At 38.6% G+C, this 56,376-nt stretch carries 54 protein-coding genes; 52 read left to right on the top strand and 2 right to left on the bottom strand.

Annotation, left to right across the window (positions count from 1 at the left end):
- The first annotated feature begins 51 nt into the window (after positions 1-51).
- From HMPREF2619_RS05830 to HMPREF2619_RS05755, 16 genes are all read left to right on the top strand, one after another.
- Complete coding sequence (locus tag HMPREF2619_RS05830; protein ID WP_070459938.1) at positions 52-1,788, top strand: ABC transporter ATP-binding protein; 1,737 nt, start codon at positions 52-54, stop codon at positions 1,786-1,788.
- A gap of 10 nt (positions 1,789-1,798) precedes the next feature.
- Entirely contained in the window at positions 1,799-3,580 is a 1,782-nt protein-coding gene (locus HMPREF2619_RS05825) for an ABC transporter ATP-binding protein (protein ID WP_070459935.1), read from the top strand.
- Positions 3,581-3,728: 148 nt separating this feature from the next.
- On the top strand, positions 3,729-4,247 hold the full coding sequence (locus HMPREF2619_RS05820) for a Dps family protein (protein WP_070459932.1): 519 nt from the start codon (positions 3,729-3,731) through the stop codon (positions 4,245-4,247).
- A gap of 127 nt (positions 4,248-4,374) precedes the next feature.
- Complete coding sequence (locus tag HMPREF2619_RS05815) at positions 4,375-4,881, top strand: dihydrofolate reductase (protein ID WP_070459929.1); 507 nt, start codon at positions 4,375-4,377, stop codon at positions 4,879-4,881.
- Positions 4,881-5,051, top strand: coding sequence for a hypothetical protein (locus HMPREF2619_RS05810; RefSeq protein WP_045612102.1), 171 nt, complete (start codon positions 4,881-4,883; stop codon positions 5,049-5,051). The genes HMPREF2619_RS05815 and HMPREF2619_RS05810 overlap by 1 nt, the downstream gene beginning before the upstream one ends.
- A 36-nt stretch (positions 5,052-5,087) precedes the next feature.
- A complete protein-coding gene (gene clpX, locus HMPREF2619_RS05805) occupies positions 5,088-6,320 on the top strand; it encodes an ATP-dependent Clp protease ATP-binding subunit ClpX (RefSeq protein ID WP_070459927.1) in 1,233 nt (410 codons plus the stop codon).
- A gap of 8 nt (positions 6,321-6,328) precedes the next feature.
- Complete coding sequence (yihA, locus tag HMPREF2619_RS05800) at positions 6,329-6,916, top strand: ribosome biogenesis GTP-binding protein YihA/YsxC (RefSeq protein WP_045763541.1); 588 nt, start codon at positions 6,329-6,331, stop codon at positions 6,914-6,916.
- 9 nt (positions 6,917-6,925) lie between these two features.
- Positions 6,926-7,306: a RidA family protein gene (locus HMPREF2619_RS05795; RefSeq protein WP_001140424.1), complete on the top strand. Its 381-nt coding sequence runs from the start codon at positions 6,926-6,928 to the stop codon at positions 7,304-7,306.
- Positions 7,307-7,357: 51 nt separating this feature from the next.
- Entirely contained in the window at positions 7,358-8,248 is an 891-nt protein-coding gene (gene rapZ / locus HMPREF2619_RS05790) for an RNase adapter RapZ (RefSeq protein ID WP_045763540.1), read from the top strand.
- Positions 8,245-9,222: a YvcK family protein gene (locus tag HMPREF2619_RS05785; RefSeq protein WP_045763539.1), complete on the top strand. Its 978-nt coding sequence runs from the start codon at positions 8,245-8,247 to the stop codon at positions 9,220-9,222. The genes rapZ and HMPREF2619_RS05785 overlap by 4 nt, the downstream gene beginning before the upstream one ends.
- Positions 9,219-10,130, top strand: coding sequence for a DNA-binding protein WhiA (gene whiA, locus HMPREF2619_RS05780; protein WP_045763538.1), 912 nt, complete (start codon positions 9,219-9,221; stop codon positions 10,128-10,130). Before HMPREF2619_RS05785 ends, whiA begins: the two co-directional genes overlap by 4 nt.
- Before the next feature lie 305 nt (positions 10,131-10,435).
- A complete protein-coding gene (locus tag HMPREF2619_RS05775; RefSeq protein ID WP_045763537.1) occupies positions 10,436-11,131 on the top strand; it encodes a lantibiotic protection ABC transporter ATP-binding protein in 696 nt (231 codons plus the stop codon).
- 3 nt (positions 11,132-11,134) lie between these two features.
- The gene (locus HMPREF2619_RS05770) at positions 11,135-11,872 is read left to right on the top strand and encodes a lantibiotic immunity ABC transporter MutE/EpiE family permease subunit (protein WP_045763536.1); all 738 of its coding nucleotides are present in this window, start codon (positions 11,135-11,137) and stop codon (positions 11,870-11,872) included.
- Positions 11,872-12,609: a lantibiotic immunity ABC transporter MutG family permease subunit gene (locus HMPREF2619_RS05765; protein WP_045763535.1), complete on the top strand. Its 738-nt coding sequence runs from the start codon at positions 11,872-11,874 to the stop codon at positions 12,607-12,609. The genes HMPREF2619_RS05770 and HMPREF2619_RS05765 overlap by 1 nt, the downstream gene beginning before the upstream one ends.
- Positions 12,610-12,628: 19 nt before the next feature.
- Complete coding sequence (locus HMPREF2619_RS05760) at positions 12,629-13,288, top strand: response regulator transcription factor (RefSeq protein ID WP_045763534.1); 660 nt, start codon at positions 12,629-12,631, stop codon at positions 13,286-13,288.
- Positions 13,279-14,658: a sensor histidine kinase gene (locus tag HMPREF2619_RS05755; RefSeq protein WP_045763533.1), complete on the top strand. Its 1,380-nt coding sequence runs from the start codon at positions 13,279-13,281 to the stop codon at positions 14,656-14,658. Before HMPREF2619_RS05760 ends, HMPREF2619_RS05755 begins: the two co-directional genes overlap by 10 nt.
- A gap of 381 nt (positions 14,659-15,039) precedes the next feature.
- On the opposite strand, the gene HMPREF2619_RS05750 is transcribed toward HMPREF2619_RS05755, so the two are convergent.
- Positions 15,040-16,008 (bottom strand): NAD(P)/FAD-dependent oxidoreductase, encoded by a 969-nt coding sequence (locus HMPREF2619_RS05750; RefSeq protein ID WP_070459924.1) that lies wholly within the window; start codon positions 16,006-16,008, stop codon positions 15,040-15,042.
- 134 nt (positions 16,009-16,142) lie between these two features.
- On the opposite strand from HMPREF2619_RS05750, the gene cdaA reads away from it, so the two are divergent.
- The 12 genes from cdaA to HMPREF2619_RS05690 all read left to right on the top strand — a co-directional run bounded on the left by cdaA (position 16,143) and on the right by HMPREF2619_RS05690 (position 27,839).
- Entirely contained in the window at positions 16,143-17,000 is an 858-nt protein-coding gene (gene cdaA / locus HMPREF2619_RS05745) for a diadenylate cyclase CdaA (protein WP_070459921.1), read from the top strand.
- Positions 16,987-17,778 (top strand): CdaR family protein, encoded by a 792-nt coding sequence (locus HMPREF2619_RS05740; protein ID WP_070459918.1) that lies wholly within the window; start codon positions 16,987-16,989, stop codon positions 17,776-17,778. Before cdaA ends, HMPREF2619_RS05740 begins: the two co-directional genes overlap by 14 nt.
- A 25-nt stretch (positions 17,779-17,803) precedes the next feature.
- Positions 17,804-19,153: a phosphoglucosamine mutase gene (glmM, locus tag HMPREF2619_RS05735; protein WP_070459915.1), complete on the top strand. Its 1,350-nt coding sequence runs from the start codon at positions 17,804-17,806 to the stop codon at positions 19,151-19,153.
- 65 nt (positions 19,154-19,218) lie between these two features.
- Positions 19,219-19,593: a DUF1149 family protein gene (locus tag HMPREF2619_RS05730; protein ID WP_001050093.1), complete on the top strand. Its 375-nt coding sequence runs from the start codon at positions 19,219-19,221 to the stop codon at positions 19,591-19,593.
- A 3-nt stretch (positions 19,594-19,596) separates the two neighbouring features.
- The gene (locus HMPREF2619_RS05725; protein WP_070459912.1) at positions 19,597-20,445 is read left to right on the top strand and encodes a DegV family protein; all 849 of its coding nucleotides are present in this window, start codon (positions 19,597-19,599) and stop codon (positions 20,443-20,445) included.
- A 505-nt stretch (positions 20,446-20,950) separates the two neighbouring features.
- Positions 20,951-21,718: a 4-hydroxy-tetrahydrodipicolinate reductase gene (gene dapB / locus HMPREF2619_RS05720; RefSeq protein ID WP_049530212.1), complete on the top strand. Its 768-nt coding sequence runs from the start codon at positions 20,951-20,953 to the stop codon at positions 21,716-21,718.
- Positions 21,715-22,914 carry a CCA tRNA nucleotidyltransferase gene (locus HMPREF2619_RS05715; RefSeq protein WP_083279604.1) on the top strand — a complete coding sequence of 400 codons (1,200 nt, stop codon included), beginning with the start codon at positions 21,715-21,717 and terminating at the stop codon, positions 22,912-22,914. The genes dapB and HMPREF2619_RS05715 overlap by 4 nt, the downstream gene beginning before the upstream one ends.
- Positions 22,911-24,779: an ABC-F family ATP-binding cassette domain-containing protein gene (locus HMPREF2619_RS05710; RefSeq protein ID WP_070459904.1), complete on the top strand. Its 1,869-nt coding sequence runs from the start codon at positions 22,911-22,913 to the stop codon at positions 24,777-24,779. Before HMPREF2619_RS05715 ends, HMPREF2619_RS05710 begins: the two co-directional genes overlap by 4 nt.
- Positions 24,779-25,384, top strand: a complete 606-nt coding sequence (locus tag HMPREF2619_RS05705; protein WP_070459901.1) for a hypothetical protein — start codon at positions 24,779-24,781, stop codon at positions 25,382-25,384. The genes HMPREF2619_RS05710 and HMPREF2619_RS05705 overlap by 1 nt, the downstream gene beginning before the upstream one ends.
- Positions 25,385-25,506: 122 nt before the next feature.
- The gene (locus tag HMPREF2619_RS05700) at positions 25,507-26,019 is read left to right on the top strand and encodes an adenine phosphoribosyltransferase (protein ID WP_001049312.1); all 513 of its coding nucleotides are present in this window, start codon (positions 25,507-25,509) and stop codon (positions 26,017-26,019) included.
- A 192-nt stretch (positions 26,020-26,211) separates the two neighbouring features.
- Positions 26,212-27,156 (top strand): homoserine O-acetyltransferase MetA, encoded by a 945-nt coding sequence (gene metA / locus HMPREF2619_RS05695; protein ID WP_001122704.1) that lies wholly within the window; start codon positions 26,212-26,214, stop codon positions 27,154-27,156.
- A gap of 8 nt (positions 27,157-27,164) precedes the next feature.
- On the top strand, positions 27,165-27,839 hold the full coding sequence (locus HMPREF2619_RS05690; protein ID WP_070459898.1) for a DnaD domain-containing protein: 675 nt from the start codon (positions 27,165-27,167) through the stop codon (positions 27,837-27,839).
- A 232-nt stretch (positions 27,840-28,071) separates the two neighbouring features.
- Here the strand turns inward: HMPREF2619_RS05690 and HMPREF2619_RS05685 are convergent, their stop codons facing one another.
- Positions 28,072-29,523, bottom strand: coding sequence for an alpha-amylase (locus HMPREF2619_RS05685; protein ID WP_070459895.1), 1,452 nt, complete (start codon positions 29,521-29,523; stop codon positions 28,072-28,074).
- A 245-nt stretch (positions 29,524-29,768) separates the two neighbouring features.
- Here HMPREF2619_RS05685 and HMPREF2619_RS05680 point away from each other — a divergent pair, with 245 nt between their 5' ends.
- From HMPREF2619_RS05680 to HMPREF2619_RS05565, 24 genes are all read left to right on the top strand, one after another.
- Positions 29,769-30,932, top strand: coding sequence for a class I SAM-dependent rRNA methyltransferase (locus tag HMPREF2619_RS05680; protein ID WP_070459892.1), 1,164 nt, complete (start codon positions 29,769-29,771; stop codon positions 30,930-30,932).
- Entirely contained in the window at positions 30,929-31,606 is a 678-nt protein-coding gene (gene aroD, locus HMPREF2619_RS05675; protein ID WP_070459889.1) for a type I 3-dehydroquinate dehydratase, read from the top strand. The genes HMPREF2619_RS05680 and aroD overlap by 4 nt, the downstream gene beginning before the upstream one ends.
- Positions 31,596-32,453 carry a shikimate dehydrogenase gene (locus tag HMPREF2619_RS05670; RefSeq protein WP_070459885.1) on the top strand — a complete coding sequence of 286 codons (858 nt, stop codon included), beginning with the start codon at positions 31,596-31,598 and terminating at the stop codon, positions 32,451-32,453. Before aroD ends, HMPREF2619_RS05670 begins: the two co-directional genes overlap by 11 nt.
- A gap of 16 nt (positions 32,454-32,469) precedes the next feature.
- On the top strand, positions 32,470-33,537 hold the full coding sequence (gene aroB, locus HMPREF2619_RS05665) for a 3-dehydroquinate synthase (protein WP_070459882.1): 1,068 nt from the start codon (positions 32,470-32,472) through the stop codon (positions 33,535-33,537).
- A 9-nt stretch (positions 33,538-33,546) separates the two neighbouring features.
- Complete coding sequence (gene aroC, locus HMPREF2619_RS05660; RefSeq protein ID WP_070459879.1) at positions 33,547-34,713, top strand: chorismate synthase; 1,167 nt, start codon at positions 33,547-33,549, stop codon at positions 34,711-34,713.
- A gap of 9 nt (positions 34,714-34,722) precedes the next feature.
- Complete coding sequence (locus tag HMPREF2619_RS05655) at positions 34,723-35,826, top strand: prephenate dehydrogenase (protein WP_070459876.1); 1,104 nt, start codon at positions 34,723-34,725, stop codon at positions 35,824-35,826.
- A gap of 11 nt (positions 35,827-35,837) precedes the next feature.
- A complete protein-coding gene (locus tag HMPREF2619_RS05650; protein ID WP_070459873.1) occupies positions 35,838-36,176 on the top strand; it encodes a YlbF/YmcA family competence regulator in 339 nt (112 codons plus the stop codon).
- 89 nt (positions 36,177-36,265) lie between these two features.
- Positions 36,266-37,549 (top strand): 3-phosphoshikimate 1-carboxyvinyltransferase, encoded by a 1,284-nt coding sequence (aroA, locus tag HMPREF2619_RS05645; RefSeq protein ID WP_070459870.1) that lies wholly within the window; start codon positions 36,266-36,268, stop codon positions 37,547-37,549.
- Positions 37,542-38,018: a shikimate kinase gene (locus HMPREF2619_RS05640; RefSeq protein ID WP_070459867.1), complete on the top strand. Its 477-nt coding sequence runs from the start codon at positions 37,542-37,544 to the stop codon at positions 38,016-38,018. The genes aroA and HMPREF2619_RS05640 overlap by 8 nt, the downstream gene beginning before the upstream one ends.
- Positions 38,015-38,863, top strand: coding sequence for a prephenate dehydratase (gene pheA / locus HMPREF2619_RS05635; RefSeq protein ID WP_070459865.1), 849 nt, complete (start codon positions 38,015-38,017; stop codon positions 38,861-38,863). Before HMPREF2619_RS05640 ends, pheA begins: the two co-directional genes overlap by 4 nt.
- Positions 38,860-40,179 (top strand): LCP family protein, encoded by a 1,320-nt coding sequence (locus HMPREF2619_RS05630; RefSeq protein ID WP_070459862.1) that lies wholly within the window; start codon positions 38,860-38,862, stop codon positions 40,177-40,179. The genes pheA and HMPREF2619_RS05630 overlap by 4 nt, the downstream gene beginning before the upstream one ends.
- Positions 40,180-40,319: 140 nt before the next feature.
- Positions 40,320-41,156 (top strand): LicD family protein, encoded by an 837-nt coding sequence (locus tag HMPREF2619_RS05625; protein WP_070459860.1) that lies wholly within the window; start codon positions 40,320-40,322, stop codon positions 41,154-41,156.
- Positions 41,146-42,249 (top strand): glycosyltransferase, encoded by a 1,104-nt coding sequence (locus HMPREF2619_RS05620; RefSeq protein WP_083279602.1) that lies wholly within the window; start codon positions 41,146-41,148, stop codon positions 42,247-42,249. Before HMPREF2619_RS05625 ends, HMPREF2619_RS05620 begins: the two co-directional genes overlap by 11 nt.
- A gap of 1 nt (position 42,250) precedes the next feature.
- Positions 42,251-43,237 carry a glycosyltransferase family 2 protein gene (locus HMPREF2619_RS05615; RefSeq protein WP_070459858.1) on the top strand — a complete coding sequence of 329 codons (987 nt, stop codon included), beginning with the start codon at positions 42,251-42,253 and terminating at the stop codon, positions 43,235-43,237.
- A 15-nt stretch (positions 43,238-43,252) separates the two neighbouring features.
- Entirely contained in the window at positions 43,253-44,719 is a 1,467-nt protein-coding gene (locus tag HMPREF2619_RS05610) for an O-antigen polysaccharide polymerase Wzy family protein (RefSeq protein ID WP_070459855.1), read from the top strand.
- Positions 44,712-45,749 (top strand): teichoic acid biosynthesis protein TarQ, encoded by a 1,038-nt coding sequence (locus tag HMPREF2619_RS05605; protein ID WP_070459853.1) that lies wholly within the window; start codon positions 44,712-44,714, stop codon positions 45,747-45,749. The genes HMPREF2619_RS05610 and HMPREF2619_RS05605 overlap by 8 nt, the downstream gene beginning before the upstream one ends.
- Positions 45,750-45,983: 234 nt before the next feature.
- Positions 45,984-47,471, top strand: coding sequence for an oligosaccharide flippase family protein (locus HMPREF2619_RS05600; protein ID WP_070459849.1), 1,488 nt, complete (start codon positions 45,984-45,986; stop codon positions 47,469-47,471).
- 9 nt (positions 47,472-47,480) lie between these two features.
- Positions 47,481-48,284 carry a LicD family protein gene (locus tag HMPREF2619_RS05595; RefSeq protein ID WP_070459846.1) on the top strand — a complete coding sequence of 268 codons (804 nt, stop codon included), beginning with the start codon at positions 47,481-47,483 and terminating at the stop codon, positions 48,282-48,284.
- Positions 48,285-49,091 carry a LicD family protein gene (locus HMPREF2619_RS05590; RefSeq protein WP_049504531.1) on the top strand — a complete coding sequence of 269 codons (807 nt, stop codon included), beginning with the start codon at positions 48,285-48,287 and terminating at the stop codon, positions 49,089-49,091.
- Between the two features lie 68 nt (positions 49,092-49,159).
- Positions 49,160-51,676: an MBL fold metallo-hydrolase gene (locus tag HMPREF2619_RS05585; protein WP_070459843.1), complete on the top strand. Its 2,517-nt coding sequence runs from the start codon at positions 49,160-49,162 to the stop codon at positions 51,674-51,676.
- A gap of 295 nt (positions 51,677-51,971) precedes the next feature.
- Positions 51,972-53,067 (top strand): peptide chain release factor 2 gene (prfB, locus tag HMPREF2619_RS05580; protein ID WP_148130369.1). Its coding sequence is split into 2 segments (ribosomal slippage): positions 51,972-52,043 and positions 52,045-53,067, totalling 1,095 coding nucleotides; the frame shifts between segments, so codons are not numbered across the junction.
- Between the two features lie 15 nt (positions 53,068-53,082).
- Complete coding sequence (gene ftsE, locus HMPREF2619_RS05575) at positions 53,083-53,775, top strand: cell division ATP-binding protein FtsE (RefSeq protein ID WP_049508675.1); 693 nt, start codon at positions 53,083-53,085, stop codon at positions 53,773-53,775.
- Positions 53,768-54,694 (top strand): permease-like cell division protein FtsX, encoded by a 927-nt coding sequence (gene ftsX / locus HMPREF2619_RS05570; RefSeq protein ID WP_070459836.1) that lies wholly within the window; start codon positions 53,768-53,770, stop codon positions 54,692-54,694. The genes ftsE and ftsX overlap by 8 nt, the downstream gene beginning before the upstream one ends.
- Before the next feature lie 398 nt (positions 54,695-55,092).
- Positions 55,093-56,247: an MFS transporter gene (locus tag HMPREF2619_RS05565; RefSeq protein WP_070459833.1), complete on the top strand. Its 1,155-nt coding sequence runs from the start codon at positions 55,093-55,095 to the stop codon at positions 56,245-56,247.
- Positions 56,248-56,376 lie beyond the last annotated feature (129 nt).

Here is a 56,376-nt window from a genome sequence, read left to right as displayed (position 1 = left end):
TGGTTTGAATTTGATTTTTGAAGAGTATTAGAAGAAAAAGAAAGGAGAATCATGCTTTATATTTGGTCTTATCTCAAACGCTATCCCAAGTGGTTAGTGTTAGACTTTCTCGGGGCGATTTTCTTTGTCATTGTCAATCTAGGTTTACCAACAGTTTTGGCCCGCATGATTGACCAGGGAATCAACCAAGGTGATCAGGATAAACTCTATTTTTGGGCCGTAATCATGTTGGTTATTATCGTCTTGGGAACATTTGGACGGGTTGTTCTGGCTTATGCTGCTAGTAAATTGACCACGAATATGGTTAAGGATATGCGGGATGATGTCTATGCTAAGCTGCAAGAGTATTCTCATCACGAATATGAACAAATCGGTGTATCTTCACTAGTTACTCGTATTACCAGTGATGCCTTTGTCCTCATGCAGTTTGCGGAACAAACTCTTAAGTTGGGTGTTATCACTCCCATGATGATGCTGTCGAGTATTCTCATGATTTTCTTGACCAGTCCTTCACTAGCTTGGATTGTTGCTTTTTCCGTTCCTTTTCTAGCTGTAGTAGTCATTTATGTGGCGGTGAAAACGCGTCCCTTATCTGAAAAACAACAGAAAACTTTGGATAAGATTAACCAGTATGTCCGTGAAAATTTGATGGGGCTACGAGTGATTCGTGCCTTTGCTCGTGAAGATTTTCAAGAAAACCGTTTCGAAGAGAAAAATGCGATCTATGCGGATAATTCAAATCGTTTGTTCAAATTGACTGGTTTGACAGAGCCGCTTTTTGTGCAAATCATTATTGCCATGATTGTAGCTATCGTTTGGTTTGCTCTAGATCCTCTCAAGCAAGGAAGTTTGCAGATTGGGGATTTGGTGGCCTTTATCGAGTATAGTTTCCACGCTCTCTTGTCCTTCCTTTTCTTGTCAAACCTTTTTACCATGTATCCTAGAACGGCCGTATCCAGTGAACGCTTGAAGGAAATCATGGATATACCGATTTCCATTGATCCAAATGAGGACGGAATTCAAGAAACAGAAACCCAAGGTTATCTAGAATTTGATAATGTAACCTTTGCCTATCCTGGGGAAACAGAAAGCCCTGTTTTGCATAATATTTCCTTTACTGCTAAACCGGGAGAAACCATTGCTTTTATCGGTTCGACTGGGTCAGGTAAGTCTACTCTGGTTCAGTTAATTCCTCGTTTTTATGATGTTACACTGGGGAAAATTAAGGTCGATGGTGTTGATGTCCGGGATTACCGTCTCAAATCACTCCGCCAGAAAATTGGATTTATTCCACAGAAGGCTTTGCTCTTTACTGGGACTATCGCAGACAATCTCCGTTACGGGAAAGAAGATGCCAGTCATGAGGACTTGCACCAAGCAGCTGATGTAGCCCAAGCCAAAGACTTTATCGAAAGTCGAGAAGAAGGTTTTGCAACGCATCTGGCTGAAGGGGGAAGCAACCTATCAGGTGGTCAGAAACAACGCTTGTCGATTGCCCGAGCAGTCATCAAGGGTCCAGATATCTACATTTTTGATGATTCTTTCTCAGCCTTGGACTACCGTACAGATGCTATCTTGCGCCGTCGTCTCAAGGAAGTGACGCAAGATGCTACGGTATTGATTGTTGCGCAACGTGTTGGAACTATCATGGATGCTGACCAGATTATCGTCCTTGATAAGGGCGAAATCGTTGGTCGTGGCCGTCATGAAGAATTGATGGAAACCAATGACATCTATCGAGAAATTGCTGAGTCGCAGTTGAAAAATGCGTCTCTGACAGAAGAATAGGAGGTAAAGGATGAAACAACAATCTAGTCTAGCTCGTCTATGGAGCTATTTAAAAGCCTACCGTTTCTCTGTTTTCTTTGCAGTCTTCTTGAAAATAGTCAGCGTCATTATGAGTGTTATCGAGCCTTTCGTATTGGGGCTTGCTATTACAGAGTTAACCAGCAATCTTCTTGCCATGGCAAATGGTGTTGCAGGAGCAGGGATTAATACCAGCTATATCGCAGTGATTCTGATGATCTATCTCTTGCGTGGTCTTTTTTATGAGTTGGGGTCTTATTACTCAAACTACTTCATGACCAATGCTGTCCAGTCCATGATACAGGATTTGCGAAATGAAATGAGCGAAAAAATCAACCGCATCCCTGTGTCCTACTTTGATAAGCACCAGTTTGGGGATTTGCTGGGACGTTTTACTAGTGATGTAGAGACCGTATCTAATGCACTCCAACAATCTTTCTTGCAGATTGTCAACGCAGTCTTTACCATTCTTTTTGTTATGGGAATGGTCCTCTATCTAAATCTTCAGTTGGCTATCATTGTTATCTTGTCGATTCCAGTGACTTATTTTGGTGCTAAAACGATTCTGAATCGTTCACAGCCGTACTTTAAACAGCAGGCAGCTATATTGGGACGAATGAATGGATTTGTGCAAGAAAACTTGACAGGTTTTAATGTTTTAAAACTTTTCGGACGTGAAGAAAACTCTCAAGAGAGATTTGAAAAGATTACGGATGAATTGCAACAAGTCGGATTTAAGGCGAGCTTTATTTCAGGATTGATGATGCCTGCCCTTCATATCGTGTCTGATTTAACCTACCTGATTGTTGCAGTATTAGGTGGATTGCAGGTTATTGCAGGGCGTTTGACGATTGGTAATATGCAGGCCTTCGTTCAGTATGTGTGGCAGGTCAGTCAACCAATCCAAAACATCACTCAATTAGCAGGACAAATGCAAAGTGCTAAGTCTTCGCTTGACCGTGTCTTTGAAGTTTTGGATGAAGAGGAAGAAGTCCAAGCTGCTGGAGTGAAAGAACTAGCACCATTGACAGGTCAAGTTAGCTTCAAGAATGTCGATTTCCAATACGTGGAAAACAAACCATTGATTCGCAATTTCAACCTAGATGTTAAACCTGGAGAGATGGTAGCTATCGTTGGACCTACTGGAGCAGGGAAAACAACCTTGATTAACCTTCTTATGCGTTTTTACGATGTGACAGCTGGTGCCATTTTAGTGGATGGCCAAGATATTCGTGACCTGTCTCGTCAGGACTATCGTCGCCAGTTTGGCATGGTCTTACAGGATGCCTGGCTCTATGAAGGAAGCATCAAGGAAAATCTTCGCTTTGGAAATCTTGAGGCAACAGATGAAGAAATCGTTGAGGCAGCTAAGGCGGCCAATGTTGACCACTTTATCCGCACTCTTCCTGGTGGCTATAACATGGAGATGAATCAGGAGTCTAGCAATATCTCTCTTGGGCAAAAACAGTTGTTAACTATCGCGCGTGCTCTCTTGGCAGATCCTAAAATCTTAATTTTGGACGAAGCGACCTCATCAGTCGATACTCGTCTAGAGCTCTTGATTCAAAAGGCCATGAAACGTTTGATGAAGGGTAGAACAAGCTTTGTCATTGCCCATCGACTTTCGACTATTCAGGAAGCTGACAAAATTTTGGTGCTGAAAGATGGACAGATAATCGAACAGGGAAATCATGAAAGTCTTTTAGCTGCAAAAGGTTTCTATTATGACCTTTATCAAAGTCAATTTTCGAATAAAAACAGAGAAAATAGCTAGAATAAATAGCTATTCGTTTTCTTAAATTATCAGTCAATTAGAACTTTTTTAATATGAGTTAATTCCCTTGCTTTTGTCTACTGGGAGTAGTATACTAAAATAGTAATCAATAAAGATGGTTACAAAAAATAATTATGAGGTGAGAAAAATGGTAGAATTGAAAAAAGAAGCAGTAAAAGACGTAGCAACATTAACTAAACCAGCGGCAGAAGCGCTAGTAAATACAAAGGAAGTTTTGAATCAAGCAGTAGCAGACTTGTATGTAGCCCATATCGCTCTTCATCAAGTCCACTGGTACATGCGTGGTCGTGGTTTCCAAGTATGGCATCCTAAGATGGATGAATACATGGATAGTCTTGATGGTTACCTTGACGAAATCAGCGAACGTTTGATCACTCTTGGTGGCAAACCATACTCTACTCTGACAGAGTTCCTTCAACACAGTGAAATCGAAGAAGAAGAAGGAGAATTCCGCAACGTAGAAGAAAGTTTGGAACGTGTTCTTGAAATTTATCGTTACCTCATCACTCTTTTCCAAAAAGCTTTGGATGTAACTGATGAAGAAGGCGATGATGTAACAAACGATATCTTCGTTGGTGCTAAGGCAGATCTTGAAAAAACAGTCTGGATGCTTGCGGCAGAATTAGGACAAGCACCTGGATTGTAAGATACTCTATTTTGTCAAAAATCCGTAGAGAATTTCTACGGATTTTTTCTATTTCGAAGGGCGTTCCAAAACAGTCTTTTTTCAAGATTTTTGATAAAATAGAACTATCAATGAAAAGGATGAAAGCATGACAAAGAAAATCGTAGCCATCTGGGCACAAGATGAAAAGGGTGTAATCGGAAAAGAGGATCGCTTACCATGGCATTTGCCAGCAGAGTTAAAACATTTTAAAGAAACAACCTTGAATCATGCTATCTTGATGGGGCGTGTCACCTTTGATGGGATGGGGCGTCGCTTGCTTCCAAAACGGGAGACCTTGATTTTGACACGTAACCCGGAAGAAAAGATAGATGGGGTTACTACTTTTCAGGATGTCCAGTCTGTTCTCGACTGGTATCAGGGGCAAGACAAGAATCTCTATATTCTCGGTGGGAAGCAGATTTTTCAGGCTTTTGAACCCTATTTGGATGAAGTAATTGTCACTCAAATCCATTCTCGGGTGGAGGGAGATACTTATTTTCCTGAAGAGTTTGACTTGTCCCTTTTTGAGACAGTTTCAAGCAAATCCTATACCAAAGATGACAAAAATCCTTATGATTTTACCATCCAATACCGCAAGAGAAAGGAAGTCTAATGGAACGTAGTATATTTGGTTTTTTCACAGCCATGCTGTGTTTGGTCTGCTTGCTTGCAGGGGTACAGGCTTTTCGTAAAAAGCGTTATGGACTTTCTGTCCTGCTCTGGTTAAATGCCTTTACCAATTTGGTCAATAGTATCCATGCTTTTTACATGACCTTATTTTAGATAGAATGACAGTATAGAATAGAACGGAAGGAAATCATGCCTACAACTAGGAATAATGATATGATGGTTTATTGCTCATTTTGTGGCAAAAGCCAAGAAGAAGTTAAAAAAATAATCGCTGGGAACAATGCCTTTATCTGTAATGAATGTGTGGAGTTGGCTCAGGAGATTATTCGTGAGGAGTTGGCTGAGGAAGTCTTGGCAGACTTATCTGAAGTACCAAAACCAATCGAACTCCTAAACATTTTGAACCACTATGTGATTGGTCAAGATCGTGCCAAACGTGCTCTGGCAGTGGCTGTATATAACCACTACAAACGCATCAATTTCCATGACACTCGTGAAGAGACTGAAGATGTTGATTTGCAAAAATCAAACATTCTAATGATTGGCCCAACTGGATCAGGGAAGACTTTCCTTGCTCAAACTCTTGCTAGAAGTTTGAATGTACCATTTGCCATTGCAGATGCAACAGCACTTACTGAGGCTGGTTATGTTGGTGAGGACGTGGAAAATATCCTCCTCAAACTCTTGCAAGCAGCTGACTTTAACATCGAACGTGCAGAACGTGGAATTATCTACGTAGACGAAATCGACAAGATTGCTAAGAAGAGCGAAAATGTTTCCATCACACGTGATGTTTCTGGTGAAGGTGTGCAACAAGCCCTCCTCAAGATTATCGAAGGAACTGTAGCTAGCGTACCACCTCAAGGAGGACGTAAACATCCACAACAAGAAATGATTCAAGTGGATACCAAGAATATCCTCTTCATCGTGGGTGGTGCCTTCGATGGAATCGAAGAAATTGTCAAACAGCGTTTGGGAGAAAAAGTCATTGGTTTTGGACAAAACAACAAGGCCATTGACGAAAACAGCTCATACATGCAAGAAATCATCGCAGAAGATATTCAAAAATTCGGAATTATTCCTGAGTTGATTGGGCGTTTGCCTGTCTTTGCAGCCTTGGAGCAGTTGACCGTAGATGATTTGGTTCGCATCTTGAAGGAGCCAAGAAATGCCTTGGTCAAACAATACCAGACCTTACTTTCTTATGATGATGTTGAGCTTGAATTTGACGACGAAGCCCTCCAGGAAATTGCCAACAAAGCTATCGAACGCAAAACTGGTGCGCGTGGTCTTCGCTCAATCATTGAAGAAACCATGCTAGACGTTATGTTTGAAGTTCCAAGCCAAGAAAATGTGAAAACAGTTCGTATCACAAAAGAAGCGGTTGACGGAACGGCTAAGCCAATTCTAGAGACAGCCTAGAGGTGACTATGGAAATCAATACACAAAATGCTGAGATTTTGCTGAGTGCAGCCAACAAGTCCCACTATCCGCAGGATGAACTTCCTGAAATTGCTCTTGCAGGTCGCTCAAATGTTGGGAAGTCAAGCTTCATCAACACCATGCTTAATCGTAAGAATCTAGCTCGTACTTCTGGAAAACCAGGAAAAACACAACTACTCAATTTCTTTAATATTGATGACAAGATGCGTTTTGTGGATGTGCCTGGTTATGGTTATGCCCGTGTTTCCAAAAAGGAACGTGAAAAATGGGGTCGTATGATTGAAGAGTACTTGACTACTCGAGAAAATCTTCGAGCGGTTGTTAGTCTTGTAGACCTTCGCCATGATCCGACGGCTGATGATGTACAGATGTACGAATTTCTTAAATATTACGAAATTCCTGTCATCATTGTGGCGACTAAAGCAGATAAGATTCCGCGTGGTAAATGGAATAAGCACGAATCAGCTATTAAAAAGAAATTAAACTTTGATCCAAGTGATGATTTCATCCTCTTTTCTTCAGTGACAAAAGCAGGAATGGACCAAGCTTGGGATGCTATTTTAGAAAAATTGTGAGGAATACAAATGGCAAAAACAATTCATACAGATAAAGCTCCAAAGGCAATTGGACCTTACGTTCAAGGAAAAATCGTTGGCAACCTTTTGTTTGCTAGCGGTCAAGTACCTCTATCTCCTGAAACTGGAGAAATCGTAGGAGAAACGATCCAAGAACAGACTGAACAAGTTTTGAAAAACATTGGAGCTATTTTGGCAGAAGCGGGAACGGATTTTGACCATGTTGTTAAAACAACTTGCTTCTTGAGTGATATGAACGACTTTGTACCTTTCAATGAGGTATACCAAACAGCCTTTAACAAGGAATTTCCAGCTCGTTCAGCTGTAGAAGTAGCTCGTCTTCCTCGCGATGTAAAAGTCGAAATTGAAGTCATCGCAGAGATTGGATAAGCGAGTTGAAGTTTGGTTCTTCCAAACTTCTTTTGATATAAGGAGACAAAGATGACAAAGAAACAACTTCACCTGGTGATTGTTACAGGGATGAGTGGTGCAGGGAAAACTGTAGCCATTCAATCTTTTGAAGATTTAGGATATTTTACGATTGATAATATGCCGCCTGCCCTCTTACCAAAGTTTTTGCAGTTGGTTGAGACCAAGGATGATGATCATAAGTTGGCCCTAGTAGTGGATATGCGTAGTCGTTCCTTCTTCTCAGAGATTCAGGCTGTCTTGGATGAATTGGAAAACCAAGATGATTTAGACTTTAAAATCCTCTTTTTGGATGCGGCAGATAAGGAATTGGTGGCACGCTATAAGGAAACTAGAAGAAGCCACCCTCTGGCAGCAGATGGTCGTATTTTGGACGGAATTAAGCTGGAACGTGAACTCTTGGCACCATTAAAAAATATGAGTCAAAACGTGGTAGACACGACAGAGTTAACTCCACGTGAACTTCGTAAGACCATTGCAGAGCAGTTTTCGGACCAAGAACAGGCTCAGTCCTTCCGTATTGAGGTTATGTCTTTCGGGTTTAAATATGGCATTCCTATTGATGCTGACTTGGTATTTGATGTCCGTTTCCTCCCAAATCCCTACTATCTACCAGAACTCCGTAATCAGACAGGTGAGGACCAGGCAGTTTATGATTATGTTATGAATCATGAGGAATCTGAAGATTTCTACCGTCATTTGTTAGCCTTAATTGAACCAATTCTACCAGGTTATAAAAAAGAAGGAAAATCTGTTTTAACCATTGCAGTGGGTTGTACAGGTGGGCAACACCGAAGCGTTGCCTTCGCTAAACGATTAGCCAATGATTTGGCGAAAAATTGGCCTGTAAACGAAAGCCATCGTGATAAAGACCGAAGAAAGGAAACGGTAAACCGTTCATGAGAAAACCAAAAATTACGGTGATTGGTGGAGGAACTGGAATCCCTGTTATTTTAAAAAGTTTACGGGAAAGAGATGTGGACATTGCAGCCATTGTAACTGTTGCTGATGACGGAGGTTCTTCAGGTGAGCTGCGTAAAAATATGCAGCAGTTGACACCACCTGGAGATTTACGCAATGTGCTTGTTGCCATGTCAGATATGCCAAAGTTCTATGAGAAGGTTTTTCAATACCGCTTTTCGGAGGATGCAGGTGCCTTTGCTGGACATCCGCTGGGGAATATTCTCATAGCAGGGCTTTCTGAAATGCAGGGTTCAACCTATAACGCCATGCAATTGCTGAGTAAATTTTTCCATACGACAGGTAAGATTTATCCATCTAGTGATCATCCCTTGACCTTGCATGCAGTCTTTAAAGATGGTTCAGAAGTAGCTGGGGAAAGTCATATTGCAGACCATCCAGGCATGATTGACCATGTTTATGTTACCAATACCCTGAATGATGAAAAACCGCAGGCTAGCCGTCGAGTTGTCAATACCATTCTTGAGAGTGATATGATTGTCTTAGGGCCTGGTTCACTCTTTACCTCCATTTTGCCGAATATTGTCATTGAAGAGATTGGACAAGCCCTTCTTGAAACCAAAGCAGAGGTGGCTTATGTTTGCAATATCATGACCCAACGTGGTGAGACTGAGCATTTTACAGATAGTGATCATGTGGAAGTCTTGCATCGTCATCTTGGTCGCCCCTTTATTGATACCGTACTTGTTAATATCGAAAAGGTTCCAAGAGACTATATGGACACCAACCGTTTCGATGAGTATCTAGTTCAGGTTGAGCATGATTTCGATGGTTTGCATCAACAAGTCCCCCGTGTCATTTCATCCAACTTCCTACGCTTGGAAAATGGTGGTGCCTTCCATGATGGGGATTTAATCGTGGATGAATTAATGCGCATCATACAGGTGAGAAAATGAGTTTCACAGTAGCAGTAAAAGAAGAAATCCTAGGTCAACACCACCTGAGTCGCTATGAGTTATCAGCCATTATCAAGATGTCTGGAAGCGTAGGTTTGTCTAGTTCTGGCTTGACCTTGTCCGTTGTTACAGAGAGTGCCAAGCTTGCCCGCCATCTCTATGAATCGTTCTTGCACTTTTATGGTATCAAGTCGGAGATTCGTCATCATCAGAGAAGTAATCTTCGAAAAAATCGGGTCTATACTGTGTTTACAGATGAGCAAGTTCAAGAACTTTTAGCGGATTTGCGTCTGGCTGATTCTTTCTTTGGTCTGGAGACGGGAATTGATCCAGATATTTTAGGAGATGAAGAAGCAGGTCGTGCCTATCTCTGTGGTGCATTTTTAGCAAATGGGAGTATTCGGGATCCCGAGTCAGGCAAGTATCAGCTGGAAATTAGTTCAGTTTATCTAGATCATGCCCAAGGGATCGTTTCGCTCTTACAGCAGTTCTTGTTAGATGCCAAGGTGATTGAACGAAAAAAAGGTGCAGTAACCTATCTCCAGCGAGCAGAAGATATTATGGATTTCCTGATTTTAGTAGGAGCTATGCAGGCACGTGATACTTTTGAAGGTGTTAAGATTCTCCGAGAAACTCGAAATGACCTCAATCGTGCCAATAATGCAGAGACAGCTAATATTGCTCGTACGGTTTCAGCGAGTATGAAAACCATCAACAATATCAGTAAAATCAAAGATAGAATTGGTTTGGATAATCTGCCAGCAGACTTGCAGGAAGTTGCCCGTCTGCGTATCCAGCATCCAGACTATTCTATTCAAAAGTTGGCAGATAGTCTGACCAATCCCTTAACCAAAAGTGGTGTCAATCATCGCCTGAGAAAGATCAACAAAATCGCAGAGGAACTGTAAAATATAATATATTGATGTTCAAAAAAGATATATCGAGATTGATGTTTAAAAATTTTTAAAATAACCTCAAATTTAAAAAATTCTACTGAAGTTTCATTCAGTAGAATTTTCATTTTCATAGGATTCGTTGTTTTAAGAGATTAAGGTTCTAGATAGAATACTAAAAATTTCAAATTTTTTTTTTAATCTTCATTAAATTGCGTAGTTATAGTTTTCTTAAAAATTAATAGATAATTATGTATTTTCTTTATAAAATCTTTAAATTTATATTTTATTATTGAAGTGTAAATTTAAGGAGGATCAAAATGGGAAAAAATATTTTAGAGACACGGAATTTGTCAAAGAAATTTGGGAATCAACTTGTAGTGAATAATATTTCATTACAAGTGAAAGAGAATTGTATCTACGGATTACTTGGTCCAAATGGTGCTGGGAAATCAACTACACTAAAGATGATAACAGGAATGCTCCACAAATCGTCCGGAGATATTATCTTTAATGATCATATATGGAGTAGAAAGGATCTCGAACAAATTGGTGCTTTGATAGAGTTACCTCCGTTGTATGAGAACTTAAGTGCAAAAGAAAATTTAAAAGTAAGAACAATGTTACTTGGATTACCTGAATCAAGAATTGATGAAGTTCTACAAATCGTTGGTCTATCAAATACAGGTAAAAAAAGAAGTGGAAAATTTTCTTTGGGAATGAAACAACGATTAGGAATTGCAATAGCACTGTTAAATAATCCTAAATTATTAATTTTAGATGAACCAACCAATGGCTTAGATCCATTGGGAATTCAAGAATTAAGGGAGATGATTCTTGGCTTCCCAAAACAAGGCATTACAGTAATTCTATCCAGCCATAATATTTCCGAAGTTGAGCAAGTTGCAGATTATATCGGGATAATATGTGAAGGTGAATTAAAATACCAAGATATAAAAGACTCTCAAGAAAGTTTAGAAAATTTATTTTTGGAAGTAGTAAAGAAGGAGAATTAAAAAATGATGAATTATATTCTTGGTGATTATTTAAAATATAAAAGAACTTTTTTAAAAAAAATAATCTATATAATACCTATATCTTTGATAATTTTATCTTATTTACTGGTACCACCATATTTTACAATAGATTCATATAATTGGTGGTATACTATAATTATGCCAATCACTTATGCACTGATTCCTGCTTTAATGAATCGATACGAAGATAAAAAAATAAAATATAGGGCAGTTTATCCTCTCAGTATTGATTTGCGAAAGATTTGGATATCAAAAATTATAGTGGCAAGCTGTTTGATTCTGATGGCCAGTTTGGTTCATTTGATAGCAGTTTTAATTGTACAATTTATTTTTGGAGATCAAATATTTTTAAGCTATAGCTTTAGTACTTTATTAGTCTCAAGTATATTATTAGTGGTATCAAGCATATGGCAAATTCCATTTTGTCTACTATTAGCTAAAAAGTTTGGTTTTTCTACTAGTCTTATGATAAATGGTTTATTAGGTGTTGCACTTGGAATTGTGTTTTCTGCTGGAAATTATTGGCTGTTATCTCCATATAGTTGGAGTATAAGAACGATGGTTCCAATGCTGAAAATTATGCCAAATGGACTACCAGCAGATGGAGGAAATATGATGTTAAACACATCAATTTTTCCTCCATGTATCTTCTCAATTCTGTTATTTCTTCTATTATCTTACTTATCATCTATTTGGTTTGCAAAACAGGAGGTAAGATAGTGATAAATATTTTAAAATCTGAGTTATATAAGATAAAACATACTTGGTTACCCTGGTTATATCTGTTACTCCCAATACTATTTGTGATTATGATATATGCTGGTTTTAAATTTACGGGCCTAAGTAGGTATTCAATAGAGGATGTCACATTAAATTATTTGATTACATTAGGTGCATTGTTCCCGATTGTTATTGGTTTCATTACTGCAAAGGTAATAGAAATGGAAGCAGAAGCTGGTTGCTTTCAAATAATGTTAACTGGTTCGCAATCAAGAACTAGTATGTATATTGGTAAGTTATTATCTTTATTGTTGTGTGCATCACTATCACTTATTTTACTCCAAAGTAGTTTTTTGATGCTTTTTAATTATAAAGAATTTTATGATTTGGTATTGGAATCAGTCTTAATGATTATAGGAGTTGTTCCGTTATATTTAATACATCTGGTTATTAGCCTCAGATTTGGGAGTGGAGCCTCTATTGGTCTTGGTTTCTTTGAAACTTTGATAGCTCTACTTGCTGTTACAAGTATGGGGGATAATATTTGGTATTACTTACCAAGTTCATGGCCTTCAAGGCTTTGTGGTCTTTATTTTGTAGATAAAATTTCAGGTGAAAACTCATTTTATTTTGAATTTTTTAAATGGTCTTTAGTTGCAACACCAATAATAGTTGTAATGTTATTTGGAAGTTTGATTTGGTTTAATAAATGGAACGGCAGAACTAATATGGAATAGAAATGAAGGTGGTAATAAGATGGTGAAAATATTAGCTATAGATGATGAAATGGATCTTTTGGTTTTAATCAAAAATATTTTAACACAAAAATTATATCATGTAGATATTTTTCAAAATCCAACAGAAGTACCTATTTCTAAATTATCAGAGTATGATTTAATCTTGTTAGATATAATGATGCCAAAAATCGATGGTATATCTTATTGTAAATCTATTAGAGATAGAGTAGACTGTCCCATCTTATTTTTAACTGCAAAATCTTTGGAAAGTGACATTGTTTCGGGTTTTTCAACAGGAGCTGATGATTACATTTTAAAACCTTTTGGAGTAAATGAATTAATTGCGAGAGTTGATGCCCATTTACGTCGAGAAAACCGAGAGAGACATTTAAGTTTAAATCTTGGAGAAATTAGATTTGATTTATCAGCGAATATAATTTATGTGAATGATAAGAAAATTCCTTTTACAAAATCTGAGTATCGAATTTGTGAACTTCTAGCACGTAGACGTGGACAAGTATTTTCAAAGGAACAGATTTATGAGATGATATTTGGATATGATGGAATAGGTAATTCTTCAGCTATTTCAGAACATATTAAAAATATTCGCGCAAAATTACAGAAGGAAGGTGTATCTCCAGTAGTAACTGTATGGGGGATTGGATATAAATGGGAATAAAATTAAAAGGGCAATCGCTAAAAATAATATTTTTAGAATATCTAATAAGTGTAGGAATTGTATTGTTTCTTTCATTTGGTTTAGTAATTCTGATGTTCACCACCATGTATTCATTAGGATTTATTTTACCTGCTGATTACACAGAAAATCAGATTTATGAGAGGAAGAATGCGATAGCCAATACAGAGACCTTTGATAAAAATCTTATACCAGATAATGCCTCATATCTATTAATTTCAAAGGATGGAAATATCATTACTAGTTCAATGAGTAAAGATGAAGAAGATCGAGCAATTCGATACTATAATAATGAGAGAGTATATAATACCCCATCTTATAGCTATATAGAAATTTTACGAAATGACGGTTATTGTATTATTCAATATTCAGTAAAACCCTATTTTACAAATAAATTCATGGCAAAATATTTTCCTAATGTCAATGTAGTGTATGTCAGTATTCTTATTTTAGTTAGTTTACTAAATACATTGGTTGTTACAATAGTATGGGCTAAATATCTTGTGAAACAACTCTCACCTATATTTGCTGCTTCCGAAAAAATATCAGAACAAACTTTAGATTTTGACCTGCATTATTCAAGAGTCAAAGAATTTAATGAAGTTCTATTTAGTTTAGAGAAAATGAGAAATGCTTTGCAAGAGTCATTAATCAAAGAGTGGATACAGGAAGAAAATAAGCAAAAACAGATTTCTGCTTTGATACATGACTTGAAAACCCCAGTATCTATTGTTCAAGGAAATGCTGAGTTGCTTAAAAAGACATCTGTGACAGAGGACCAGAGTATTTATATAGATTATATACTGAGGAATAGCAATAGAATATCTGAATATATAAAAACACTTCTAATCATGAATAAGAATTCTAATGCCACTGAATACCAGCCACAATCGTTGGCAGTAAAAACTGTATCAGAACAATTGGTAACAGTTTCTAAAGAACTAATGTCAATTAATTCTAACAATCTAAAAACTAATGTAGTAGTTGAAGATGGTATAATGAGTGTAGACTTGAAACTCTTAGAGAGAGCATTGCAAAATGTCTTAGCGAATTCAATTGAAAATAATAATGGAATAGTTACATTGGAATTGAATCTAAAAACTGTAGATGACTTTTTAGAAATATCAGTATTAGATAACGGGAAAGGTTTTTCTGATATCGATTTAATTCACGCAAAAGAACAGTTCTATCGTGGAGATTATAGCAGGCATTCTGCAACTAATTATGGTATTGGACTATTTATTACTGAACAAATAATCAAATTACATGGTGGATCAGTAATCTTGAAAAATAGAGAAGCTTGTCGTGGTGCTGAAGTTAAATTTATATTACCGATACAGAATGATAAATGAGCCATATTAACACTTAACTTATGTAATAATTAATCTAACAGCTCTAACATCAAACTTTATAACATGTTCATAACTGTATTTAACGTCAATTTGTAAATTTTAACTTCGAACTTTCACTACAAATTACACTAAGATAGAATATTATCTAGTATTACTCATACGGTGCACAGAGTTTGTTAGTCTGAATATGTCGGAATGAGGGGCAATATTAAAAAACTAATCAATAAGTATTAAACTTTCTATAAAAAGCAAATAAAGGTGGTTAGTGGAAAAGTTTTTAAAATCATAAAAACGCATAATAGCAAGTTCTTTAGATACTTGTTATTATGCGTTTTATCATGAAATTTCACTTGATTTTTTAATAAAGTTGTAATTTTGACATTATAGACTTGTAGAGTGTTTTGGTTGTACTTTTTGTTCGGGGTCGATATAGTTGATAGCATTATTAACAGCAGTTGGTGCTTCACCTAGACCGGTCGCAATCAAGTCAATCTTACCTTCGTAGTAGCAACAGTCACCGATAGCGTAAATTCCAGCTTGGCTAGACTCCTGCTTGCTATTGACGATAATCTTGTGACGGTTAAGGTCAAGTCCCCATTTTTTAAGATTACCGACAGAAGATTTAAAGCCATAGTTGACAAAGAGGTGGTCCAATTCAATGGTTTCGGTTTCATCGGATTTGACTTTTGTAATTTCAAGCTTGTCTAAAGTTTTTCCATCTCCAAGAAGTTGACTCGGAACAAATGGTGTTTTGATAGTTACAGAAGACTCTTGCAAGGCTTGTACGCTATGCTCAAGTGCACGGAAGTTATCGCGACGGTGCACAAGTGTAGTTGAAGCAATCTTTTCAAAAGCTAAAGCCCAGTCAACGGCAGAGTCACCACCGCCCAGAATGGTTACCTTCTGACCAGCGTATTGTTGAATATTAGAAACGTGGTAGCGGATATTGTCATAGCCTTCAACACCTTCTAATTCGAGTGGACGTGGTTTGAAAGCACCTCCTCCCATAGCAATAATAACGGTTTTAGAAGTATGGTTTCCCTTATTGGTTGTAATCTTAAAAACATCATCCTCTTTTTCAATCTCAAGAACAGTTTCATTGAGGTGAACAGGCGTCTCAAACCCTTCAAGTTGTTCCAAAAGGCGGTTAGTCAATTCTTCCCCTGTGAGGTTTGGAAAACCAGGAACATCGAGAATTTGTTTTTCAGGATATAGGATAGCAGGCTGACCACCTAGTTGAGGAAGAGAATCGATGATTTGTACTTTGGCTTGACGAAGGTGAGCATAAAAGGCTGCGAAAAGACCGACAGGTCCACCTCCTACAATGGTAATATCATATAGTTCAGACATGGTTTCTCCTTAATTCATTTCTATCATTTTATTCTATCATATTTTCTACCAATTTAAAATGAAGTAGGGGGAAGAAAATTTTCATATAAAATGATATAATGAAGAGTAGCTTTTTTATGGAGAGGAGGCCTAGAATGAATTTTCAACAATTATCTAATCTTCAATACTGGTCTAGTTTATTTTCCAGTCCTTGGAGTATTCTGATAAATGTGATTGATATTCTTATCGTTGCCTATATCTTATACCAATTTACAAAATCAATTGCAGGAACCAAGATTATGATCCTGGTTCGAGGTGTTTTAGTGTTTATCTTAGCTCAGATAGCGGCAAATACCCTAGGCCTGACAACTATTTCCTGGTTGATCAATCAATTGATTACTTACGGTGTTATCGCAGCGGTTGTTATTTTCTCTCCAGAAATTCGGACAGGTTTAGAGCGATTAGGACGTGCGACTGATTTCTTTTCAAGTACACCAATGAGTTCAGAAGAACAGATGATTCAGGCCTTTGTTAAAGCAGTTGAATATATGAGCCCGCGAAAAATTGGAGCACTGGTATCAGTTCAGCGTGTCAGAACCTTGCAGGAATATATATCTACTGGGATTCCTTTAGATGCTAAGATTTCTGCAGAACTCTTAATCAATATCTTCATTCCAAACACACCTTTACATGATGGTGCAGTCATTATAAAAGGTGATCGTATAGCTGTAACATCTGCTTATCTTCCACTTACTGAAGACACTGGTATTTCTAAGGAGTTTGGAACGCGACACCGTGCAGCCATTGGTTTATCTGAGGTTTCTGATGCTCTCACTTTTGTGGTATCAGAGGAAACTGGAGGTATTTCCATTACCCATAATGGTGTCTTTAAGCATGATTTAACAATGGAAGAATTTGAGGAAGAGCTACGTCGTATCCTGATTCCGGAAAATTCACAAGAGCCAAGCTTAACAGAGCGTATATTAGGAGGCTGGAAGAATGAAAAAAAATAGTTTATATATCATCTCCTCACTCCTCTTTGCTTGCGTTTTATTTATTTACGCTACCTCTATAAATTATCAAAATAATAATAATGCAAGACCGGCTCGAACAGAAACCTATACCAATACGGTCGTAAATGTACCGATTGACATTCAGTACGATAGTGAGCAGTACTTTATTAGCGGTTTTAGTTCAGAAGTAACGGTATTTTTAACTGGATCCAATCGAGTGACCTTGGCTAGTGAGATGCAAGAAAGCACTCGTAAATTTAAGGTTACTGCAGATTTAACACAGGCGTCAGAAGGAACCGTTGAAGTTCCCTTGACCATTGAGAATCTACCAAGTGGTTTAACAGCCCTAGCAACACCGCAGAAAATCACCGTTAAAATTGGGAAGAAAGCAACAAGGGATAATTTACCAGTCACTCCACAGATTGACTCTGGTAAGATTGATGAACGAATTCTCATCGATAGTGTGACTGTTTCAGATGAACGCGTTTCGGTTACTAGTGATGCTGATACCTTATCCAAGATTGATAAGATTGTGGCTGTTTTACCAACTAGTGAAAAAATTACAGGAAATTATACAGGTTCAGTTCCTCTACAAGCTATTGATAAGAATGGAACAGTTTTACCAACGGTGATTACACCGTATGAAACAACCATGAAGATAACAACGAAACAAGCTAGATCAGCAAGTAGTTCTAGCTCAGCAACGACAAGCTCATCTTTGGGCAGTTCGTCTTCAACTAGTTCTGAAACCAAGTCAGACTCTTCAAAAAAAGATTAATAAAACAATAGAAAAGGATAAAAAAATGGGTAAATATTTTGGAACGGACGGAGTCCGTGGAGAAGCAAACGTAGAACTTACGCCAGAATTAGCTTTTAAATTGGGACGTTTTGGAGGTTATGTTCTCAGTCAACATACGACTGAAGCACCAAAAGTTTTTGTAGGACGTGACACTCGTATCTCAGGTCAAATGCTAGAAGCGGCTTTGATTGCTGGTCTCCTTTCAGTCGGAATTCACGTTTATAAGCTTGGAGTTCTTGCAACACCAGCAGTAGCATATTTGGTGAAAACTGAAGGAGCGAGCGCAGGTGTCATGATTTCAGCTAGCCACAATCCAGCCCTTGATAACGGGATTAAATTCTTTGGTGGTGACGGCTTTAAACTTGACGATGATAAAGAAGCAGAAATCGAAGCCTTGCTAGATGCCAGTGAAGATACTCTCCCACGTCCAAGTGCAGAGGGCTTAGGTACGGTTGTTGACTACCCAGAAGGTTTACGTAAGTATGAATCCTATCTTGTTTCAACTGGAACTCCTCTTGAAGGGATGAAGGTTGCCTTGGACACTGCTAACGGAGCAGCTGCAACCAGTTCTCGTCAAATTTTTGCAGACCTAGGTGCTCAATTAACAGTTATCGGTGAAACACCAGATGGCCTTAACATCAACTTGAACGTTGGTTCAACTCATCCAGAAGCTTTGCAAGAACTTGTAAAAGAAAGCGGGTCAGCTATTGGTTTAGCCTTTGATGGTGATAGCGACCGTTTGATTGCTGTTGATGAAAATAGCGAAATTGTCGATGGTGACAAGATTATGTACATCATTGGGAAATACCTCTCTGAAAAAGGTCAATTGGCTCAAAACACGATTGTGACAACAGTTATGTCCAACCTCGGTTTCCATAAGGCCTTGGATCGTGAAGGAATCAATAAAGCAGTCACTGCTGTTGGAGACCGCTATGTAGTTGAAGAAATGAGAAAATCTGGCTACAATCTCGGAGGTGAGCAGTCAGGTCACGTTATCTTGATGGACTATAATACTACTGGTGATGGTCAGCTTTCAGCTGTTCAATTGACCAAGATCATGCAAGAAACAGGTAAGAGTTTGTCTCAATTGGCCTCAGAAGTGACAATTTACCCACAAAAATTGGTCAATATCCGTGTGGAAAATACCATGAAAGAAAAAGCTATGGAAGTTCCTGCTATCAAAGCTATTATCGAGAAGATGGAAGAAGAAATGGCAGGAAATGGTCGCATCCTCGTTCGCCCAAGTGGAACGGAGCCACTCTTGCGTGTCATGGCTGAAGCCCCAACCACTGAGGAAGTAGACTATTATGTAGACACTATTGCTCAAGTTGTTAAAACTGAGATTGGTATTTAGTAAATCTAGCAGAAAATAAAAAAATATGGTACAATGGCAACTATATTGTACCAATGGAGATGAAAATGAATTTAAAACGTGAACAAGAATTTGTTAGCCAGTATCACTTTGATGCGCGTAACTTTGAATGGGAAAATGAAAATGGAGCACCTGAAACTAAGGTAGATGTAAACTTCCAGTTGCTTCAGCATGATCAAGAAAATCAAGTTACCTCTTTAGTAGTTGTTTTGAGCTTTATGATTGTCTTTGATAGATTTGTCATTAGTGGAACGATTTCTCAAGTCAACCATGTTGAAGGTCGTATTATCGATCAACCAAGTGATTTCAGCCAAGAAGAGGTTGAGACACTAGCTCGTCCATGTTTGGACATGCTTAATCGTTTGACTTATGAAGTAACAGAAATTGCCCTTGATTTACCGGGAATTAATTTGGAGTTTTAAGAAATGAAATTAGCGGTCATAACAGACTCATCTGCTTTTCTACAAGCGGAAGCCTTGCGGAAAGAAGATTTATTTGTGCTAGACATTCCTGTGAATATCGATGGACAGGAGTATGTTGAAGGTGTAAATCTAACCGCTCAAGAATTTTATGAAAAAATGGCTTCAGCAAGCGAATTACCAAAAACGAGCCAACCAAGTATTGCCAAGTTGGATGAAATTTTATCATCATTAAAAGCTAAAGGCTATACACATGCCTTAGGTCTTTTCCTATCTTCTGGAATATCAGGATTTTACCAAAATATCCAGTATATGAAGGATGAATATGAAGGGTTAACCATTGCCTTTCCTGATACCCGTATTACAAGCGCTCCCCTAGGCTATATGGTTGAAAGTGTCTTGAAATGGGCAGAGCAAGGAGATGGCTTTGAGTCTATCTTAGATAAAGTAACTGAACAAATTGAAAATACCTCAGCCTTTATTATGGTGGATGATCTTGACCATCTAGTTAAGGGTGGACGACTCTCTAATGGTGCGGCTATTTTGGGGAATCTCCTTAGTATCAAGCCAATCCTTTGCTTCAATGACCAAGGTGTGATAGAAGTATATGAAAAGGTTCGTACAGAGAAAAAGGCTACAAAACGCTTGGTTGAAATTGTTAAAGAAGCAACAGCTAATGGGAATTACCAGATTACTGTCATTCACGGGAATGCTCCTCAAAAAGCAGCAGATTTGCGTCAGCTTTTGATTGATGGTGGAGTGGCTACAGATGTTTCAATTGCAACTTTCGGTAGTGTTATTGGGACTCACCTGGGAGAAGGAAGTATTGCTCTGGGCTATACACCCATAATCTAGACTGTTTTTAGGGATAGCTAAGGTCCTTTGTATCTTAGCAATTGAACACGGACTACCTGCTTCTTGAAAAAAGCTGCCTGTCTTGCCTTTCGTGGAAAGTCAGTGCCATTCCCTATTTTTCATAGGCAGCTAAGGTCCTTTGTATCTTGATAATTGAACACGCCTGAAACCCTGTGTGAAAAAGATAGTTCTTCCAAGGAGTAGATACTCCTTGCTCAGACCTCCTATTTTCACTTTGTGTTTTTACAGGCTTTGTATCTTAAAAATTGAACACGGACTACCTGCCTCTTGAAAAAAGATGCCTGTCTTGCCTTTCGTGGAAAGTCAGCGCCATTCCCTATTTTTCATGGGCAGCTAAAGTCCTTTGTATCTTAAAATTGAACACGCCTGGAACCCTGTGTGAAAAAGATAGTTCTTCCAAGGAGTAGATACTCCTTGCTCAGACCTCCTATTTTCACTTTGTGTTCTTACAGGCTTTGTATCTTAAATAGGAGTAGAGATTGAGATGAGTATTCGAGTAATTATTGCTGGTTTTAAGGGAAGAATGGGCCAATCTGCTTGTCAAATGGTTTTGTCTGATCCTGAACTTGAACTGGTAGCGGTTTTAGATCCTTTTGAGTCTGCATCTGACTGGCAGGGAATTCCAGTATTCAATGATAAGAATGACTTGGCAGGTTTTGAGGCAGATGTATGGGTTGACTTTACAACACCAGCTGTTGCCTATGAGAATACACGCTTTGCTCTTGAAAATGGATTTGCTCCAGTAGTTGGAACAACAGGTTTCACTAGTCAAGAGATTGAAGAACTAAAAGAATTTTCTCGTTCTAAAAACTTGGGTGGCTTGATTGCTCCTAACTTTGCTTTGGGTGCTGTCTTGCTCATGCAATTTGCGGCACAAGCTGCAAAATACTTCCCAAATGTAGAGATTATTGAGCTTCACCATGACAAGAAAAAAGATGCTCCGAGCGGAACAGCTATCAAAACAGCGGAATTGATGGCAGAAGTTCGTGAGTCTATCCAACAAGGTGCTAGTGATGAGGAAGAACTCATTTCAGGGGCACGTGGAGCCAACTTTGATGGTATGCGAATCCACTCAGTCCGTTTGCCAGGTTTGGTAGCTCATCAGGAAGTTATATTTGGAAATCAGGGAGAAGGATTGACTCTACGTCATGACTCCTATGATCGTAGCTCCTTCATGACAGGAGTGAATTTGGGAATCAAAGAAGTTGTCAAGCGTCATGAGCTTGTCTATGGATTAGAACACTTATTATGAGATTAACACAAATGCCTTCTGAATTTCAGAAGGCTTTACCAGTATTAGAAAAAATTAAAGAAGCAGGCTTTGAAGCCTATTTTGTTGGAGGCTCTGTTAGGGATGCCCTACTCAATCGTCCCATCCATGATGTGGATATTGCGACATCATCTTATCCAGAAGAGACCAAGCAGATTTTTCCACGGACAGCTGACATTGGCATTGAGCACGGAACAGTTTTGGTTTTAGACGGAGACGAAGAGTACGAAGTTACCACTTTTCGAACAGAGGATGTCTATGTAGACTATCGGAGACCGAGTGCAGTTTCCTTTGTCCGCTCTTTAGAAGAAGACCTTAAGCGCCGTGATTTCACAGTTAATGCCTTTGCCTTGGATGAGACAGGGGAAATCATTGATTTATTTGAGGGTCTGAAAGACTTAGAGAATCAAGTTTTACGAGCAGTTGGTGTAGCTAGTGAGCGTTTCAACGAAGATGCCCTACGCATTATGCGCGGATTTCGTTTTCAAGCCAGTCTTGGTTTTGAACTCGAGCAAGAAACCTTTGAAGCCATGAAGACCTTAACGCCACTCTTAGAGAAAATTTCTGTGGAACGTACTTTTGTTGAATTTGATAAACTTCTTCTGGCTCCTCATTGGCGAGTAGGTTTATCTTCCATGATTGAAAGTCAAGCTTATGATTATCTTCCAGATATGGGAGGCAGTCAGGAGCAACTCCAATCTTTGTTTGACCTAGAGGCTGATTTTACCTTCGAATCTTCTGAACAAGCCTGGGCTGCACTTTTATGGGTTTTAGAAGTGGAAGATGCTCAACAATTTTTGAAACATTGGAAAACTTCGCGTCAATTTGCCAAGCAAGTTCAAGATTTGCTAACAATCTTAGAACTTCGTGAAGAAGGAGAACTAAGCAAGCGCGATTGTTACCGCTTTAATCTAGATTTACTTTTACAGGCTGAAAATCTTCGTCAGGCTCAAGGAAAAGAAGTCAATCCACAGGCCATCACAGAAACTTATCACAGCCTAACTATCCATGATAAGAAAGAAATTCAAATCAATGGTGGGATTTTGATCAAAGAATATGGCTATCAACCAGGACCAGAAATGGGAGAAATTTTAGCAGAGATTGAGTATGCTATTGTGGATGGAGATTTGGAAAATAACTTGGAAGCTATTCATGCCTACTTGAGGGAGAAAAAATGAGTGATTTTACTGTTGAAAAACTAAGTAAATCCGTTGGGGACAAGACCGTCTTTAAGGATATTTCCTTTATCATTCATGACTTGGACAGAATCGGTCTTATCGGCGTCAATGGAACTGGGAAAACAACCCTTTTAGATGTTCTTTCAGGAGTTTCAGGTTTTGATGGTGACGTAAGCCCTTTTTCGGCAAAAAATGATTACAAGATTGGCTATTTGACTCAGGACCCAGATTTTGATGATAGCAAAACTGTCTTGGATACTGTTTTATCGAGTGATTTGAAAGAAATCCAGTTGATCCGTGAGTATGAATTGCTCATGCTCAACTACAGTGAGGATAAGCAAGCCCGTTTGGAACGGGTTATGTCGGAGATGGATTCTCTCCAAGCTTGGGAAATTGAGAGTCAGGTCAAGACAGTTCTCAGCAAGTTGGGAATTCAGGATTTATCAACTCCCGTTGGAGCCCTGTCAGGTGGTTTGCGAAGACGGGTTCAGTTGGCCCAAGTGCTGTTAGGAAATCATGATCTTTTGCTTTTGGATGAACCAACCAACCACTTGGATATTGCCACCATTGAGTGGCTGACCCTCTTTTTGAAAAATTCCAAGAAAACGGTTCTCTTTATCACCCACGATCGTTATTTCCTAGATGCGCTTTCGACGAGAATTTTCGAGTTGGACCGAGCTGGTTTGACCGAATATCAAGGAAATTACCAAGACTATGTTCGTCTCAAGGCTGAACAGGATGAGCGTGACGCAGCTCTTCTTCACAAAAAAGAGCAACTTTATAAGCAAGAATTGGCCTGGATGAGACGACAACCACAGGCTCGTGCAACCAAGCAACAAGCTCGGATCAATCGTTTCCATGATCTGAAAAAAGAAGTCTCAGGAACTACAGCTGAGACAGACTTGAGCATGAATTTTGAAACTAGCCGTATCGGTAAAAAGGTCATCGAGTTTAAGGATGTTTCCTTTGCCTATGACGACAAACCGATTTTGCAAGATTTTAATCTTTTGGTACAAGCCAAAGACCGTATCGGAATCGTTGGTGACAATGGTGTTGGGAAGTCAACCCTTCTTAACCTCATTGCAGGAAGTCTTGAGCCAACAGAAGGCCAAGTTATCATCGGCGAAACGGTTCGCATCGCCTATTTCTCTCAACAAATCGAAGGCTTGGATGAGAGTAAGCGGGTTATCAATTATCTGCAGGAAGTGGCAGAAGAGGTTAAAACCAGCGGTGGCTCTACGACCTCTATCGCTGAGTTACTAGAACAATTTCTCTTCCCGCGTTCAACACACGGTACTTTGATTGAGAAGTTGTCTGGTGGTGAGAAAAAACGACTTTACCTCCTTAAACTACTCCTCGAAAAACCCAATGTGCTCCTCTTGGATGAACCAACAAATGACCTAGACATTGCGACCTTAACAGTTCTAGAAAATTTCTTACAGGATTTTGCCGGCCCAGTTTTGACAGTTAGTCACGACCGTTATTTCTTGGATAAGGTGGCGACTAAGATTCTTGCCTTTGAGAATGGCACCATCCGTCCGTTCTTTGGCCACTATACCGACTATCTGGATGAAAAGGCCTTTGAAGCAGAAGCGGTAACGCAAAGTCAAAAGGCTGACAAGGAAAAAGTGGTCAAAGTCCGTGAAGAAAAGAAACGCATGACCTACCAAGAAAAGCAGGAGTGGTCAAGTATTGAAAGCGATATCGAAAACTTGGAGAACCGCATTGCTGAGATTGAAGAAGAAATGCTAGCAAATGGTTCTGACTTTGGGAAACTAGCTACCCTTCAAAAAGAGTTAGACGAGAAAAATGAAGACTTACTGGAAAAATATGAACGCTATGAATATTTAAGTGAGTTGGTATAATGGAAGAAACAATTATTAAATGGAGTAGTAAGAAAATCGTTTTGAGCTTTGTTCTTTACCTACTAGAATTGGCTCTTCTACTTTGGATCTTTTCGTTTTTGCTGAGCTATCCCGAAGAACCACCTATGGGATTGGTGGCTTTAATTCTCTTTATTGTTTTCTTAATCATCATCGTTGGCTTCATTTTGTATCAACGTTTGCGACTGCTTTTTTCTGATAAAGAGTATTTGAAATGTACGGCTCAAGGATTTTTCTATAAACCATATCCAAAGAAAGACTGGCAGTTTTATTCTTGGGGACAAGTTGAAAACTTTGCCCTCACGAGAATTAAAGGTAGTAGACATTCAAGTGATTTTTATATGATTGAGGTTCATTTTTTTGATCGAGAACTTTTGAAAAGTACCTCTTTATGGGGACGTCTACGAACTAGGTTTACTACCAAGAAGAATTCTAACGTTTTAAAAATTCCAATCTACTTGCTGGATGTCGGTTTACCGCGAAGAGTATTTGAAACCATGTCCTACTTTGAGCGAGAGTGGCGCATCGAACAAAATCGTCAAGGCAATCACAAATCTAAAAGCAAAAAGAAGGAAAGATTTCATTAAACGAGCAATAGTTACAGATTTGATTAGAAGCCTTGGGCTCAGTTTCCAGGGTTTCTTTCTATTTCTCTTTTCTAAGATTTATGGTATAATAGGGAGTAAAAACTTAAAAAGAAAGAAATGCTATGAACTTAAAAGATTACATTGCAAGTATTGAAAATTATCCACAAGAAGGAATTACATTCCGTGATATCAGCCCTTTGATGGCTAACGGCAATGCCTACAGCTACGCTGTTCGTGAAATTGTTCAATATGCTACTGACAAAAAGATTGATATGATCGTAGGACCAGAAGCACGTGGATTTATCGTTGGATGTCCAGTTGCTTTTGAGTTGGGAATTGGTTTTGCACCTGTGCGTAAACCAGGAAAATTGCCACGCGAAGTGATATCAGCTGACTATGAAAAAGAATATGGTGTTGATACTTTGACTATGCACGCAGATGCTATCAAACCAGGACAACGTGTTCTGATCGTAGATGACCTCTTGGCAACAGGTGGTACTGTTAAGGCTACAATCGAAATGATTGAAAAATTGGGTGGAGTCGTAGCAGGTTGTGCCTTCTTGATCGAACTTGATGAGCTTAAAGGTCGTGAAGCTATCGGAGATTACGACTACAAGGTGCTTATGCATTATTAATGAAAAACAGTCCCTAGGGCTGTTTTCTCTTCATCTGATATAAAAAAAGGCTATATCTAGTTAGAGAAAAACTATAATTGAAAACTATATCTTCTTACAGTATAATAAAGGGAAGGACTTTCGTCAGCTGATTTTTCATTTGACGACTGTATGTTCACTTGAGCCTAAACTTGATACAGTAAGGAGATTTCCATGCCGATTCGAATAGATAAAAAATTACCAGCAGTTGAGATTTTACGAACGGAAAATATTTTCGTCATGGATGACCAGCGGGCGGCTCATCAGGATATTCGACCACTGAAAATTCTGATTTTAAACTTGATGCCACAGAAGATGGTTACAGAAACTCAGCTTTTACGACATTTAGCTAATACTCCTTTGCAGTTAGATATTGATTTCTTATATATGGAAAGTCATCAGTCGAAAACAACTCGTTCTGAACATATGGAGACTTTTTATAAGACTTTTTCGGAAGTTCAAGACCAGTATTTTGATGGCTTGATTATCACAGGAGCACCAGTTGAGCATCTCCCTTTTGAAGAAGTGGACTATTGGGAGGAATTTACTCAGGTCATCGATTGGTCAAAGACTCATGTCTTTTCAACCCTGCATATTTGCTGGGGAGCACAGGCTGGCCTCTACTATCGTTACGGCGTAGATAAACACCAGATGGCTCAAAAACTTTCGGGAATTTATCCTCAGGATGTTTTAAAAGAGGGTCATCTTTTGCTGAGAGGTTTTGATGATTTGTATGTGTCTCCTCATTCTCGTCATACAGAAATTCTCAAAGAAGACATTGTAAATAAAACAAATTTAGAGATCTTAGCATCTGGAAAAGAGGTGGGAATCTCTATCCTTGCAAGCCGAGATTTAAGAGAAGTTTATAGCTTTGGACATTTGGAGTATGATCGTGATACGCTAGCCAAGGAATATTTTAGAGATCTAGATGCTGGTTTAGATCCCCATATACCAGAAAATTATTTCAAAAATGATGACATCCATGAACTTCCTTGTATGCGTTGGAGTTCCTCAGCAGCTCTCTTTTTCAGTAACTGGGTAAATTATGCAGTTTACCAAGAAACGCCTTTTGAGTGGAAGAGTGCAGAAGAAGATGTGTCTCATTTTGGATATTTATAAGAGGAATTATGACATATTTAGATGCTTTCAAATCAGGGAACTTGGTGCTACCAAGTGCTCTGCTCTTAAACTACAATCAACTTTTCTCATCAAGCGATGATTTCTTAGTTTGGCAATTCTTTTACCTACAAAATACAACAGCTTTAGGGGAATTGTCCCCAAGCCAGATTGCTGAGAAAATAGGCAAGCAAGTCTATGAAGTCAATCAAGCAATTTCACGCTTGACCGAAAAAGGCTTACTCCAATATCGTACGATTGAACTCAATGGAGAAATAGAAGTTATTTTTGATGCGACTTTGGCTTTAGAGCGCTTAGACCAACTTTTTGAAAAGCAAGAACCAAGCCAAGTGGCACCCGTTAAAAATGATTTGAAAGACTTGGTGGAAACCTTCCAACAAGAACTAGGGCGTCTCTTGAGTCCTTTTGAGATCGAAGATTTAGAAAAGAGTTTGAAAGAAGACGGAACCAGTGCGGACTTGATCAAAGAGGCTCTACGTGAGGCCGTTTTGAATGGAAAACCAAATTGGAAGTATATCCAAGCTATCCTACGGAACTGGCGTCATGAAGGCATTAAGAGTGTAGTCCAGGTAGAGGCGAAGCGTCAGGAGAGAGAAGCGACTAATCCTCAAAATGTTCAAGTTTCTGCAGATTTTCAAAATGCTATGGATCTTTGGAAAGATTAATTTTAAATATTGATAATAAAAAAATGCCTACAGGCTAGAAAAAAATCTGGCTTGTGGGCATTTTTTGTGCGTTTTATACTCAATGAAAATCAAAGAGCAAACTAGGAAGCGAGCCGCAGGTTGCTCAAAACACCGTTTTGAGGTTGTGGATAGAACTGATGAAGTCAGTAACACATATACGGCAAGGAGAAGCAGACGTGGTTTGAAGAGATTTTCGAAGAGTATTAATTGATTAGTTAGCCAGTCCCCAGACACTAAGAGAGCGTTCTGTAACTGGGAAATCTCCATAACCTTCAGCATTGATGGTTACTTGGTCAGGATGGTTACCAAGCAAATCAACAAAGGTTTGGTCAGCCCATTCCTGACCGACGAACATGATTTTGGAATTTGCTTTGGCATTAGAAATCGCGATGGCAAGTGGTGATTGATTGTCAGCTCCTGAACGAATCCAACCGATACAATTAGGGTCATCAAAGTAGTCGGTTTGCTCTCCATAAGCCAACTCTTTTCGGATAGCTAGCAAACGGTCGAGGACATCCTTGAAGTCTTCTTGAGCATATTGACCAGAAATACCATAGTAGTCTCCATAAAAGACACATGGGAGCCCCTGCTCACGCAAAAGAATGAGGGCATAGGCTGCTGGTTTAAACCATTCTTCAACAGTGGATTCAAGTGCTTGGCCACGTTGAGTATCATGGTTATCGACAAAGGTTACAGCTCGGTCTGGATTGAGTTGTACTAGACTATCCTCAAATATGGTTGCCAAATCATAGTTTTCTCCAGCTTTGCTTGCTTCAAAGAGATTTTGGTGAAGGCGAACATCGACAAGATCAAAGCGTTCTTCAATTTTTTCAAGGTAGTCCAGATTTGCTTCCTTGTCTGGATTCCAGAATTCTCCAAAGACATAGAAATCTTGGCCATATTTTTCTTTGATATCGCGAATGAAATTGCGCATAAAGAAAGAGTCAATGTGTTTGACTGCATCCAAACGGAAACCAGTTACACCAGTTGTTTCCATAAACCAATCTACCCAATCGTAGATATTTTTTATCACTTCAGGATGTTTGAAATCTAGATCGGCATACATGAGATAGTCGTAATTGCCATTCTCATTGTCGACTAATTCCTCATGAGCCCAGCCTTTGTTGTCTCCCTGTATCAGATAGATTCCAGATTTACGGCGTTTAGCATCGTAGTCAGTTCCAGTAAAGTGGTACCAGTGCCAGTGGAAGTCATTGTAGGTATCTTGTCGTCCATCAAAAGTAAAACCAGTCCAGCCATTGATGGTAAAAGGTTCTCCTAGTTCCACAGTTCGATCTTCTGGATCCACTTCGATAACTTGAAAAGATTCTAAATGGTCAGCGGCTGCCTTATGATTTAAGACGATATCAGCCATTGGTTGAATCCCATGAGATTTTAAAGTTTGGATGGCATGAAGATAGTCTTCCTTAAAGCCATACTTAGTACGTACAGTACCCTTCTGATTAAATTCTCCAAGGTCAAACAAGTCATAGACGCCATAACCAACATCTTTTTCATTTGTTGCTTTAAAAGCAGGTGGCATCCAAATGTGACTAATGCCTAAGTTAGCTAGGTGTTCAGCGTCGTCAGCTAGGCGCGTCCAGTGTTTTCCATCGTGGGGTAGATACCATTCAAAATATTGCATTAAGGTTTGATTTTTCATAGTTTATCCTCTTACTTACAGTGATGAGAATTATTGTAGCATAAATTCAGCTTCTACGCAAACGTTTGCGCTAGAATTAAACTCTTTAAATTTTATGTCTATTTTTCAACTAGAAGTGTTGAAATATATAAAATAAAAATAGTAGGATTAATGGGAGGAAACATTCTCTCAGATAGGGCAAGATGATGGATGAATCAATAGTTTCTATTTTGTGAATTGTCACAAAATTTGTTATAATAGTGTTTATGAATAAAGTATTCGTCAGTAGACGTGTTGAAAAAAAACTAAACCAAGGTCTAGTACTTTTGGAGGAAATTGATTTTCCAGAACTATCTGAAACTGATCAAGAAGTCGAGTTATTGAGTCAAAACAAGCAGTTTTTGGGCAAGGCCTATTTATCTCGTCAAAATAAGGGGATTGGTTGGTTTGTAACGAACCAGAAGCTTTCTTTTAACCAAAAATTCTTTGAAAGTTTGTTTGAAAAAGCCAAACAAAAACGTTCTTCTTACTATCAAGATGATTTGACAACTGCCTTTCGTTTGTTTAATCAAGAAGGCGATGGTTTTGGTGGAATGACTTTGGATCTCTATGGAGATTATGTTGTTTTTTCTTGGTATAACTCCTATATCTATGGACTTCGCCAACAGATCTTAGCAGCTTTTGCTCAGGTTTTCCCTGAAGTCTTAGGTGCCTATGAAAAGATTCGTTTTAAAGGTCTAGACTATGAGTCTGCCCATATCTATGGTCAAGAAGCACCAGAAAATTTTACAGTTCTTGAGAATGGTGTCCTCTATCAAGTCTTTATGAACGACGGTCTTATGACAGGCATCTTCTTGGACCAACATGAAGTGCGTGGTAGCTTGGTTGATGGTTTAGCCATGGGCAAGTCCTTGCTAAATATGTTTTCCTACACAGCAGCTTTCTCAGTTGCTGCAGCCATGGGAGGAGCTAGTGAAACAACCTCTGTAGACCTAGCCAAACGTTCAAGAGAACTGTCAGAAGCTCATTTTCATGCCAATGGACTCAGTCTTGACAGTCATCGTTTCATTGTTATGGATGTCTTTGAATACTTTAAATACGCTAAACGTAAGGGCTTATCTTATGATGTGATCGTTCTTGATCCACCTAGCTTTGCCCGTAATAAAAAGCAAACTTTCTCTGTAGCTAAGGACTATCACAAGTTGATTTCCCAGAGTTTAGAGATTTTAAATCCGGGAGGTATGATCATTGCTAGCACCAATGCTGCCAATGTTTCCCGTCAAAAATTTATAGAACAAATCGACAAAGGATTCGCAGGAAGAAAATATCAGGTTCTTCAAAAGTATGGACTTCCAGCAGACTTTGTCTACAATGAAAAAGATGAAAGTAGTAATTACCTCAAGGTGATTAGCATGAAGGTAACTAAATGAAATTAGTCGTTTCAGTAATGCCAAAGAGTTTAGAAGAGGCGCAAGGAATCGATGCCATGCGGTATATTGATGCTGATATCATTGAGTGGCGTGCCGATTTCCTACCAAAGGAAGCTATTTTACAGGTAGCCCCAGCTATTTTTGAAAAATTTGCAGGTCGCGAACTCCTCTTTACCCTACGAACTCGTGCTGAGGGAGGCGAAATCGATTTGGATTCGGCAGAGTATGTACAAATTATCAAAGATGTAGCTCAACTCTATCAACCAGAATATATTGATTTTGAGTATTTTTCTCACAAGGATGTTTTTGAAGAGATGCTTGATTTTCCAAATCTAGTCTTGAGTTATCATAACTTTCAAGAAACTCCAGAGAATATGATGGAAATCTTATCCGAGCTAACCAGTCTAACTCCGAAAGTGGTTAAAGTATCGGTTATGGCTCAAACAGAACAAGATGTATTGGACCTTATGAACTTTACACGTGGCTTTAAAACATTGAACCCAGAACAAGAATATGTGACGATTTCTATGGGGAAAGTGGGTAAGGTTTCTCGTATCACTTCAGATGTGACGGGTTCTAGCTGGTCTTTCGCAAGTCTGGACGAAGCCAGTGCTCCAGGACAGATTTCACTTTCTAGCATGAAAAAAATTCGGGAGATACTAAATGAAGATTGATGGCTACACACGTTTAGCAGCTGTAGTCGCCAATCCTATCAAACATTCCATTTCTCCCTTCATTCACAATCAAGCTTTTGAAGCAACTCATACCAATGGTGTTTATGTAGCTTGGGAAGTAGAAGCGACTGACTTGGCAGAAACAGTTGCAAATGTTCGTCGCTATCAGATGTATGGGATCAATCTTTCCATGCCTTACAAGGAGCAGGTGATTTCTTATCTGGACCAGTTGAGTGAAGAAGCTCGGTTGATTGGTGCTGTCAATACAGTGGTGAATCGAGAGGGAACTTTAATCGGATATAACACAGATGGCAAGGGATTCTTTAAGAGCTTGCCTTCTTTTAAAATATCTGGGAAAAGAATGGTATTGTTAGGATCAGGCGGTGCAGCCAAGGCAATTTTGGCGCAGGCAATCTTGGATGGAGTCAGTCAAGTTTCTGTCTTTGTACGTTCGGCTTCAATAGAAAAAACAAGACCTTACTTAGAAAAACTACAAAATGAAACAGGGTTTAAAGTAGATTTATTTGCTTTAGAAGATGTTTCTGAACTGCAAGCAAGGATAATTGATTCGGTTTTACTGGTAAATGCGACTAGTGTTGGCATGGATGGAGTATCTCTGCCAATCCCATCAAGTGTCGTTTTACCAGAGAAGCTTTTAGTAGCTGATGTGATTTATCAACCCTTTGAGACACCATTTTTAAATTGGGCAAGAAACCAGGGCAATCATGCTGTTAATGGCCTGGGTATGTTGCTTTACCAAGCAGCTGAAGCTTTTCAGTTATGGACCGGAAAGGAAATGCCAACCGATCAAATCTGGGAATTACTAAAACAAAAGTATCAAAAATGAAAAAAGGAGAACTGCTATGAAAATCAAAATAGACCTTCCCCACCATCCTTATGATATTCAGATTGAAAAAGGATGCCTGTCTCAAGCAGGAAAATGGTTGAGGAAACTTTGGCAACCGCAAGAAGTCGTTATCATTACAGATAACCATGTGGCTTCTCTCTATGCAGAAAAAGTAAAATTGAGCTTAGAGGATGCTGGTTTTCAAGTGGCAGTTTTTGACTTTCTAGAGGGTGAAGAGCGAAAAAATCTAACCACGGTTCAAAAGGCTTATGAATTTCTAGTTAAGCAAGACTTGACTCGCAGTGATGGCATCGTTGCACTTGGTGGCGGAGTGGTCGGAGACTTAGCTGGCTTTGTAGCCTCAACCTATATGCGAGGTATTCACTTTGTTCAAATTCCGACTAGCTTGACAGCTCAAGTTGACTCTTCAATCGGGGGTAAGACAGGAGTGAATACTCCTTTTGCCAAGAATATGGTGGGAACTTTTGCCCAGCCAGATGGTGTTTTGATTGACCCAAACGTTCTTGAAACCTTAGGGAAGAGAGAATTGATTGAAGGAATGGGTGAAGTCATCAAGTATGGCTTAATTGAAGATCCAGAACTCTGGGACTTATTATCTGAAATGGATGGTTCTGTAGAGAGTATTTTGGAGCATTCAGAAAGTTTGATTGAGCATTCTTGCCAGGTCAAGCGAAAGATGGTAGTTGAGGATGAATTGGACAATGGTATTCGTCTGTATCTCAACTTTGGCCATACAATCGGTCATGCTATTGAAGCAACTGCTGGTTATGGACGTGTCATGCATGGTGAGGCAGTAGCGATGGGAATGGTTCAGGTTTCTAAGGTAGCAGAACAAAAAGGCCTTATGCCAGCTGGAATAACCCAGTCTATCCGAGAAATGTGTCAGAAATTTGGCCTTCCTGTTGATTATGAAAACTGGGACCTTGATAAGCTTTATCAGGCTTTGACTCATGATAAAAAAGCGCGTGGCAACACTATGAAATTAGTCTTGGTACCAGAGCTTGGTTCAGCGACGATTCACCCAGTTTCTCTGGAAGAAATGAAAGATTACTTAGTGAAATAAGGAGAATGTATGAGATATTTAACAGCAGGAGAATCACATGGTCCTCGTCTGACAGCAATAATTGAAGGAATCCCAGCAGGTCTTCCTTTAACTGCAGAAGATATTAATGAGGATCTCAAACGTCGCCAGGGTGGATACGGACGTGGTGGTCGTATGAAGATTGAAAGTGACCAAGTTGTCTTTACTTCTGGTGTTCGCCACGGGAAGACGACAGGGGCTCCTATCACCATGGATGTCATTAACAAGGATCATCAAAAATGGCTGGATATCATGTCTGCTGAGGATATTGAGGATAAACTTAAAAGTAAACGAAAAATCACACATCCTCGCCCAGGTCACGCTGACTTGGTAGGAGGTATCAAATACCGCTTTGATGATTTGCGAAATTCTCTGGAACGTTCATCTGCTCGTGAAACGACTATGCGGGTTGCAGTTGGGGCTGTTGCCAAGCGTCTTTTAGCTGAGCTTGATATCGAAATTGCTAATCATGTTGTTGTTTTTGGTGGCAAGGAAATTGATGTTCCAGAAAACTTGACAGTCGCGGAGATTAAGAAACTGGCTACTCAGTCAGAAGTTTCTATCGTCAACCAAGAACGCGAGCAGGAGATCAAGGATTATATTGATCAGATTAAACGTGATGGAGATACCATTGGTGGAGTTGTTGAAACAGTTGTCGGTGGTGTTCCAGTTGGTCTTGGTTCTTACGTCCAATGGGATCGTAAACTAGATGCACGATTAGCTCAAGCGGTTGTATCAATCAATGCCTTCAAGGGTGTGGAGTTTGGACTTGGTTTTAAAGTAGGTTATCTCAAGGGCAGCCAAGTCATGGATGAAATCCTCTGGTCATCAGAAGATGGCTATACTCGTCGTACTAATAATCTCGGAGGTTTCGAAGGTGGTATGACCAATGGCCAACCAATTGTTGTCCGTGGGGTCATGAAACCAATTCCGACTCTCTATAAGCCATTAATGAGTGTCGATATTGAAACCCATGAGCCTTATAAGGCAACGGTGGAGAGAAGTGATCCAACCGCTCTTCCAGCAGCAGGTGTTGTTATGGAAGCAGTCGTAGCAACAGTCTTGGCTCAAGAAATCTTAGAGAAATTTTCATCTGATAATCTAGAAGAATTAAAAGAAGCTGTTGCAAAACATCGAGAGTATACAAAGAATTATTAAGGAGTTCTTATGGCAAAAACCATCTATATCGCAGGCCTTGGTTTGATTGGTGCTTCCATGGCACTCGGAATCAAGCGGGATCATCCTGATTATGAAATTTTAGGATACAATCGTAGTCAAGCGTCTAGAGATATTGCTTTGGAGCGAGGAATGATTGATCGTGCGACGGATGATTTTGCCAGTTTTGCTCCACTTGCAGACGTCATCATTCTTACCCTGCCGATCAAGCAAACCATTGCCTTTATTAAGGAATTGGCCAACTTGGACTTGAAAGAAGGTGTCATTATTTCCGATGCTGGATCGACCAAGTCAGCTATCGTGGCTACAGCTGAGAAATGTTTTGCTGATAAGTCCGTTCGCTTTGTTGGAGCTCATCCCATGGCAGGAAGTCACAAGACAGGAGCGGCTTCTGCCGATGTTAATCTCTTTGAAAATGCTTACTATATCTTCACGCCATCTAGTCTGACAACTTCGGATACGCTCGAAGAAATGAAAGACTTGCTGTCGGGACTTCATGCACGTTTTATTGAAATCGATGCTGAAGAACATGACCGAGTGACTTCTCAGATTAGTCATTTTCCTCATATCTTAGCATCAGGATTGATGGGACAAACTGCAAGTTATGCTGAAGAGCATGAAATGGCTCGACGCTTTGCGGCCGGTGGATTTCGAGATATGACTCGGATTGCCGAAAGTGAGCCTGGTATGTGGACTTCTATCCTCTTATCCAATCGGGATACCATTATTGGACGCATCGAGGACTTCAAGGGCCGTTTGGACGAGATTGGACAAGCTATCAGTAAGGGTGATGAAAACCAAATATGGAACTTTTTCAATCAAGCGCGTGAGCAACGTCAAGCTATGGAAATCCATAAACGTGGCGGAGTAGATAGCTCATTTGACCTCTATGTAGATGTTCCCGATGAAGAAGATGTTATCTTGCGCATCTTGGAATTGCTAAGAGGAACTTCCTTAGTCAATATCCATATCAATGAGGAAAACCGTGAAGATATTCACGGGATTCTGCAAATTTCCTTTAAGAATGCTCAGGATTTAAAACGAGCTGAACAAGTCATTACAGAAAATACCGACTACACAGTCGTTATTAAATAAGGAGGACAATTATGTCAAATATTTATGATAGTGCAAATGCACTAAGTCGTGGACTACGCGAATTGCCTGAATATAAGGCAGTTAAAGAAGCTAGAGATGCCATCCAAGTGGATGCAGAAGCAAGCAAAATTTTTGCAGATTATATTGCTTTTCAACATGAAATCCAAGTCATGGCACAAACTGGTCAAATGCCCGACGCTTCTTTCCAAGAAAAAATGGAAAGCTTTGGTAAGCAGATTCAAGGTAACGCTCTTTTATCAGCTTTCTTTGCCAAACAGCAACAACTTTCTATTTATCTATCTGATATTGAAAAAATCGTATTTGAACCAATTTCAGAACTTTTAAAATAAGAATTCACCTCATAAAGTCAGGAATTTTTAAGAAATTTCTGACTTTTTATGATAAAATAAGAAAAAGTATTGTCAGTATGAGGTCTAGTATGAAGTTAAAAACAAACGTTAACCATTTGAATGGTAGCATTCGCGTACCAGGTGACAAATCCATCAGTCATCGCTCTATTATTTTTGGAAGCTTGGCTGAAGGTGAGACTAAAGTTTATGATATCTTGCGTGGTGAAGATGTCCTATCAACCATACAAGTATTTCGGGACCTCGGTGTTGAGATAGAGGACAAGGACGGTGTCGTTACCATTCAAGGTGTTGGCATGGATGGTTTGAAAGCCCCTCAGAATGCTCTGGATATGGGGAATTCTGGGACCTCTATTCGCTTGATTTCAGGCGTCCTTGCTGGTGCAGAATTTGAAGTAGAAATGTTTGGAGATGATAGTCTTTCTAAACGCCCCATGGATCGTGTGACCCTTCCTTTGAAAAAAATGGGAGTTAGCATTTCTGGTCAGACAGAGCGAGACTTGCCACCTTTGCACTTAAAAGGTACAAAAAATTTAACACCTATTCATTATGAATTGCCAATTGCCTCTGCCCAAGTCAAGTCAGCCTTGATTTTTGCGGCTTTGCAGGCTCAGGGGCAATCTGTCATCATTGAGAAGGAGTGCACTCGTAACCACACAGAAGATATGCTGCATCAATTTGGTGGAGACTTGAGTGTTGATGGTAAGAAAATCACAGTCCAAGGACCACAGAAACTAAGTGGACAAACAGTTGTCGTACCAGGAGATATTTCTAGTGCAGCCTTTTGGTTGGTGGCAGGTTTGATTGTTCCTAATTCTCGTGTCGTGCTGAAGAATGTGGGCATTAACGAAACTCGTACAGGGATTATTGATGTTATCCGTGCTATGGGTGGGAAATTAGAACTTACTGATGTTGACCCGATTGCTAAGTCTGCAACTTTGACTGTTGAGACGTCAGACCTAAAAGGAACAGAGATTGGTGGAGCCTTGATTCCACGTTTAATTGATGAATTGCCTATTATCGCTCTCCTTGCTACCCAAGCTCAAGGTCAAACAGTCATCAAAGATGCAGAAGAACTCAAGGTTAAAGAAACTGATCGCATTCAAGTTGTCGCAGACGCTTTAAATAGTATGGGAGCAGCTATTACTCCTACAGCAGACGGCATGATTATCAAAGGGAAATCTGCTCTTCATGGAGCCAGAGTAAATACCTTTGGTGACCACCGTATCGGCATGATGACAGCCATAGCAGCTCTTTTAGTGGCAGATGGAGAGGTCGAATTAGATCGTGCTGAAGCTATTAATACTAGCTACCCAAGCTTCTTTGATGATTTGGAGACCTTGATTCATGGCTAAGGTTTTACTAGGTTTTATGGGTGCAGGAAAATCTACTATTGCTAGAGGATTAGATCCTGACTTTGTAGACATGGATGCCTTGCTGGAAGACCGACTGGGGATGCCGATTACTCGTTTCTTTGAAGAAAAAGGAGAAGCAGCCTTCCGTCAGGTAGAATCAGAAATTTTAGCTGATTTATTAAAAATAGACCAAGTCGTGTCAACTGGGGGAGGAGTAGTCATTTCTCCGCGTAATCGTGCCTTGCTCAAGCAAAATCCAGACAACATCTACCTAAAAGCAGATTTTGAGACCCTGTACCAGCGAATTTCAGCCGATGAGGACAATCAACGCCCTCTATTTTTAAAGAATAGCAAGGAAGATTTGGCTGCGATTTTTAAAGAAAGACAGGCTTGGTATGAGGAAGTGGCTAGTAAAGTTATCGAGGTGTCCAAGCTAAGTCCAGAGGAAATTATAGAGGAATTGACATGAAAATTGCCTATCTAGGTCCTAAAGGATCTTTTTCGCACCATGTGGTGCAAACGGCTTTTCCTCATGAGGAACTAGAGCCTTTTTCAAATATTACGGACGTTATCAAGGCTTACGAACAGGGCTTAGTAGACTTTTCAGTGGTGCCAGTTGAAAATTCTATTGAAGGTAGTGTTCATGAAACCTTGGACTATCTTTTCCACCAGGCTCGAATTCAAGCTGTGGCGGAGATTGTACAGCCAATTCATCAACAGTTGATGGCGGTGCCAGGGCAAGTTAAAATAGAGAAAATCTTTTCTCACCCGCAAGCTTTGGCACAGGGGAAGAAATTTATTGATGAGCATTATCCAGACGCTCAACTGGAGGTCACTGCCAGTACAGCCTACGCTGCGCGCTATGTTTCCGAGCATCCAGATCAGCCTTTTGCTGCCATTGCCCCCAAAAGTTCTGCTGGAGAATACGGGCTGGAGCTAATCGCTCAAGATATTCAAGAGATGGAAGCTAATTTCACTCGCTTTTGGGTTTTGGGTGCAGAGTTGCCACAGATTCCTTTACAAGATGCAACTGAAAAAATGAGCCTAGCAATAACCTTACCAGACAATTTACCTGGTGCACTTTACAAGGCACTCTCGACCTTTGCTTGGCGAGGGATTGACTTAACCAAGATAGAAAGTCGTCCCCTAAAAACAGCCTTGGGCGAATACTTTTTTATCATTGATGTGGACTATGCTGATAAAGAACTGGTCCATTTTGCTCAAAAAGAACTAGAAACGATTGGAATCCAGTATAAAATACTAGGAGCTTACCCTATCTATACCATACAGGATAAAGGGAAGGAGAAGGAATGACTAGAGAGAATCCTTTGACACATCATGAAAAACTGAGATATGACTATCTTTTGAAAAACATTCATTATTTGAATGAGAAAGAAAAGAGAGAATTTGCCTTTTTACAAGCCAAGTTAGAAGGTCAAAAAGATTCAGCAGAAGTTTTCAATCCAGAAGTCAAAGAACAACTTCTTTCAGACTCTGGTATCGACCTGCCAACCTATGCTAATCGTAGTCGTTCTAGTCGCCGTAGTAGTGGAGAACAACTGGAAACGAAGATTCCAAAAGCTAAGAAGCAAAAGAAAAAAAGAGGTTTTCGTTTTAAACGCTTATTTGCTTGGTTAGGGATGATATTGCTTTGTGTAGCAGTAGGAATGATCGTCATGTTCTTAAAAGGCTTCCAATCGGCGAACCCTAATAGTTCAAATGGGCCCAAAGATGCCAAAGCTGCTCAGGTTGAAGTCTTCAATGGACAAGATACGCGTGATGGGGTTAATATTCTGATTTTGGGTACGGATGGCCGTATTGGACAGAATAGTGCAGAAACACGGACAGATTCCATTATGGTTTTGAATGTAAGTGGCAAAGATAAAAAATTGAAGCTCGTTAGCTTTATGCGTGATAATTTGGTCTATATTGATGGGTATAGCCAAGTCATCAATGGTCAAAAACAGACCGACCATAAATTAAACTTGGCCTATGAATTAGGGGAACAAGAAGGTAAACAAGGAGCTGAAATGGTCCGCAAGGTGCTCAAGGATAATTTTGATCTAGACATCAAATATTATGCACTTGTCGATTTCCAAGCCTTTGCGACAGCCATTGATACGCTTTTCCCTGACGGGGTGACTATTGATGCCCAGTTTTCAACTCTAAATGGGGTTCCAGTTACAGAAGCGACTGTAGGCGATGACTTGCATGCAACGGAAACTGAGTCACCGACTCAAACCATTCGAGTTGGAAAACAACAGATGAATGGTTCGACTCTTCTGAACTATGCACGTTTCCGTGATGATGATGAAGGGGATTATGGCCGTACTCGTAGACAACAGCAGGTCATGACAGCTGTCTTGCAGCAGATTAAGGATCCTACAAAACTTTTCACCGGCTCAGAAGCACTCGGGAAAGTTTTCGCCATGACCTCTACAAACCTTCCATATACCTTCTTATTGACCAACGGTTTATCAGTCCTTGAAGGAGCGCAGAATGGTATTGAAAGATTGACAGTCCCAGAACTTGGAGACTGGGTAGACGACTTTGACGTATACGGCGGTCAATCCCTTCGAGTGGACCAAAAAGCTTATCAAAATAAATTGGCCCAGATGGGATTTAGATAAAATGTAAAATGAATCAGAGCTTGAGGTACCTATGAAAATAGGTATCTCAGGCTTTGATTTTTCACATGGTCAGATGGATTTATAAACTATTTTTATGGTATAATAGAATGATGTATTCTATAGAAGAGGAAGAGAATAAGATGAGTGATTTAAAGGCAATTCAAGCTCGTAGCCTAGAGATGGCTGAATATTTTGTCGCCTTTTGTAAAGAACACGATTTACTCTGTTATTTGTGTGGTGGAGGAGCTATTGGAGCTCTACGAAATAAAGGTTTTATTCCTTGGGATGATGATTTAGACTTCTTTATGCCCCGCAAGGATTATGAAAGATTAGCAGAGTTATGGCCTCGTTTCGCGGATGAGAGATATTTCCTATCAAAGAGTGATAAAAACTTTGTCGATCGCAATCTATTTATCACTATTCGAGACAAGGCAACAACTTGCATAAAGCCTTACCAGCAGGATTTGGATTTGCCACATGGATTGGCTCTGGATGTTCTTCCATTGGACTACTACCCTAAAAATCCAGCTGAACGTAAGAAACAGGTACGTTGGGCTTTGATTTATTCGCTCTTTTGTGCACAAACCATTCCAGAAAATCATGGAGCTCTCATGAAATGGGGCAGCACTATTTTATTAGGATTAACTCCTAAAGCCCTTCGTTATCGTATCTGGAAAAAGGCTGAGAAAGAAATGACCAAGTATGGTCCAGCTGAAAGTGATGGCATCACAGAGTTATGCTCAGGTCCAGGCTACATGAAGAAGAAGTATCCAATTCAGGCCTTTGAAGATAGCATTTTCTTACCATTCGAAGGAACAGAAATGCCTATTCCAGTTGGTTATGATGCCTATCTCAGTACAGCATTTGGTGACTACATGACACCACCACCAGCTGACAAGCAAGTGCCTCACCACGATGCCCTTATAGCAGATATGGATAAGAGCTATACAGAATATAAGGGAGAATATGGTGGATAAGAAGAAAATTTTATTTTTTATGTGGTCCTTCTCTCTAGGCGGAGGTGCCGAAAAAATCCTTTCTACGATTGTTTCAAACTTGGATCCGGAAAAGTATGATATTGATATCCTTGAAATGGAACATTTTGATAAAGGATACGAACCTGTGCCTGAAAATGTGAGAATTTTAAAAGCTTTTCAAGATTATCGTCAACCAAGATGGTTAAGAGCGCTTTTATGGAGATTGAGAATTTATTTCCCAAGGTTAACAAGACGCTTACTTATAAAAGATCAATATGATGTAGAGGTTTCCTTTACTATTATGAATCCTCCTCTTTTATTTTCTAAACGACAAGAAGTGAAGAAGATTTCTTGGATTCATGGAAGTATTGAAGAATTTTTAATAGATAGTTCGAAGCGTGATTCTCATAGACGACAATTGGATGCTGCTGATAGGATAGTAGGAATTTCAAAAAAAACCAGCAATTCTATCAAAGAAGTTTATCCAGATTACTCACAGAAATTAGTAACAGTCTATAATGGTTATGATTTTGAAAGCATTTTGGAAAAATCAAAAGAGAAGGTGGCTATTGAGATAGCTCCTCAGAGTATCTGCACCATTGGACGTATTGAAGAAAATAAAGGTTCTGACCGAGTAGTAGAAGTTATACGACTGTTGCACCAGCAAGGCAAGAAATACCATCACTACTTTATAGGTGCTGGTGACATGGAAGAGGAGCTGAAAAAACGAGTCAAAGAGTATCAACTTGAGGATTACGTTCATTTCCTTGGTTATCAAAAAAATCCGTATCAGTATCTTTCTAAGATGCAAGTTCTTTTATCTATGTCCAAACAGGAAGGTTTTCCTGGAGTCTATGTTGAGGCCTTGAGTTTGGGAGTTCCCTTTGTATCTACTGAAGTAGGCGGTGCAGAGGAGTTATCTCAGGAAGGACGATTTGGTAAAATCATTAAAAGCAATCAAGAAGCAGCTCAAGCAATTGAAAACTATATGACAGTTGCATCAAGCTTTGATGTTAATGAGTCTAGCCAATTTATTCAACAATTTACGATTGCTAAACAAATTGAACAAGTAGAAAAACTAATAGAGGAGTAGCATGGAAACTGCATTAATTAGTGTCATCGTTCCAGTCTATAATGTGGCGCAATACCTTGAAAAATCAATAGCATCCATTCAGCAACAAACCTATCAAAACCTCGAAATCATTCTCGTTGATGATGGGGCGACAGATGAAAGTGGTCGCTTGTGTGAAAAAATTGCTGAACAAGATGAACGAGTTTTGGTTTATCACAAGGAAAATGAAGGCTTGTCTCAAGCTCGAAATGATGGATTAAAGCAAGCCCACGGAGACTATGTTATTTTTATAGATTCGGATGATTATATACATCCTGAAATGATTGCTAGCTTATACCAACAATTAGTCAAAGAAGATGCAGATGTTTCTAGCTGTGGTGTTATGAATGTCTATGCCAATAGTGAGAGTCCGCAAACTGAAAATCAGGATGATTATTTTATATGTGATACAGAAACATTCCTCAGAGAATATTTAATTGGCGAGAAAATACCTGGTACTATTTGTAACAAACTCATCAAAAAGGAAATTGCAGCACAGTTAACTTTTCCAAAAGGCTTGATTTATGAAGATGCCTATTATCATTTTGATCTCATTAAAGTAGCTAAAAAGTATGTTGTGAATACCAAACCGTACTATTATTATTTCCACCGAGGAGATAGTATTACTACCAAACCATATGCGGAAAAAGACTTAGCTTACATTGATATTTATCAAAAATTTTATACTGAAGTCGTCAAGGAATATCCAAACTTAACAGAAGTAGCTTTCTTTAGACTGGCATATGCACATTTCTTTATCTTGGATAAAATGCTTCTAGATGATAATTTCAAAGAGTTTAAAGACTATCCACTGATTTATGGCTACTTAAAAAAACATGCCTTTGCTATTTTCAAAAATACCATTTTTAGAAAAGGAAGACGTATTAGTGCTTTAGCCTTATTTGTAAATGTAAGATTGTATAGAATATTATTGTTTAAAAATATTGAGCAGTCGAAAAAAATTAATTAGAAAAGGAGGGCTGAGATGGTTGATGGCAAACGAATGTTGCTAACGGTTACGATTCTAAGCTATATCGTAACCATAATAAGTGGAATCACTTATTTGTTTACCAGTAACAACGTAGGACTTCTGACAACTTTGCTTTTGCTCTTAATTAGCAGTCTGCTACTTTGCTGGAATAATATCAAATACTATTTGATTCACTTTATATTCTTTATCACAATTTTTATATTTTTGGTATCCAGACCCACCATTGATTATTTTAGAGATGGAGCGCTAGATACCTATCAACCAATTGCTTATCGATTTGCTTTCCTAGTTGTCATTGTTTCTATCTTAGGATTAACTATAGGTGGCTTTATAGCGAATTATTATCTTGTCCGAAAAAGCAAAGCTCCTGTAAAAGTGGAAAAAACAGTAAATGTCAATTATATAAAAAAATTACGTTTTGTGTCATTGAGTGTATTTTTACTCACCTATCCATTTTATTTTCTTAGACTATTTGAGCGCTTGCTATACCGTTTGCAAACTTCTTATTACAATTATTATGCAAATTTTGAAAGTCAATTGCCCTACTTTACCTATATCTTATCGACTTTCACGGTTTATGCCATGTGTGTTTACTTAGCAACCAAACCTAAAAAGTCACATGCGACAATGGTTTTAGTTGCCTATATCGCGGCTAACTTGATTCACTTAGTAATTGGTACCAGAAATCCCTTTATTCTAAGTTTGATTTTTGCCTTTGTTTACTACTTTATGCGTGAACAAACGGAGAAAGGTAAATGGATCGGTTTCAAAGAAAAAATGGCTATTTATCTTGGAACACCTGTTCTCATGCTTGCGATGGGAGCATTAAACTATGTTCGTGATAATGCTCAAGTGTCCCATAGTGGAGTTTTTGATTTATTACTCGATTTCATTTATAAACAAGGAACTAGTTTTGGAGTTTTAGCTAGAGGATTCCTGTACAATAGCAGTCTTCCTTATAGAGACTTCCGAAATTTCACTTTTGGTCCGGTTGTTGACTATTTTGCGAGAGGTAGTATCGGAATCATATTTGGTGCTAAACCATTTGAACATACGACAAATAGTATTGAACTAGCGATTGACAGTAATAGTTATGCCCACAATTTATCTTATCTTGTTCTAAATAAAGAATATTTAAGAGGCCATGGTATTGGAAGTAGTTATATCATGGAATTGTATACTGATTATGGTATGTTGGGACTATCTCTACTAAGTATCTTACTTGGTATGCTCTTTATAGCTATGTTGCAAGTGGCATATCGCTCAAGAACAATCTTATTTGCATTATCTTTGCTAATCTTGAATAATTTATTCTTTATGCCTAGAAGTAGCTTTTCAGAGAGTTTCTTTAATCTTTTTACAATGCAATTCTGGGGAATTGTTCTTATTATCATTTTCGTGGCAAAAATGCTTACAAAAGAAAATCATCACTTAATCAAAAAAGGGGAAATACATGTTTGAACATTATTCTGTAGCTGATTTGTTCGCAAATCTTTATAAAAAACGTAAAGTGAATTTGCTAGCTTTACTAGCTTTATTTGCTCTCATAGCTGTACCATTTACTTTAAAAGCTGTTAAAAATAAAAATACAGTCAAAGATTCTACTAGTTATTCTACTTATATCACCTATAAGATAACTGCTCCAGAAACATCATCAAAAACAATTTTGAATCATCAAGTTGGTGGCTATAGTGACTTCTATGCAAAACTAATTGATGGTAATCTCAATGGTGCCTTTCTTTTCAATGATGTTGATTCTGATAAGATGAAAGAAATTGCAAAAGATTTAGATACTACAGAAACAGCATTGAAGAATTCTGCAAGTGACTATTGGACAAAAAAATTAACGATTAACCCATTGATTGATGATGCAGGTGTAACTGTTAAAATTTTAACTCCAAGTAAGGAAGTAAATGATTTCCTTGAAAGCAAGTTTGATTCATTGATTGACAAATTCAAGTCTACCTATACAGACGTTAAGATTGAAAAACTTGAAACAGTTAACTCTAAAGAATTGACTCCGAATGGAGAAGTTGCTCTTGGCTTTAACTTGAAAAATCTTATCTTGCGCTTAGTGATTATTGGTATTCTCTGTGTTATCCTAGTGATCATGGCGAATGTTCTAGTTTACCTTTTCAACCCAACTATCAATCGTGCAGGCGATTTCTCTGCTTATCAAGTAGACTTCGTTTCAACTATTACAACTCTTGAAAATCTTTCTGAACTATTGAGTTACAAGTGTCAAGGTCAACCACTAGCAATCGTAAGTTCAGATAATCGTATTTTGAATAAACTACAATCAGAATACAAATTGAATCTTGAAGGCGTTCAGTTTGTTCACTTGCAAAATGTTAAAGATCTTCTAGCAATTGAGAATGTCCTTTTTGTAGAAGAATATGGTGTTACTCGCTATAAGAAATTTGAAGAAAGTATGCAAGAAGTGAGAAATCTAAACCGTTCAGTTTTAGGTGTGATTACTTTTGCACTCTAATGATTTGATATACATAAAGAATTAAAAATCATCCAAGGCAAAGGAGGACTCGAATAGTCCTCCTTTGTCTTTGGGAAAAATTCAGATTTGACAGAATGGTGTAGAAAAGACTTCCTAGAGGATTTGGATAAGATTTCGTCAGGGAGGACAAACATGGCTTGAGGAACAGATTTCCCAGTCAAATAGGTTTTTTTAACTAACTTTATGATATAATAAATCAACGAGGTAAATTGAATGAAAAGTATAAAATTAAATGCCCTGGCTTATATGGGGATTCGTGTTTTAAATATTATTTTCCCAATTTTGACGGGTACCTATGTTGCGCGTGTTCTAGATCGAACAGACTATGGTTATTTCAACTCTGTTGATACCATCCTGTCTTTTTTCTTGCCCTTTGCAACCTATGGAGTCTATAATTACGGACTTCGAGCTATTAGTAATGTAAAAGATAATAAGAAGGAATTAAATAAAGTCTTTTCAAGTCTTTTTTATTTGTGTGTAGCTTGTACGATTATTACAAGTGCCGTCTATCTTTTATCGTATCCTTTATTCTTTAATAGTAATCCTGTTATCAAAAAGATTTTTTTGGTAATGGGTGTTCAACTCATTGCACAAATATTCTCGATTGAATGGGTGAATGAAGCTCTTGAAAATTATAGTTTTTTATTTTATAAAACAGCCTTCATCCGTATTCTCATGTTGGTATCCATCTTCATGTTTGTAAAAAATGAGCATGATATTGTTATCTATACACTGATTATGAGTCTTTCAACTCTGATCAATTATCTCATTAGTTATTTTTGGATTAAAAGAGATATCCAGTTTGTTAAGGTTTCTTTGGAAGAATTTAAACCTCTCTTTCTTCCTCTGACGGCCATGCTGATCTTTGCCAATGCCAATATGTTATTCACCTTCCTTGATCGTCTCTTTTTGGTAAAAACCGGAGTTGATGTAAATGTCAGTTATTATACGATGGCACAACGGATTGTAACGGTTATCGCAGGTGTTGTTACAGGTGCGATTGGAGTCAGTGTTCCTCGCTTGAGCTACTATCTAGGTATTGGAAAAAAAGAAGAGTATGTAAATTTGGTGAATCGAGGAAGTCGCATTTTCAACTTCTTCATCATTCCACTTAGTTTTGGATTGATGATTTTAGGGCCAAATGCAATCCTTTTGTATGGTAGTGAGAAGTATATTGGTGGTGGCATCTTAACATCCCTCTTTGCTTTTCGCACGATTATTCTTGCCCTAGATACTATTCTAGGCTCTCAAATTCTCTTTACAAATGGATTTGAAAAAAGAATTACAGTTTATACCTTATTTGCTGGTGGACTGAACCTAGTTCTTGATAGTCTCCTCTACTTTAATAATATTATTACACCGGAGTATTATTTGATTACGACGATGTTATCGGAAAGTTTTCTCCTAATACTTTACGTTATCTTTATTCATAAGACCAAGCTCATTAATCTAGGGCATATCTTCAAATATACGGTGCGTTATTCTCTTTTCGCATTGACATTTGTTCCGATCTACTTTTTAGTTAATCTTGTTTATCCGGTCAAAATGGTTATCAACCTACCTTTCTTAATCAATATGGTGATCATCATGGCCTTATCAGCTCTTAGCTACATTGGTTTGCTCGTTTGGACCAAAGATAGTATCTTTTATGAATTTTTAGGTCATGTCATCTCGCTCAAAAAACGTATTAAAAAATCTTAGGAGGAATAGATGAGAAGATTAAGTATCGAAGAGGCTAAACAAATTGAACTTGATATTTTAGCTTTTATTGACTCGTTTTGTAAAAAGCATGATATTGATTATTTTATCAATTATGGCACCTTGATTGGAGCTATTCGTCACAAGGGTTTTATCCCCTGGGATGATGATATAGACCTCTCTATGACACGTGAAAACTACGAACGTTTTATCCAGTTATTTCATCAAGAACAATCGAAATATAAGATTTTAGCTTTGGAAACCGATGATCACTACTATAATAATTTTATAAAGATTGTAGATTCGACAACGAGAATAGTGGATACACGAAATACAAAAACTTATGATTCTGGAATTTTCATTGATATTTTTCCAATGGATTCTTTCGACGATACTAAAGTTATCGATGTGTGCTATAAGTTGGAAAGTTTTAAATTATTATCCTTCAGTAAGCACAAGAATATTGTTTATGGAGATAGTAAATTAAAAGACTTGATTCGTTCCTTCTTCTGGTTTATACTTCGTCCTATTTCTCCCCGTTATTTCGCGAGTCAAATTGAACAGCAAATTCAAAAGTATAGGGTAAAAGATGGTAAATATATCGCTTTTATTCCTTCCAAGTTTAAGGAAAAAGAAGTCTTTGCCAAAGAAGTATTTGAAGATTTGATTGAAGTTCCTTTTGAACATTTATTGCTTTCAGCACCGAAACAATACGATGCTATTTTGAAGCAGTATTATGGTGATTATATGACTCTTCCACCAAAAGAAAAACAGTTTTATAGTCACGAATTTGAAGCCTATAAATTGGAGGATTAAATGCAGTACTTAGAAAAAAATGAGATTAAAGAAATTCAACTAGGTATTTTGGACTATGTTGATGAAATTTGTAAGAAAAATGATATTCCTTATTTCCTTAGCTATGGAACCATGTTGGGAGCTGTTCGTCATAAGGGAATGATTCCTTGGGATGATGATATCGATATTTCACTGTATAGAAAAGACTATGAGCGTCTATTAAAAGCAATTGAGGAAGACCAACATCCTGTATATCGAGTCCTTTCCTACGACACCTCTTCATGGTATTTCCATAATTTTGCTGCTATTTTAGATACAACAACAGTTATTGAAGATAACGTAAAATACAAGCGTCATGATACAAGTTTGTTCATTGATGTCTTTCCAATCGATCAATTTTCAGATTTGAGCATCGTTGACAAGAGCTATAAATATGTTGCCTTGCGTCAGCTTGCCTATATCAAAAAAGAACGTGCGGTTCACGGAGATAGCAAATTAAAAGATTTCCTTCGCTTGTGTACTTGGTATCCTCTTAGACTAGTTAATCCGAGATATTTCTATAAGAAAATAGATGAGTTAGTTAAAAATAGTGTGACAGACAATCCTACTTATGAAGGAGCCATTGGAGTTGGAAAAGAAAAAATGAAAGAAGTCTTTCCAGCAGGAACCCTTAAAGAACTGATTTTAACAGAGTTTGAAGGTCGAATGGTACCTATTCCAAAGAATTACGATATCTTTTTAACCCAGATGTATGGGGATTACATGACTCCGCCATCAAAAGAAATGCAGGAGTGGTATAGCCATAGTATAAAGGCTTATCGAAAGTAAGAGTTTAAACTTTTACAAATAGAAAAGTTAACAGAATATTCAATTAAATAAAGGGAAATATAATTTATATGAAAAATTTAAAAATAAAAAATATACTATTATACAGTTGTCTTCTATATACCTTAGTGATACTATCTTTATCGAAACCAGCTTTTGCTGATACTATTTCTACTGGTGGAGGTAATAGGATCCATTTTATTAATTTGAAATCAAAGTCAGGAAGTGATGCTATCCTCTTGGAAAGCAATGGACATTTTGGTTTAATTGATATGGGTGAAGACTATGATTTTCCAGATGGAAGTAATCCACTCTATCCAGATCGTTGGGGAATTAGTAGGGAGAATGAAGATACAATTGAGGACAGACTTTTCCGCCATTTAAAACAAGTTGGTGTTAAAAAATTAGATTTTGTTTTAGGAACCCATGTTCATAGTGATCATATTGGTACTGCAGATGAAGTTTTAAAACGTTACTCTGTTGACAGATTTTATCTCAAAAAATATTCAGACGAACGTATTACAACACAGTGGAGATTGTGGGATAATCTCTATAATTATGATAATGCAGTGAGAACAGCTCTAGAACGTGGTGTAACTCTTATTCAAGATATTTCTGATCAGGATAGTCATTTTAAATTGGGTGATATGGATATCCAACTATACAATTATAAAAATGAGTATGGTCCTGATGGGAATTTAAAAAGAGTCTATGATGATAACTCTAACTCAATTGTTGCTGTGGTGAATGTAGCTGGTAAGAAAATCTATCTAGGTGGAGACTTAGATAATGATCAGGGGGCTGAAGATAGATTAGGTCCTGTAATTGGTAAAGTAGATATGATGAAATGGAATCATCATTATGATGCCACGATTTCAAACACAGTTAACTTTATTGAAAATTTGTCACCTAGCATAGTTGTTCAAACAAGTGGAGCAGATATTAATCGTCAATCAACAACTAATTTGCTTCGAGAAAAAAATATACAAATTATCAAGGCTTATAGTAAAACCAAAGATGCGACAGTATTTGATATCAGCGATAGTGGTTTTTCAAATGTATCAGACTCTTTCCCTGATATTCCTACAGTATCAGAAAAGTGGTATAAGGAAGATGGCTACTGGAAATATCGTCTATCTGATGATCAAATGGCTATTGGTTGGAAAAAAATTAATGGGGTTTACTATTTCTTTAATGGACAAGGCCAAATGCAGGCTGATAGATGGCTTCATCTGAAAGATTCTAAAGAAAAAATAGATGGAAACTGGTATTATCTCAACAACGATGGAAGTATGCAGGTATCAGGTTGGTTTAAGCATGATGGGACTTGGTACTATATCACATGGTCTGGTGCTAGAACATACAATGAACTAGCTGAAATAGGTGGCAAAAAGTACCTATTTGATAAAGATGGTAAAATGCTTACTGGCTCACAAGTCTTTAATGGTAAGAAAATGTTCTTTGCAAGTAGTGGGGCATTACAGTCAGATGAGACAGGCTCTGGATGGCAAAAAATTGAATCAAACTGGTACTACTTTGATGAAGAAGGAAAACAAATAGTTGGTAAAAAAGAAATCAATGGAGTAACCTACTACTTTGATAATAAGGGAGTTATGCAAACAGGTTGGGCCTTGATTGAAGGGCATTGGAACTATTTTGCAAGTTCCGGAGCGATGAAAACAGGCTGGATCAAGGATAAAGATACTTGGTATTACTTGGATAAAGAAGGTGTCATGCTAACTGGGCTCCAAGAGATCGAAGGTACTCGCTATTATCTCAATGCAAGTGGGGCTATGCAAACTGGCTGGAAATGGTTTGACAATCATTATAGCTACTTCACAAGTAGTGGAACGATGAAGACAGGCTGGTTAAAAGACAAGGAACTTTGGTACTATTTAGATAAAGAAGGTATCATGCAAACTGGCCTACAAGAAATTGAAGGTGCTCGCTATTATCTAAATGCAAGTGGGGCTATGCAAACAGGTTGGAAATGGTTTGATAATCATTATAGTTACTTCACAAGTAGTGGAGCAATGAAGACAGGCTGGCTCAAAGAAAACGATCTTTGGTATTATCTAGATAAAGAAGGTATCATGCAAACTGGTCTTCAAGAAATTGATGACACTCGCTATTACCTCAATGCAAGTGGCGCTATGCAAACAGGTTGGAAATGGCTTGATAATCATTACTACTACTTTGCAACTAGCGGAGCTATGAAGACAGGCTGGTTCAAAGATAAGGACACATGGTACTATCTAGACAAGGAAGGCATCATGCTAACAGGTCTTCAAGAGATTGATGGCTCTCGTTATTATCTCAATACTAGCGGCGCAATGGAGACTGGTTGGAAACAGTTGAATGGCAACTGGTACTATTTCCAAGCAGATGGTTCACTTCTAAGAAATGGAACAACACCTGATGGCTACAAGGTCAATCAAGATGGTATTTGGAGCTTAAATCCTGTAAAAGAGGATGAAGTTCAGGGAAATCAAGAAGATCCTAAGAAGGATTCTGATAAGCCGGTAGATAAGGAAGAAAAATCAGCAGATGCTCAAGAAACTTCGATTTTGAAGGCAGATAAAGAATAAGTGCTTTCTACCTCATACTAAGTCTTTGAGAAAGTTCCCTATGTGCTAGTATTTCAGTCATTACCTAGCTTTCTCATGAAATAGTATTTATATACATCTCAAAGAATCGATCAATGTTTTTAGAATGAGAATATTGATCAGCTTTGGGATGTTTTTTGATTCTTTACCCCTAAATTATTGAAAACATTCTCTTAGTCTTCAAATCGAAATATTTTGATAAGAAATTTTAAAAAACACCGATTAGATAAATAAGAAAAATTATGGTATAATAAAACGATACAAAAAAGGAGTATATATGGACATTTCAGAAATCCGTCAAAAAATTGACGCCAATCGTGAAAAATTAGCTTCTTTTAGGGGGTCTCTTTGACCTCGAAGGGTTAGAAGAAGAAATTGCCATTTTGGAAAACAAAATGACAGAACCTGATTTTTGGAACGATAATATTGCGGCCCAAAAAACGTCGCAAGAATTAAACGAACTAAAAAATACCTACAATACCTTCCATACCATGGAAGAGTTGCAGGATGAGGTTGCAATCTTACTAGACTTTTTAGCAGAGGATGAGTCTGTTAAGGATGAGTTGGTGGAGAAGCTAGCTGAGCTAGATCAGATGATGACTAGCTACGAGATGACCTTGCTCTTATCAGAGCCTTATGATCATAATAATGCTATTTTAGAGATTCACCCAGGATCTGGTGGAACAGAAGCTCAAGACTGGGGCGATATGCTCCTTCGTATGTACACTCGTTATGGTAACGCTAAAGGCTTTATGGTTGAAGTCTTGGACTATCAAGCTGGTGATGAAGCAGGAATTAAGTCGGTGACCTTGTCTTTTGAAGGGCCAAATGCTTATGGACTTCTCAAGTCAGAAATGGGAGTTCACCGTTTGGTACGTATCTCACCATTTGACTCAGCTAAGCGTCGTCACACCTCGTTTACTTCTGTAGAGGTTATGCCAGAGTTGGATGATACTATTGAAGTTGACATCCGAGAAGATGATATCAAGATGGATACTTTCCGCTCGGGTGGAGCAGGTGGACAAAACGTCAACAAGGTTTCAACAGGTGTCCGCTTGACCCACATTCCAACAGGGATTGTTGTTGCATCGACTGTTGACCGTACTCAGTATGGAAACCGTGACCGTGCGATGAAGATGCTTCAGGCAAAACTCTATCAGATGGAGCAGGAAAAGAAAGCTGCGGAGGTAGATGCCCTTAAGGGGGATAAGAAAGAAATCACATGGGGAAGCCAAATCCGTTCCTATGTATTTACCCCTTATACCATGGTGAAGGATCACCGTACCAGTTTTGAAGTTGCGCAAGTAGATAAGGTCATGGATGGAGACTTAGATGGTTTCATCGATGCCTATCTAAAATGGCGTATTAGTTAAAAGAAAGGAAGTCACATGTCGATCATTGAAATGAGAGATGTTGTCAAAAAGTATGACAACGGGACAACAGCCCTACGTGGCGTCTCTGTGAATATTGAACCAGGAGAGTTTGCCTATATCGTAGGTCCTTCAGGTGCAGGTAAGTCAACCTTTATCCGTGCCTTGTATCGTGAGGTTAAAGTTGAAAAAGGAAGTTTGCAGGTTGCAGGTTTTAACCTCGTGAAGATTAAAAAGAAAGATATTCCGCTCCTTCGTCGTAATGTTGGAGTTGTCTTTCAGGATTACAAACTTTTGCCAAAGAAAACCGTTTATGAGAACATTGCTTACGCAATGGAGGTTGTCGGTGAAAGCCGTCGCAATATCAAAAAACGTGTTATGGAAGTTTTGGATCTTGTTGGTTTAAAACACAAGGTTCGTTCATTCCCTAATGAATTGTCAGGTGGTGAGCAGCAACGTATCGCCATTGCTCGCGCTATCGTAAACAATCCTAAAGTTTTGATTGCGGATGAACCAACAGGTAACTTGGACCCAGATAATTCATGGGAAATCATGAACCTTTTGGAGCGCATCAATCTTCAAGGGACAACTGTTTTGATGGCCACTCACAATAGTCAAATCGTAAATACCTTGCGCCACCGTGTCATTGCCATCGAGAATGGTCGTGTGGTTCGTGACGAAGCGAAAGGAGAGTACGGATACGATGATTAGTAGATTTTTCCGCCACCTATTCGAAGCTTTAAAGAGTTTAAAACGTAATGGGTGGATGACCATTGCTGCTGTCAGTTCAGTAATGATTACCTTGACCTTGGTTGCTATTTTTGCCTCAGTTATCTTTAATACTGCAAAATTGGCAACGGATATCGAAAACAACGTACGTGTCATGGTTTATGTCCGTAAAGACGTTGAAGACAATAGTGAAACCATCGTCAAAGAAGGCCAGACAGTCACTAACAATGACTACCACAAGGTTTATGATGCCCTCAAGGCTATGCCAGCCGTTAAAAATGTAACCTTCTCAAGTAAAGAAGAGCAGTACCAAAAGTTGACTGAAACCATGGGTGACGAGTGGAAGGTTTTTGAAGGAGATGCAAACCCTCTTCATGATGCCTACATTGTCGATACCAATTCACCAAGTGATGTGAAACCAGTCGCTGAAGAAGCTAAGAAAATCGAAGGAGTTTCTGAGGTTCAAGACGGTGGTGCCAATACGGAACGTCTCTTCAAGTTGGCTTCCTTCATCCGTGTTTGGGGATTGGTCATTGCAGGACTCTTGATCTTCATCGCAGTCTTTTTGATTTCAAATACCATCCGTATTACTATCATTTCACGTAGTCGTGAAATCCAAATCATGCGTTTGGTTGGTGCTAAAAATAGCTACATTCGTGGGCCATTCTTGCTAGAAGGTGCCTTCATTGGGCTATTAGGAGCAACTATTCCATCAATCATGGTTTACTTTATCTATAACCGAGTCTACCAATCAGTTAACCCATCTTTGGTTGGACAAAATCTATCTCTGATTACCCCAGATGCTTTTATTCCATTGATGATCGGTCTCTTGTTTGTCATCGGAATCTGTATCGGTTCACTTGGTTCAGGAATCTCCATGCGTCGATTCTTGAAAATCTAAGTAAGATAGTTTACTAAAATCTATAAAAGTAGGATACCATCAGGCTTGACCGAGTCAGATGGTCCTACTTTTTATGTTGAACTTATAAAGCATACTCTTCAAAAATCTCTTCAAACCACGTCAGCTTCCATCTGCAACCTCAAAATAGTATTTTGAGCTGCCTTCGTCAGTTCTATCCACAACCTCAAAACAGTGTTTTGAGCAACCTGCGGCTTACTTCCTAGTTTGCTCTTTGATTTTCATTGAGTATCAGTTGCTTGCCAATTTTTGGGAAACAGTGTATGATAGGAAAGGACCTTTTTGATAAAAGAGTGATAGGGACTAGATAAAAGATAACTTTTATCTCTACAGTAATATCTAGCTCTTTTGACTTAACATAAATAATGAATGAGGATAAAATGAAACAATTTTTGGAAAAAGTGAGTATACTTTCCCTGTCGTTAGTATTGATCACATCATTTTCAATATCAAGTGCCCTACCAGCCATGTTTGACTATTATCAGGGCTATTCGACCGGTCAGGTCGAGCTCTTGGTTAGCCTTCCATCCTTTGGGATTATGGCCATGCTCCTCTTAAATGGAGTTTTAGAACGGATTTTTCCAGAACGTCTCCAATTAACCCTGGGACTTTTGATCTTATCAATCAGTGGAACAGCTCCTTTCTGGTATCAGGGCTATTACTTTGTCTTTGCGACACGCTTGCTATTTGGGATTGGTGTGGGGATGCTAAACGCCAAGGCTATCTCTATCATCAGTGAACGATACCACGGCAAAACTCGTATCCAGATGCTTGGTTTTCGTGGCTCAGCTGAGGTGGTGGGAGCCTCTATCTTGACCTTGGCAGTCGGTCAACTTTTGGCCTTTGGGTGGACCGCAACCTTCCTAGTCTATGCAGCAGGTCTAGTGGTTCTTGTACTTTTCCTTCTCTTTGTCCCTTATAACAAAGAAGAAGTTCATGAGTCCAAGCAAAAGACAGAAGAAGTAGTAAGATTGACTCGCTCTATGAAACAGTTGATTTTCTTTCTAGCCATCGGGGCTGCAGTCATTGTATGTACCAATACAGCCATTACCTTCCGTATTCCTAGTCTCATGATTGAGGCAGGCTTTGGAGATGCTCAATTGTCAAGCCTGGTACTCAGTGCCATGCAGTTGATTGGAATTCTGGCGGGAATTAGCTTTTCTTTCCTCATCTCTGCCTTTAAGGAAAAACTTTTATTGGTTGCGGGTGTAACCTTTGGTATCGGGCAAATCATCATTGCTCTCTCACCTTCTCTCTGGGTAGTCGTTGCAGGTTCGGTCTTAGGAGGATTTGCTTACAGTATCGCTCTTACGACAGTCTTTCAATTGATATCTGAAAGAATCCCAGCAAAACTCATCAACAAAGCAACTTCCTATACTGTTTTGGGATGTAGTTTTGGTGCGTCATTAACACCCTTTGTTCTTTCAGGAATTGGCTTAGTAACAACGAATGGTCGAATGACCTTTATCATTCTAGGAGCATGGATGATTGTAACATCAATCCTTGTTTCTCTCCTATTGAAAAAAGAAGGTTAACAAAAAGAGGTTGGGCAAAAAGTTATTACAATCAGAAAAACGCATAATATCAGGTGTTGAAAAGCCTTGATACTATGCGTTTTATTTTTTTCATTTTCTGATAATACTCTTCGAAAATCAAATTCAAAC

This window comes from Streptococcus sp. HMSC074B11, from assembly GCF_001808705.1.
Classification (GTDB): domain Bacteria; phylum Bacillota; class Bacilli; order Lactobacillales; family Streptococcaceae; genus Streptococcus.
This window is presented reverse-complemented; position numbering and strand designations above follow the sequence as displayed.

Coding starts and splice junctions, on each gene's coding strand:
- HMPREF2619_RS05830 (WP_070459938.1), top strand. CDS start 52: ATGCTTTATATTTGGTCTTATCTCAAACGCTATCCCAAGTGGTTAGTG.
- HMPREF2619_RS05825 (WP_070459935.1), top strand. CDS start 1,799: ATGAAACAACAATCTAGTCTAGCTCGTCTATGGAGCTATTTAAAAGCC.
- HMPREF2619_RS05820 (WP_070459932.1), top strand. CDS start 3,729: ATGGTAGAATTGAAAAAAGAAGCAGTAAAAGACGTAGCAACATTAACT.
- HMPREF2619_RS05815 (WP_070459929.1), top strand. CDS start 4,375: ATGACAAAGAAAATCGTAGCCATCTGGGCACAAGATGAAAAGGGTGTA.
- HMPREF2619_RS05810 (WP_045612102.1), top strand. CDS start 4,881: ATGGAACGTAGTATATTTGGTTTTTTCACAGCCATGCTGTGTTTGGTC.
- clpX (WP_070459927.1), top strand. CDS start 5,088: ATGCCTACAACTAGGAATAATGATATGATGGTTTATTGCTCATTTTGT.
- yihA (WP_045763541.1), top strand. CDS start 6,329: ATGGAAATCAATACACAAAATGCTGAGATTTTGCTGAGTGCAGCCAAC.
- HMPREF2619_RS05795 (WP_001140424.1), top strand. CDS start 6,926: ATGGCAAAAACAATTCATACAGATAAAGCTCCAAAGGCAATTGGACCT.
- rapZ (WP_045763540.1), top strand. CDS start 7,358: ATGACAAAGAAACAACTTCACCTGGTGATTGTTACAGGGATGAGTGGT.
- HMPREF2619_RS05785 (WP_045763539.1), top strand. CDS start 8,245: ATGAGAAAACCAAAAATTACGGTGATTGGTGGAGGAACTGGAATCCCT.
- whiA (WP_045763538.1), top strand. CDS start 9,219: ATGAGTTTCACAGTAGCAGTAAAAGAAGAAATCCTAGGTCAACACCAC.
- HMPREF2619_RS05775 (WP_045763537.1), top strand. CDS start 10,436: ATGGGAAAAAATATTTTAGAGACACGGAATTTGTCAAAGAAATTTGGG.
- HMPREF2619_RS05770 (WP_045763536.1), top strand. CDS start 11,135: ATGATGAATTATATTCTTGGTGATTATTTAAAATATAAAAGAACTTTT.
- HMPREF2619_RS05760 (WP_045763534.1), top strand. CDS start 12,629: ATGGTGAAAATATTAGCTATAGATGATGAAATGGATCTTTTGGTTTTA.
- HMPREF2619_RS05755 (WP_045763533.1), top strand. CDS start 13,279: ATGGGAATAAAATTAAAAGGGCAATCGCTAAAAATAATATTTTTAGAA.
- HMPREF2619_RS05750 (WP_070459924.1), bottom strand. CDS start 16,008: ATGTCTGAACTATATGATATTACCATTGTAGGAGGTGGACCTGTCGGT.
- cdaA (WP_070459921.1), top strand. CDS start 16,143: ATGAATTTTCAACAATTATCTAATCTTCAATACTGGTCTAGTTTATTT.
- HMPREF2619_RS05740 (WP_070459918.1), top strand. CDS start 16,987: ATGAAAAAAAATAGTTTATATATCATCTCCTCACTCCTCTTTGCTTGC.
- glmM (WP_070459915.1), top strand. CDS start 17,804: ATGGGTAAATATTTTGGAACGGACGGAGTCCGTGGAGAAGCAAACGTA.
- HMPREF2619_RS05730 (WP_001050093.1), top strand. CDS start 19,219: ATGAATTTAAAACGTGAACAAGAATTTGTTAGCCAGTATCACTTTGAT.
- HMPREF2619_RS05725 (WP_070459912.1), top strand. CDS start 19,597: ATGAAATTAGCGGTCATAACAGACTCATCTGCTTTTCTACAAGCGGAA.
- dapB (WP_049530212.1), top strand. CDS start 20,951: ATGAGTATTCGAGTAATTATTGCTGGTTTTAAGGGAAGAATGGGCCAA.
- HMPREF2619_RS05715 (WP_083279604.1), top strand. CDS start 21,715: ATGAGATTAACACAAATGCCTTCTGAATTTCAGAAGGCTTTACCAGTA.
- HMPREF2619_RS05710 (WP_070459904.1), top strand. CDS start 22,911: ATGAGTGATTTTACTGTTGAAAAACTAAGTAAATCCGTTGGGGACAAG.
- HMPREF2619_RS05705 (WP_070459901.1), top strand. CDS start 24,779: ATGGAAGAAACAATTATTAAATGGAGTAGTAAGAAAATCGTTTTGAGC.
- HMPREF2619_RS05700 (WP_001049312.1), top strand. CDS start 25,507: ATGAACTTAAAAGATTACATTGCAAGTATTGAAAATTATCCACAAGAA.
- metA (WP_001122704.1), top strand. CDS start 26,212: ATGCCGATTCGAATAGATAAAAAATTACCAGCAGTTGAGATTTTACGA.
- HMPREF2619_RS05690 (WP_070459898.1), top strand. CDS start 27,165: ATGACATATTTAGATGCTTTCAAATCAGGGAACTTGGTGCTACCAAGT.
- HMPREF2619_RS05685 (WP_070459895.1), bottom strand. CDS start 29,523: ATGAAAAATCAAACCTTAATGCAATATTTTGAATGGTATCTACCCCAC.
- HMPREF2619_RS05680 (WP_070459892.1), top strand. CDS start 29,769: ATGAATAAAGTATTCGTCAGTAGACGTGTTGAAAAAAAACTAAACCAA.
- aroD (WP_070459889.1), top strand. CDS start 30,929: ATGAAATTAGTCGTTTCAGTAATGCCAAAGAGTTTAGAAGAGGCGCAA.
- HMPREF2619_RS05670 (WP_070459885.1), top strand. CDS start 31,596: ATGAAGATTGATGGCTACACACGTTTAGCAGCTGTAGTCGCCAATCCT.
- aroB (WP_070459882.1), top strand. CDS start 32,470: ATGAAAATCAAAATAGACCTTCCCCACCATCCTTATGATATTCAGATT.
- aroC (WP_070459879.1), top strand. CDS start 33,547: ATGAGATATTTAACAGCAGGAGAATCACATGGTCCTCGTCTGACAGCA.
- HMPREF2619_RS05655 (WP_070459876.1), top strand. CDS start 34,723: ATGGCAAAAACCATCTATATCGCAGGCCTTGGTTTGATTGGTGCTTCC.
- HMPREF2619_RS05650 (WP_070459873.1), top strand. CDS start 35,838: ATGTCAAATATTTATGATAGTGCAAATGCACTAAGTCGTGGACTACGC.
- aroA (WP_070459870.1), top strand. CDS start 36,266: ATGAAGTTAAAAACAAACGTTAACCATTTGAATGGTAGCATTCGCGTA.
- HMPREF2619_RS05640 (WP_070459867.1), top strand. CDS start 37,542: ATGGCTAAGGTTTTACTAGGTTTTATGGGTGCAGGAAAATCTACTATT.
- pheA (WP_070459865.1), top strand. CDS start 38,015: ATGAAAATTGCCTATCTAGGTCCTAAAGGATCTTTTTCGCACCATGTG.
- HMPREF2619_RS05630 (WP_070459862.1), top strand. CDS start 38,860: ATGACTAGAGAGAATCCTTTGACACATCATGAAAAACTGAGATATGAC.
- HMPREF2619_RS05625 (WP_070459860.1), top strand. CDS start 40,320: ATGAGTGATTTAAAGGCAATTCAAGCTCGTAGCCTAGAGATGGCTGAA.
- HMPREF2619_RS05620 (WP_083279602.1), top strand. CDS start 41,146: ATGGTGGATAAGAAGAAAATTTTATTTTTTATGTGGTCCTTCTCTCTA.
- HMPREF2619_RS05615 (WP_070459858.1), top strand. CDS start 42,251: ATGGAAACTGCATTAATTAGTGTCATCGTTCCAGTCTATAATGTGGCG.
- HMPREF2619_RS05610 (WP_070459855.1), top strand. CDS start 43,253: ATGGTTGATGGCAAACGAATGTTGCTAACGGTTACGATTCTAAGCTAT.
- HMPREF2619_RS05605 (WP_070459853.1), top strand. CDS start 44,712: ATGTTTGAACATTATTCTGTAGCTGATTTGTTCGCAAATCTTTATAAA.
- HMPREF2619_RS05600 (WP_070459849.1), top strand. CDS start 45,984: ATGAAAAGTATAAAATTAAATGCCCTGGCTTATATGGGGATTCGTGTT.
- HMPREF2619_RS05595 (WP_070459846.1), top strand. CDS start 47,481: ATGAGAAGATTAAGTATCGAAGAGGCTAAACAAATTGAACTTGATATT.
- HMPREF2619_RS05590 (WP_049504531.1), top strand. CDS start 48,285: ATGCAGTACTTAGAAAAAAATGAGATTAAAGAAATTCAACTAGGTATT.
- HMPREF2619_RS05585 (WP_070459843.1), top strand. CDS start 49,160: ATGAAAAATTTAAAAATAAAAAATATACTATTATACAGTTGTCTTCTA.
- ftsE (WP_049508675.1), top strand. CDS start 53,083: ATGTCGATCATTGAAATGAGAGATGTTGTCAAAAAGTATGACAACGGG.
- ftsX (WP_070459836.1), top strand. CDS start 53,768: ATGATTAGTAGATTTTTCCGCCACCTATTCGAAGCTTTAAAGAGTTTA.
- HMPREF2619_RS05565 (WP_070459833.1), top strand. CDS start 55,093: ATGAAACAATTTTTGGAAAAAGTGAGTATACTTTCCCTGTCGTTAGTA.